Source organism: Streptomyces sp. NPDC000345 (genome assembly GCF_042898825.1).
Classification (GTDB): Bacteria; Actinomycetota; Actinomycetes; order Streptomycetales; family Streptomycetaceae; genus Streptomyces.
In genome coordinates this window covers 150,547-207,550 of record NZ_JBIAZE010000012.1, presented here as the reverse complement: position 1 = coordinate 207,550, position 57,004 = coordinate 150,547, and the positions used below count along the sequence as shown (strand labels likewise).

Here is a 57,004-nt window from a genome sequence, read left to right as displayed (position 1 = left end):
GTTCGTCCAGCAGGGCCGCCTGGAGGGAGTCGGCTGTCCCGGTGCGGCGCCGGGCGTCGTCCGGGAAGCCCAGTTCGGCGGCCAGCCGGGCCAGTTCGTCGAGCTGGAGGATCAGCGTCGCGGTGAGGTCGGCGGTGACGGCGAGGCGTCCGGGGTCGAAGGTGGTGGCGTTGTCCCAGCCGCTGTCGTTGCCGTGCTGGTAGTGGGGCAGGGCGGCGCCGGGTGCGCGGCGCGCCGTGAGCCAGAAATCCGTCCAGCGCGTCAGCCGGTCGTACGCCTCGGCCAGTTGCGCGGGGGTGAGCGGCTCGGGGAGCCGTCGGCGCAACTGGCCGAAGGCCCAGCCGTGGATGGGCGGTTTGACGAAGTTGTAGAGGACCTCGGAGTGGGTGACGGAGTCGGGCAGCGCGCCGCCGTCGTCCTGGTGGTCGAAGGGCAGCGAGAACTGGTCCCAGGCCAGGCCGGGAGAGCCGGGTGCCAGGGCGAGGGCGTTGAAGCAGTGGTCCCAGCTCCACACCTTGTCCATCCAGTGCTTGGACATCAGTACGGCGGGACGGGTGACCAGACCCGCGGGGCGCACGGTCGCCGACCACACGACGTAGGCGGCGAGCCCGGCGGCCGGGGTGGCGGCCGAGCGCCACGGGGCGACCGTGTCGGCGAACGCGGCGAACGACCGCCGTGCGGATTCCACGACCTCGCCGAACGCCGCCGACGGGCGGAAGGGCGCTCGTGCGCTGTCGAGTTCCTCGACCGCGACCTCCCACGCGCCGTCGGCCCGGCCGGTGACCGTGAGACCACGGTCACCGGTTCCCAGTGCCTGGGAACCGGACACCTCGGCGACCGTGCCGGACAGCACGGTGATCCGGTAGCGGCGCCCTGTCTCGTACGAGGTGAACACATGCGCGTCGTCCACCGGATCGCGGTAGAAGTAGGTCCCGCTGAAGGGGGTCAGGGCCGCCGCCACCGCGGTGACGCACAGACTCAGCCCGTTGCCGCGCACCCGCACGGTGTCCGGCGACTCGTAGGCGAGGGCGATGCGCCGCCCGTCCGTGCCGGTCCAGCCGAGCAGGCCGGGCGTCGCCTCGACGCGGGTCTCGGCGCGGTCGCCCGTCGCCGGGTCGAGGGGGACGAGGCGCAGGACGGCGTGCATGCCGTTCTGGTGCGAGACGAGGTGGAGGTCCTCGGCGCGCGTCTTCTCGGCCAGCACGGGAGAGATGCCGAACCAGGCGCCGTGCGTGCTGAAGGGGATGTCATGGACGGAGAAGGGCGGGCCGGTCGGGTCGGCGGTCATGACGGCGGCACTCGTTTCTTGAGCGGAGGGGGCGGTCGGCCGGGCGGGACGACGGTGCTCGCGCGGCGGCGCGTGGCAGGGCGCGGCCGCACACGGGCGGTCCGGGGTCAGTCCTTGACGGCTCCGGCGGCCACGCCGGCGGCGACGTAGCGCTGGGCGAGGACGAGGATCACTGTGGCGGGCAGGGAGGCCACGACGGCGGTGGCCATGATGGCGTTCCACTCCTGGTTGTTGTTGCCGATGTAGTGGTAGATGCCGAGGGTGATCGGCTCGTGGGCGCCGCCGCCCGCCAGGGTGCTGGCGAAGACGAAGTCGGACCAGGACCACAGGAAGGCGAACAGGGACACCGTGACGACGGCGTTGCGGCTCATGGGCAGGACGATGGACCGGAAGACGCGCAGCGCCCTCGCGCCGTCCATCTGCGCGGCCTGCATCAGCTCACCGGGGATGCCGGACATGAACGCGGTGAAGATCAGGACCGCGAACGGGACCGCCAGCGTGGAGTCCGCGACGATCAGGCCGGGGACGGACTGGAGCAGGCCGAGCTGGAGGTGGATGGCGTAGAAGCCCATCGCCATGATGATGCCGGGGACCATCTGGGCGACCAGGAGGAGGAAGCTGAGCGCGCCGCCGCCGCGCGGGCGGAGTTTCGCCAGCGCGTAGCCGGCGGGCGCGGACAGCGCCACGGTCAGTACGACCGTGCCCAGTCCGATGACGAGGCTGGTGCCGAGGTAGGGCAACTGGTCGTCCAGGACGGCCCGGTAGCCCTCCAGCGTGCCGTGCACGGGGAACAGGTCCGGCGGCGATTTGCGCATGTCCTGGTCACGGGTGAAGGACACGTTCAGCATCCAGTAGACCGGGAAGAGCATGACCGCGGTGAGGAGGAGGCCGACGGTCGTCCTGCCCCACGTACGGTGCCGGCGCTTGCGGGTGTTCACGGCGGTTCCGGTCACGACATCGCCTGCTTTCGCTGGACTCGCAGATAGACCAGGCCGAAGACCAGGGCGGCGACGACGAGCAGGTTCCCGACGGCCGCGCCGGGGCCGAAGGCGGGCAGCAGGTTGCCGAAGCCGAGCCGGTAGGACCAGGTGGCGAAGGTGGTGGAGGAGTCCACCGGACCGCCCTTGGTCATGATCCAGACGATGTCGAAGACCTTGAGCGTGTACACCAGGCCCAGCAGGAGGGTGATGGCGGAGACCGGGCGCAGCAGCGGGAAGGTGATGCTCCGGAAGCGCCGCCAGGCGCTCGCGCCGTCGAGGGCGGCCGCTTCGTGGAGACTGTGGGGGATGGATTGCAGGCCGCTGTGGAGCACGACCAGGTTGAACGGGACGCCGATCCAGATGTTCGCGATGATGACCGAGGTCAGCGACCACTGCGGTGAGGTGAGCCAGTTCACCGGGTCGAGTCCGACCGCGTGCAGTGCGGCGTTGACGACGCCGGAGTCGCTGTTCAGCATCCACGACCAGGTCGAGGCCGAAACGATCAGCGGCAGCAGCCACGGCACCAGGAACAGCGCCCGCAAGGTGGCGGAGAGCCGGAAGTGCTGGTGGAAGAAGACCGCCAGTGCCAGGCCGATGGAGTACTGGAAGAACAGGCACACCGCGGTGAACAGCACCGTGTGGGTCAGTGCCGGGCCGAAGGCCGGGTCGTCGAAGACCTTCCGGTAGTTCTCCAGTCCGGTGAACGGCGCGTCGCCCTGGACGAAGGAGCGGACGGTGTAGTCGCGCAGGCTCAGATCGAGGTTGCGGTAGAGGGGATAGGCGTAGAAGAGGGCGAGGTAGAGGGTCACCGGGGCGAGGAACGCCCAGGCGGCCCACTGCTGGGAGGCGGGACGGCGCCGGGTCGTGGTGCGGGCCGGGGGCGGGGCGGCGATCGCCGCCCCGTTCCGGTCGAGCACCGGCCGGCGCTCCGGAAGGTGTGTGGTGTGCTTCATCGGCTGGCCGGAGTCCTGGTCACTTGACGGCGGACTGTGCTGAGCCGAGCGCGTCCTTCGGCGACGCCGATCCGCTGAGGGCGGACTGGACGGCCTTCCACATCTGCTCGGAGATCTTGGGGTACTTGGTGCCCAGGTCGTCACTGGTGCGGCCCTTGGCCGCCTTGACCGCGTCGACCCAGGGCTTCAGCTTGGCGTCCGCGGCCACCTGCTTGGCCTGGACCTCCTCGGTGGGCGCCACGTAGGACAGCGTCGTGTCGGTGTCGAGCAGGTTCTGGCTGTTGGTCAGGCAGGACACGAGCTTCTGCGAGGTGGCGTAGCGGCCGGTGTCGCCCTGCACCGGGATGGTGACGAACTCACCGCCCGTCGGGGCCGCCGCGTCGCCTCCCGAGGCGCCCGGAACGGGTATGACCCCGTACGCGAAGCCGGCCTTCTCGGCGTTGGCGAGCTGCCAGGTGCCGTTCTCCGCGAACGCGTAGTCGCCGCTCGCGAACTCCTGCCAGCTGGTGGTCTGGGTGTTGTTGATCACCGAGTTGGGGGCGTAGCCCTTGTCCAGCCAGTTCTTCCACAGCGCCAGCGCGGAGACCGCCTGGTCCGAGTCGAGTGCGGTCAGGTCGGCTCCCGCGCCCCAGAACCAGGGCAGGAACTGGAAGCTGCCCTCCTCGGTGCCGATCGCGGAGAAGGTGATGCCCTTCTTGCCGGCCTTCTCGACCTTCGCAACGCCGCCGTCAGCGACTTCCAGTCCTTGACGGAGGCGATGTCCACCCCGGCCTCTTGCAGGACCTTCTTGTTGTAGTAGAGGGCGAGCGTGTTGGCGCCGATCGGTGTGCCGTACGTCTTGCCGCCCGACTGGCCGGCCGCGAGGAGGTTGGGGTTGACCTTCGAGGTGTCCAGCTTGTTGTCGTCGGTCGTGGTGAGCACGCCCGCCTCCGCCAGGGTCGACACCACCGGGTTGTCGACGATGAGGACGTCCGCGGAGTTGTCCTGCTGTGCCGCCAGCAGCGCCTTGTTCGTCAGGTCACTGGTGTCGAACGCGGTCCGCTTGACCTTCACGCCGGCCTGTCTGCCACAGCCGTCCAGCAGCTTCGCCCACGCCGAGCTCTTGTCGAACTGCGGGTACGGGTCCCAGATCGTGTACGTGCCGCCGTCCGCGGCCTTCGTGGTGGTGCCGCCCGCGCCGGAGGAGCACGCGGTGGCGCCGGCGGTGACGGCGACGACGGTCAGGACTGCGGCGGTGAGACGCCGTCTGGCAGATCTGTTCATTGCGTGTTCCTCATGGTTTTGGCACAGGTGTGCCCTGGAAATCGGCACAGGTGTGCCCGGGGAGGGGTGTCAGGGGAGGGGTGTCAGGGGCTGCTGGGGTCGCCGCACCGGGGCGGTGAGTCCGCCGGTACGGCGTGTGGAGGGTTCGAGGGAGGGTGCGGGGTGACGGTCAGGGGTGCGTCGGGTCGCCGAGACCCGCAGCGGGGTCGGCGGGCAGGGGGCCGGCGGGCGCGGTGCTGGCTCGCAACGAGATCGGCGGCGCGAGCAGGTGATGCCGGGCCGGCGTCTCGGGGTGGTCGAGCCGCTCGACCAGCAGCTCGACGGCGAGGCGGCCCATCTGCTCGGCCGGCACGTCCGCCGCGGTGAGCTGCGGGGTCACCGTCTCCGCCCACCGGCTGGCCACGACCCCTGTGACGGAGAAATCGCGCGGCACATGGCGGCCGGCCTGGGCCAGCCCCCGGTAGAGGCCGCCGAGCGCGGCCTCGTTCAGGGTGACCAGGGCCGTGGTGGCGGGGTCGTCGTGCAGGATCCGCTCCAGACAGGCCAGGCCCGAGGCGGCGTCGTCCCCGCAGCAGTACGTCCGGACGGTGAGGCCGCGTTCCGCCGCGGCCTTGGCGAACCCGTCCAGCCCCCGGTGGGCGGACTCGTACCCGGCCCGCAGGAGCTGTTCGGGCCGGTTGACGAAGGCGATCCTGCGGTGGCCGAGGTCCGCGAGGTGGTGCACGCAGGCCGCGGCCAGTGCCGTGTGGTCCAGGCCCACCCACCAGCCGCCCTCCGGGTGGGCGGTGCGGCCGATCGCGACGGAGGGGAAGTCCACCGCGGTGAGGTGGTCGAGCCGGTCGTCCCGCAGCCGGATCTCCATCAGGATCGCGCCGTCGACCCTCCGCTCGCCCAGCAGTCGCTGGAACGAGCGGTCGCTGTCCGCACCGCTCGGAGAGAGCAGCACGTCGTAGTCGTAGGCCGCGGCGGCCTCGGTGACGCTGCCGATGAAGTCCAGTTGCATGCCGGTGTAGTGGTTCCCGGCCGGCGGGAAGACCAGACCGATGGTGTTGGTCCGGCCGTTGGCCAGCGCCCGCGCACTCGCGTTGGGCTGGTAGCCCAGCTCGTCGATGACCCGCTGGATCTTCTGACGGGTGTCCTCGGACACGGGGCGCTTCCCGCTCAGGGCGTACGACACGGTGCTCCGCGAGACACCGGCCCGCTTGGCGATCTCACCGATGTTCACGGGACTCCTTGCCGAGGTCGGTCGAACCGGTTCGACGGTTCCGGGAAACGAGATCGGCCTGGTGCCGATCGTCGAACCGGTTCGCGTGAAGTGAAGGTAGGAGCAGCCCGGGAAGGTGTCAACGCTTCACGCCGAATTTCTCGTAACAGCCCGGAAATGCCGATCCGCGGAGGCGTCATGCCTGGTCTGCCCCGGTGTGTGCCGCTCATCGGCGCGCCGGGTGCCGGTTGCGACGGCCGGGGACCCGCGCGGGCCCGTCGGGGCGGCTGCCCGTCCGCGGCCCACGAGATCCGTGTCGGCTGTATTGCCGACCGGACACCTCGGTGCTAGCTTCCTCGAACCGGTTCGATGATTCCCTCGAAGGGAAGCCGTCGGGAGGTGCTGGTGGCGGCCGCAGAGGCAGAGCTGCCGGCTGCTGAGCTTCGGCGACGACATCGAGGGCACCGCCGCCGTGGCGCACGGCGCACTGACCACGGCGGTGCGGGTGGCGGGGACCCGGCTTGGATGATGGTGGCCGCCGCCCGCGCGGTGGGTGACCGCGCCGCCCGGTTCACCACGGACGGCAGCGGCGCCCCGCGCCGCTGCCGCCGCCCTTGCGGGAGATGCGGGACGCGGCCCCGCGTACGCACCGCCTCCCGGAGGGTGCCGGCCGTGAGTGGGGCCCCGGCGGCCGGAGAGCCGGTCGCCGGGCCCCTGGGTTGGCGCGGGCGTGGGGAGTTCACGCCGTCGCGGTGGAGGTCAGCTGAGGGTCCACTTCTGGTTGGTCTGTCCGTTGCACGCCCACAGAATCAGCTTGGTTCCGTTGGCGGTCGCCCCGTTGTCGGCGTCGAGGCACAGTCCCGACAGGTCGTTGGTGACGGTGCCGTCGGAGTGGACGGTCCACTTCTGGTTGGCACCGTCGTTGCAGTTCCAGATGATGACCTTGGTTCCGTTGGCGGTGCCGTTGTTGTCGGCGTCCAGGCACTTGTTGCCGTAGACGACGAGCTCGCCGCGTGAGGTGTGCGCGAAGGTCTCGTTCTGTCCGCCGAAGCAGTCCCACAGGATGGCCTGGGAGCCGTCGGTGATGGTGTTCTGCTCCAGCCCGACGCAGCGGTTCGAGGCGGTGCCGACGAGGGCGACGCCGTCGGTGCCGGGGACGGCCTGGACGCGGATCGCGTCGATGTCGGGCGCGGTGGCGCCGGAGACCGCGGCGAAGCGCACGGTGTTGGTGCCCTTGGCCAGGTGCGCCAGGACGGACACCGTGCGAGAGGTCGTGGCCGAGCCGGTCGGCGGGAAGGAAACCACCTGCCGGTACTGGCCGTTGACCTGGAGGGTGGCCTTGCGGGCGGTGCTGCCGCCGTTGGCGTAGGTGATGTCCACCAGCTTGGTGCCCGCCGCGCCGGTCGTGACGGCACTGAAGGAGGGCGTGGCCGCCGTGCCGGTGTCCTCGTAGGTCGAACCGGACGCTTCGGTGCCGGAGACGGTGAGCAGGACGGCGTCGTTCGCCGGGACGCCGGTGGAGTAGCCCGTCGCGTGGGATCCGGCGTCGGTGCCGGTCCAGGCGTTGCGCACGGCGGCGGAGGCCGAGGTCAGGCCGAGGTCGGCCCAGCGGACGGTGATGTTCGCGGCGGAGCCGGTGCGGTTGAGCAGCAGCACGGCGCGCTTGCCGGTGCCGGCGAGGACCTTGCCGTAGACCTGAAGGTTCCGGGTGTCCTCGGCGACCTTGACGCCCTGCAGCCCGCGCGGGTCCTGGTCGATGGCGATGACCTCGCGGTTGGTGAGGATGTCGCGGGTGGTGCCGCTCATCGTGGCCACGTTGTTGCCGGCCAGCAGCGGGGCGCCCGAGATGGCCCACAGGCCCATGTGCAGCCGGTTCTGGGCGGCGGTCAGGCCGTTCATGCCGGCCATCAGCATGTCGGGGTCGTTGTAGTAGCCGGTGTGCTGGGCGGCCGGGTGCAGGCCCCGGTCGAAGTTGGTGAGCATCATGCCGGTGGTCGGGGTCTGGCCCCACAGGATGACGTCGGTGCTGGTGCGCCACAGGTCGCCGTAACCGGCCGCCCAGTTCCACGGCCGCCCGCTGCCCCACTCGCAGAACGACAGCACCAGCCCGCGGCCGGTGACGGCGGTCGCGGCCTCGTTGGCGGCGGCGATCGCCTTGTACGTCGTCTCCTGGTCGAGGCCCTCCACCTGGCCGCCGCACCAGTCGATCTTGACGTAGTCGAAGCCCCAGCGCTGGAAGGTCTCCAGGTCCTGCTGGTAGTGGCCCTCCATGCCGGTGTCGGGGGCGGCGGGGCGGGTGGTGGGGTAGTAGTAGCCGCAGCCCTGCTTGCCGGCGTCGGTGTAGATGCCGGCCTTAAGGCCCTTGCCGTGGATGTAGTCGGCGACGGCCTTCATGCCGCCCGGCCACAGGTCGGCGTCGACGGAGATGGTGCCGTCGGAGGCGCGGTCGCCCTGCCACCAGCCGTCGTCGAGGTTGACGTACTGATAGCCGGCGGCCGCCATGCCGGAGGAGACCAGAGCGTCCGTCTGCTGCTTGATGACGTCGAAGTCGATGCTGCTGGCGAAGCTGTTCCAGGAGGCCCAGCCCATCGACGGCGGGTTGACGGCGGCCTGCGTGGTGCTGACCGCGACCGGCTCGGCGGACAGCGGTGCCGGTGTCCCGTGACCGGTCAGGGCCGTCAGGCCGGCCACGGCGAGGGCGAGGGAGAGCACGCGCACGGTGACGCGTCCGGCCCAGCCACGTGCGGAGGTGTGCGACATGGGGATGCCTTCCCTGGTCAGTGACCGACGCGGAAGGTCGCGTCCTGCCGGTCCGTGGTCGTGGAGATCGGGTCGATGCGCAGCGCGTAGTTCCAGTGGCGGAGGTAGCGGGTCGGGTAGTTGTACGACCGGAACGACGCCCAGCTCGCGTCCGCGAGACCCGGTGTGCGGTGGAAGGTCGCGTCGGCGGCGAACGTCGAGGTGCCGTCGTTCTCGTCCAGTTGGAGCGCGTAGTTGTAGTGCCGCAGGTAACGGGTCGGGTGGTTGACCGACCGGAAGGAGACCCCGGAGCTGTCGGCGAGCCCGGGGACCAGGGTCCACAGGGAGTCCTTGTACGGCTCGACCGGATACGCGTCGATCCGGCCCAGGTAGTCGGAGTGGCGGACGTAACGGGCGGGGAAGTTGTAGGACTTGAGTCGGTTCCAGGCCGGGGCGCCCCACTTGGCGAGCAGGTTGTCGTACTCGGTCGTGGTGATCGTGGTGATGCCGCAGTGCTTGGAGTTGACCGGCTGGGTGTAGGTCTTCTGGTCGAGGGCGGTCCAGGTGCCCGCCGACAGGTCGGCCGACTGCCAGGCGTAGAAGACGCCGTTGGGAGTGTAGGTGTCGCCCCAGAGCCACCAGGTGCCGGACGTGAGGGACTTGACGAGCGTCGGGGCCTCGGTGCCGCCGTGCGCCACGCCGGTGCTGAACTCGGTGAAGCTGCCCGGGTCCAGTGAGGTGGATCTGGCCCCCCTCAGTGTCTGGTTCCCCTTGAAGTAGAGGTAGTTGACGCCGTTGACGCCCACGGCCATGTCGCCGTCGATGACGTCGTAGCCGGGGTCGAAGAAGACCTGCGGGGCGGAGGCGGTGACGAAGTCGGTCGTGTAGTTGACCATGATGACGTTGTGGCCGCTGCTGTTGACGGCGGAGTAGATCACCGCGTACTGGCCCCGGCCCGCGTCCCAGAACGCCTCGGGCGCCCAGCTGTGGGTGGTCATGTCGTGCAGTTTCAGCCGCCGGTAGCCGGTGAAGGTGCGCAGGTCGGCGGAGTCCCAGACGTGGATGTACTGGCTGTTGTAGCTCCAGTCGGTGCCCTTGAGGTCGGTGGCGAGGACCACGAAGGTGCCGTCCCGCTTGCGCAGCAGAAAGGGGTCGCGCAGGCCGAGGGCGCCCGCGGTGGGGGTGACGAGGGGGTTGTTCTGGTTGAGGGGCGTCCAGTTCAGTCCGTCGGGGCTGACGGCCAGGTGCAGGCCGTAGTCGGTGCCGTCGCCGAGCTTGGTCGACTCGGTGAAGTAGACCATCGCGTAGGCCGAGTCGGCGGCGTGGGCGGTGCCCGTGCCGAGGGTCAGGGCGAGGGGGACGGCGGCGGTCATGCCGAGGAGGGCACGACGGGACAACTGGGGGTCTTCGCTCATTTGTGCTCCAGGAGGGCGTGCGGAGGCACCGCAATGGCCGACATTTCGAACGGAGTTCGGAAAATCGATCAGACCGTAGGGCGTGGTCATGGTCTCGTCAATCGTCCTGTCGCGCCTTTTTGCGTGCCGGCCCGTCCGGCGACTCCGGGTGGGGGGAAGCCGGCTTCGGCCGGTGGCCCGCGCGCGAGGGTGAAGTGGCGTCCTCCTCCACCCCCGCGCCAGGCGTCTCCGGGCGGGCCTGCGCCGGTGCGGGCCCGCCGGAGGTCACATCGTGGCGCGCAGATGGCTGACGGTCACGAAGCGGTAGCCGCGGGCGGTCAGTGTGCGCGGGATCTCGGGGACGGCGGCGACCGATGTGGCGTGGATGTCGTGCATGAGGACCACGTCATTGCGCCGCACCTTGGCGATGACGGTCCGGGAGATCTTCGCGGCGTCGGGATACCTCCAGTCCTCGGTGTCCAGGGTCCACAGCACGGGGGAGAGGGTGGTGACGCCGCGGACGGTGCTGTTGACGGCGCCGGAGGGCGGGCGGAAGAGGGTCGGGGCCTTGCCGGCGGCGGCCTTGATCGCTGCGCTGGTGCGGTTGAGCTGCTAGGCGACCTGCTCGGAGCTCAGTTTGGTGAGGTCGGGGTGGTTCCAGGAGTGGTTGCCCACCTCGTGCCCCGCACGGGCCTCGGCACGCACGAGGTCGGGGTGGGCGGCGACGTTCCGGCCGACCGTGAAGAAGGTGGCCCGGGCGTCGTACCGCGCCGGGTGGGTCAGCAGGGTCGCGGTCTCCGGGGCGGCCGGGCCGTCGCCGAAGGTCAGGGCGATGCACCGGAGCCGCTTGCAGTCGGTGTCGTCGTCACCGGATGCCGTGTGGGTGGGCACGGCGGGAGCGGGTGTGGCGGCCGCTCCGAGGTCCAGCGAGCCGGATGGCCGCACGGTCTGCTGCTGGGCACGCCTGCCGAAGGCGGACAGCCAGGGGGTGACCGTCGCCTTGCGGAAGGTCACGGTGTGGGCGCCGGCGGCACCGCCGCCGACTGCGCCCCGGCCGGTCGTCACCAGCAGTCCGCCGTCGGCGGTGAAGCTCATGTGGTGGAGCAGCTCGGTGAGGCCGGACCGGTCGGTGAACGCCTCGTCCACGGCGTCCCCGTCGGTGCCCTCCTGGCTTTTGAGCCGCTTCTCCAGGGCGGCGACGAAGGTGTCCCGGGAGCCCAGGCGCGGGCCGACTCGCCGAGCAGCCGCTGCGCGCGCAGCCGCTCCCGGCCCTCCTAGATCCGGCCGGCGAGCCGGGCCGGTAGTAACGGCCCTCGAAGGGCCCTTCGGTTTTTTCCGGGGCCGTCGTCGACCCCTCGATGCCTGCGCGACGGCCGGTCAGGGCGCCGTGCCGCGCCGGCCCGTCCAGCCCACCGGGGCACACCGGTCCCTCAGGCCGCACTGCCTCTGCTCCCGCCTGTCGGCCGGTGTTCCCAGAGCGTCTCTCCCCGGACCTCCATGACGACGGTGCCCGACGCGTTGGTGAGGGTGCCCCGGCTGCGGACGACGGCGGTGCCGTCGTCGCGGGGGCGGACCTCCACGATCTCCATCGTGCCGTGCAGCACGTCCCCGGGCCGGACCGGCGCCCGCATGCGCAGAGAGCCGATCTCCCGGCCGGCGACGAGGGCGGCGCGCGAGAACACCGCGTCCACCAGGAGACGCTGCAGGAGCGCCGCCGTGTGGAAACCGCTGGCGATGAGGCCCCCGAAGCGGCCCGCGGCCGCCGCGGCCTCCTCCGTGTGCAGGGGGAGGGGGTCGAAGCGGCGGCCGAAATCCAGGATCTCCTCCTTGGAGACCGCGGTGCTGCCCAGCTCGAACACGGTCCCGGGCCGGAGGTCCTCGGCGTACAGCACGGCACTCACCGCGGTTCCGGCGTCGGCGCGGGCCCCGCGTCGGCACGGCGACGACGCGGCACGTCCGGCGCGGGACCGGACCCTTCCTGGCCCTGGTGCGGGGTGCACCGGTGAAGGCCCATGCCCAGTCGCACGCCGGCCTCCGTTCGTCTCCTCGTCGCGGTCACAGATGACGGCCCGGCCCCGTCGCCGGACGGGCAGGGCCGGACATCAGTCGACCTCCGTGACGAACCGCCAGAGCAGACGGCCGAACGTTTCGACGTCCTCGTCCGGCCACCGGCCGAGCCGCTCCTCGAGCCCCTTGCGCTGGTGCTGCCTGACGCGAGCCAGGCGGGCGCGACCGGTGTCGGTGAGTTCCAGGAGCTTGGTCCTGGGCCGCGACGGATGGGCCCGTCGGCGCAGCAGGCCGTCTTCTTCCAGGCGGGACACCTGACGGCTGACGGTGGACTTCTCCAGGCCGTATCGCTCCGCCAGATCGGAGGCGGTCGGCTGGGGGAAGGAGCCCACGTACGACAGCATCGTGTACGCGACGAAGGACAGGTCGTCGTACATGTTGTTCGCCCGCGCCTTGGCGTTGCGGGAGAACAGGATGATCGCCTCGTGGATCACGTCGAGGGGTTCGTCGCGTGGCGGCATGGCGCCAGCATGGAGTTGTACGAAGCAACTGTCAAGGTTGTGTCGTACAACTCTCGTACCGGGGCCGTCCCGGAGCCACCGCGAAACGGATACGCTAAGGCCGAAAATCCTGTTCCCGATACGTGCCGACAGCAGCTCCGGCTGAGAGGGGGACCGCGTCATGGCTTCGCAGGCCCAGCCGGTTCCGGGAAGTCCCGCCTGGTGGGCGAGCCGGACGCCCGCCCCTGCCTACCGGCGCGGACGCCCCCCGATGGACGCCGGGCGGATCGTCGACACCGCCCTGAAGCTCATCGACGAAGTCGGGATCCAGGCGCTGACCCTGCGGATGCTCGCCGATGCCCTGGACTCGGGCACGGCGACGCTCTACCGGCACTTCAACGGCAAGGACGAACTCCTCGCTCTCGTCGCCGACAGAATCCTGGGCGAAGTCCACGTCCCCTCCGAAGAGTTGGACGGCCTGTCCTGGCGGGAAGCCGTGTCCGTCGTGGCCGACGCCTTTTACGGCACCCTGTGCCGGCACCCCCACGCGCTGTCCTTGCTGGCGGCCCAGGTCCCCGTCGGCCCCAACGGTCTGCGGGCCAGGGAGCGGCTCATCACCCTGTTCCTGAGCCACGGCTTCCCGGTCGGCCTGGCCGCGCGGGCCTTCACCGCCATCGGCCACTACGTGATCGGCTTCGCCGTCCAGCAGCACGGCCCAGGCTCCCCGGGTCCCGAGGACCAGACGCAGTTGCGGGACTACTACGACTCGCTCGACCCGGCCGCCTATCCGGCCACGACGGCGGCGGCCGACGAGCTGACCTCCGTACCGCTGCCCGAGGAGTTCCGGTTCGGCCTGGACCTGCTCCTCGACGGACTGGAGAAGGCCAGGCTCAACTCGCCGCGGGACCCTGAAGAAAGGCGACCGTCGGGAACACCAGGGACGGCTGTCACCTCGGGGTGAGTGCCTTGGCCGCGGTGGCGAACGAGGCCGCCCAGTCGCTCGTGATGATGCCGCCGATGTATCCGTCGGGCCGGATCAGGATCAGCGCGTCGCCGTCGACGCCGTAGATGTCGGTCAGTCGGCCGGTGCCGTCGGTGAGGTGGGCACTGTCGACTCCGCGCCCGCCGCGGACGGCGTAGCGGCGCAGTTCGGCACCCTCGGCCGGCCACGTCAGACGGGGCAGAGCCTCGGCGGCGTCCGGGCCGAAGGCCAGCACGGTGAAATGCGGTCCCCGGAAGATGTCGAAGAGGCGGCTGGTGCCGGGCGCGGTGCACGGCGCGTCCGGCGCGCGGTCGCCCACCCGCAGGGTCCTGGTGGCCGGAGCGTCGGCGGGGGCGAGCGGGCCGCCGCGGTAGGAGAGCGAGAGCTGCCGCTCCTCGTCGCCGCGCTTCAGACCGGCGACACGGTGCTCGCTGAGGCTCTGGTAAAGCTCGCTGGACCTGCCGAGGACGCCCGCGGCGACCGGGAGCCGTTCGGCCTCGTAGCTGTCGAGCAGGCTGTCCGGCGCGCCGGCGATCGCCTGGCCGAGCTTCCAGCCCAGGTTGTAGGCGTCCTGGACACCGGTGTTGAGTCCCTGCGCGCCGGCCGGGGTGTGCACGTGGGCGGCGTCGCCCGCCAGGAACACCCGGCCCTTGCGGTAGTGCTCGACGAGCCGGACGTTGGGCCGGAACACCGAAACCCAGGTGATGTCACGGAGCTTGAGGCCGGTGAGCGCGTGGAACCGGTCGGCCAGGGCGGCGTGGTCGAGGTGGGGGGTGTCGCCCGGCTTCAGCCTGATCATCACCTGGAACCGGTCCGAGTGCGGCAGCGGGCACGCTCCGGCTGATGCCTTGGGCCACATGTGCCACCGGTCGCGGGACAGGCCGTCGATCGCGCAGTCGATGATGAGGGTCTTGTCGGAGTCGTCGGTGTCCCCGGCGAAGCCGAGTCCGGTGACCGTGCGGACGGCGCTCGCTCCGCCGTCGGCACCGACGAGGTACGTGCTGCGCACCCGCTCGCCGGTGGAGAGCGTCGAGGTGACGCCGTCGGTGTCCTGCGCGAAGCCGTCCAGGGCGACCCCGTACTCGATGCGCAGTCCGAGGCGTCCGAGCAGGCGGTGCAGGACGGCGTCGGTGCGGTGCTGCGGGAGCAGCAGGATGTTCGGGTAGGGAACGTCCGGGGTCGGCTTGTTCCGCTGCTGCATCTTCCACGGCACGGTGACAGGCCCGAGGTGCAGTCCCGCCGGCGGGTAGGGGCCGCCCTCCGCCAGTGCCTCGCGCAGCACGCCGAAGTCCTCGAACACCTCCTGGGTGCGGGGCTGGACTCCCTTGGCGCGGGAGCCCTCGAAGGCGTGCGGCGCCTTGTCGACGACACGGACACGCAGGCCGCGCCGTAGCAGGTCGGCCGCGAGGGTGGAGCCGGTCGGGCCGCCCCCGGCGACGAGGACGTCGATGTCGTGGGCTTCTGTCATGGTGATCGACCTCGATCGGCTCTCTGGACCCGCATTGCGGCTACGGTGTATCCGTAAGTTTCGGATACACCGTAGCCGTTTATGGGGGAGGGGGGCAAGCACTCGGGCCGTCGGCCGGGTGGCACCGCCGACGGGGTTCTGTCGTCGGTCGCCTGCGCTCGTCGCCGAAGGGTGTCGGGGGGACAGCCGACGACCCGGTCGCCCCAGCCCACGCCAGATCGCGCAGGGTGGCGGCGACGGAGGCGACCTGGGCGCACAGTTGCTCCCCGGAGACCTCGTAGCCGGCCCCGGTCTCGTCCAGTGCGACGATCGCGGGCCGGTCGTCGCCGAGGTGACGCAGGGCGTGCTGGGTGTAAGTCGAGGGCGGCTCCGGTGAACCAGCGGGCGCCGGGCATCCTCTCCTCGGCCGGCACCTGCTCGTACGGGGTGGCCGCGCCGACGTCGAAGTACTCCCACACCGGCGGCTCGGACGCCCCGGTGCCGTGACCCAGGGACCGAAGGCCGCGAGACGGCTGTGGGTGCCGGCCTTCGGGTCAGGGGCCCTGAAGGGCTTCCCCGGCGGGGTGGGCTGTGCTCCGGTCATCGCGATGCGCTCCTCGACGGGGGTGCGGTGGCGGGCGGTTCGGCGGGGGAGGGGAGCCGGGCGCCGCACAGCAGCGGCGCCCGGGTTGCGGTGTCCGTGAAGTCGGCGGCGCCCGCCGGGACGACGTCCACGACGACCCGGTCGGGACGCAGTAGGACGGCGTCCGCCCGGCCGCCGCTCAGCCAGGCGGCGAGGACGCCGTCGTCGCCGAGGTCGTCCGTGCCGACGATCCGCGCGCCGGTCGCCTCGGCGGCGGCTCGCAGCCAGGGTGCGGCGGGGACGGCACTCAGGACGGCGAAAGAGTCGTCGAGCAGCTCGTCGAGGCGGCTCCGCCCGGCGCCGGCACCCACCCAGGGCTGCGGACAGCAGGTGCCCGCCAGATCCCGCCGCCCCGGGCGGGCGCGCCGCCGTACGGGGGCGCTCCGGCTCAGGGCCGGAACGAGGTCACGGCCGGCCGCCTCCCGCGGGGCGGGTGTCCGGCAGGCCGTGCTCATGAGGCTCCGGCGCAGCGCGGCGGCACGGTCCTGGCCGCGGTCATGGCCCAGCCCATCGCGACGGCGAGACGGATCATGTGACGGGCGTGCGGCCTGCGTTCGTTCTCACAGGTGTCCAACAGGCTTTCATCGGCGCCCTGTCGGAGGACGTGGCCGATCTTCCACGTGAGGTCGTACGCGTCGCGCATTCCCGCGCACAGGCCCTGGCCGATGAAGGGCGGGGTGAGGTGGGCGGCGTCGCCGAGCAGGAAGACACGCCCCCGGCACCAGCGGTCGGCGACACGAGGCCCGGAAGACGTACTCGGCCTGCCCGCAAGGGCGCACGCAGGAGCTGTTGAAGCTCGTTGCGGGCCGTACGGCTGAGTCAGCGCTCGCGCGCCCCGCCATACGGGTGATGTTCCGTCAGTTCTCTTGTCACGTCATCACCCGCATGGGCCAATGGAGATGTCCGGTGGGCGGCCCATCCCATTCGGGACAGCGCGTATCGCTGATACTCGCGACCTGTATGCGCGTCAGCAGCACATGCAGCTGCGCTCGCAGCCCATGCCGAGAGCTGAGCGACGCGTCCTCGACAGCTCATCGAAGACCGTCACAGCCGACAGAAGTCGTGGCCCTCGCCCGGCACTGTGATCTCTCAACGCCGCACCCGGGCCATCTCTCTCCCCCCGCCGCCGCAGCGCGTGCCGCCCCGGCACGAAGCCGTGCGGGCATCCGCGCGGGGAGCGGCTGATGCGCCTCGCACACCAACAACCCGATCCAGGAGGACAGCCATGTCTGAAACCACTCTGCTCCCCGTCCTGTCGCAGCCGACGCTGATCGCCGCGGTCCCCGGCTTCGGGCCGACCACGGGCGGCAACTCCGTCCTGCTCCTCGGCACCAACCTCGGAGGCGCCACCTCGGTGACCTTCGGCGGCACGCCCGCGACCATCGTCTCCCAGGACCTCTTCGGCTTCCTGATCACCGTGACCGCACCGCCGCACGCCGCCGGCAACGTCCCCGTCGTGGTCACCACCCCGGCCGGCGCCAGCACTCCCGCGAACTACACCTACGTGGGACCCGTCGTGCCCCCGCCCCCGAGCATCCTCGTCTTCACCCCGCCCGCCGGCCCGACGACCGGCGGTACCCCCTTCACGATCGTGGGGACCAACCTCACCGGCGCGAGCGTCACCTTCGACGGCGTCCCGGCCATCGGGGTGAACGTCATCGCGGGCGTGGTGCTGACCGGTGTCACGCCGCCGCACGCCGCCGGGAACGTGCCGGTCGTCGTGACGACCCCGGCCGGCAGTGCGACCGTCGCCGGCGGATTCACCTACGTCAGCCCGCCGCTGCCCACGGCGGTCTCCATCACCCCGGCCACCGGTCCTGTCGTCGGTGGTACGCCGGTCGTCATCGTCGGCACCAACCTCGCCGGTGCGACCGTGACCATCGGTGGTGTCCCGGCCACCAGTGTGGTCGTCGACGTCACCGGCACCATCCTGACGGCCGTCACCCCCGCCGGGGTGGCCGGGAACGCGGCGGTCGTCGTGACGACCCCGGCCGGCAGTGCGACCGTCGCCGGCGGATTCACCTACGTGTGACCGATGCGTGTGCGGGCCGGACGGCGATCGCTGTCCGGCCCGCACCCACGGACGGGCGGAAAAGAAGAGCCAAGAGGCATTCGTCACGGCAACGAGCGGGATATAAAAGCATATTCTCGGTCATTATTGCGGTGATTCGTCCGGGAAATACGCTCCTCGGTGCGCCCCACCGATCGGGTGACAAGAGGGGGAATCTCTTGCGGCATATTCCACGCCCTGCGTTACTGAACGTATCCAACCGGTGGGCAGCCCAGCCTCTCCGGGGGGCGGGGTATCCGGTCCGGCCGCTGCCTGCCTTGCGCGTAGGGCGGCAGCGTCGAGTTGGTGCCCCGATGGGCACCCCCTCAGAGGCGTGGATCCCCCAGCCGGTGCCATTCCCATGGCGTCGGCTGGGCGGTTGGTTTACTCGGTGCCACAGCCGGAGCTTGCGGGCCGTCCGGCGCGTACGTTTACCGGGTCGGCCGAGAAACGAAGTCCGGCCGGATGAGGAGCAGGGCGCGGTCGTCCGGATATTCGGCACCGGGCTGGTGGTCGAGAAAAAGCTCGCACAGGTCGTGCACGTCCAGGCCGGTGCCCCGGCGGGCCGTCTCGGTGAGACGCTCCAAGCCCACGTCCAGACGTTCCCTGCGGCGTTCGATCAGACCGTCGGTGTAGAGCAGGACCGCCGCGCCTTCGGCCAGTGTGGTCTCGCCCTGGCGGTATCGGGCGTCGGGGACGGGTCCCACCGGCGGCGAGACAGGTCCGTCGAGATAGCGGCTGGAGCCGTCGGGGCACACCACGAGCGGCGGAGGATGTCCGGCCTTGACGTAGGTCAGGGTGCGGGTCGGCCGGTGGTAGAGCAGATAGGCGGCGGTGGCCATCTGGCCGCGGTGGTAGATGTGCAGATATTCGTTCAGCTCGCCGAGGACCGCCTCCGGACGGGTGCCGCAGCGCAGGACGATGCCGCGCAGGGCGGCGATGATCTGTGCCATGACGGCGGCCTGGGGCAGGCCGTGGCCGGCTACATCGCCGATCGACAGACCGACGTGGTCCTCGTCGAGGTCGTAGAGGTCGTACCAGTCGCCGCCGACCATGACCATGTCGCTGCCGGGTGCGTAGCGCGTCGCCACCTCCAGGCCCGGGATGTCCGGCAGTTGGGGCAGGAGACTGAGCTGGAGGCGCTCGGCGACCCGGTGTTCGTGCTCGTACAGCCCGGCGCGGTGCACCGCCTGGGCGATCTGCTGCGCCACAGCGGTCAGGTGCTCGGGTTCCGGCATCCCGCTCGCGCCGGGACGGACGGTCAGGGCGCCCAGGACGACACCGTCCGCTTCCAGCGCCACCCGTGGCACCCCGTCGGCCACAGGGCGCGCGACACCGGGATCGTCCAGGTTCCTCCAGGCGGTCTCCCTCAGGACCCGGAGATCGTCGCCCGGTCCCAGGGCGGGCACCAGACGCTGGGCGTGCAGCTCCAGGGTCACGTGGTCGACGTCCAGGACCCGTGCGGCGGTGGCCGCCACGGCCCCGGCGACCTGGGCGAGCGTCGCCGACGACGCCAGTGCCGCAGTCAGCTGGTACAGGCGTTGCAGGCGCGCGCGAGCGGCCTGCTCGGCCCGCAGAAGCTCCTCACGCTGCACTTCCGCGGTACGCCGGATGGCGATCTCCCGGTTGAGCGCGCTGACCTGCCGGCTGAGGACGACGAAACGGTCGGCGTGGTCGAGGCGGTGCAGGTTCAGCTGGACCGCCGGCCCGGGCCCCTGCCACCAGGCGGCGCGGACGCCGTGGCACCGAAAGCGCGCCCGGCTGCCCTCGCCGTCCTTCAGGACGAGCGCCCCCGGCAACGGGCTGCCGCTGCGCACCCAGTTGCCCAGATGCGTCCGCAGAACACGGGCATCGTCCTGGACGAGGGCGTACAGGCTGGCGCCCGCGCCCAGTTGAGGAATCGAGGCGGCGGCCGGATTGGCCGCCAGAACCGTGCCGTCCCCCGCGCACAGGATGACGGGGTGGGGCAGGGTTCTGGTGATGGCCTCGAACAGGCCGAGACTCACGCAGGTACCGTACCGGTGTCGGGACCCGCGAGGGGCAACTCCGCGTCGGCGAAGTACTCACGACCGCCGACCGGTCCGGGCACCAGGTGCACGACCACGCGGCAGCCGGCGTCTCCGCGGGCGATGGTCTCCTGCAGCTCGACACTGGCGTAACCGAGATTGCGGGCGGCGATCGTGCCGAAGACGTTCGAGGTCATCATGCACATCGACTCACGGCCCAGCACCTTCTCCGCGAACGGGCAGGCCCGGTTGCCCAGCACGATCTTCGTGTCGTCCTGCTCGATGACGTAGAAGTCGCCCTTGATCCGCCGCTTGAGATCCACCAGTGCCTCCGCGACCTGCTGCCGGGACAGATGGTCCGTGCCGAGCGCCTCGAGGTACATCTCATCGATCTGCGTGCCCACCGCCTGGCCGACCAGGCTGATGTAGCCGGACGCCTCCTGAAGGCCGATCACCGACTCCAGCGACGTCGCCAACTCGCGCACCAGCGTCCGCAGGAACACATCACGGTCCAGGTCGATCTTCACATCCACCGGGTGGCCCATGGCGCCGCCCCTCCTCATCTCTGCACGCCCCGTAGACCGCGCGGGCCGCCCCGTCACGTACGGATCCCGCGGACGACTCGTGGCAGACGCTGGAGCGTACCGCGAGCCGGCACCGCCGCGGGGGCGCCTTCGGGCGACTTCGACGGTAAGGGATACTGGCAACCGGCAGCAGGGAATCCAGGGGTGACGGCGTGGACGGTTCAGGGGAGGCGGCTGCGCCGCCCGCATCGCCGGCGCGGTCCACGGGCGCCTTGCGCGTGCACCCACTGGCGGACCGGCCAGGCTGGCAGGTGGCCGGCGAGATCAGCCTGATCACGCGCCGGGCCTGGGAACAGACGCTGCACCAGCTTGCCCTGAGCGACGAAGAGGCGTGCCACTTGGAGCTTTCCGCGATCACCTTCGTCGACGTAGCCGGTGTCTCGGCTCTGGCGGTGGCCGCCCAGAGCCTTCCGGAGGGACGACGCATCGTGCTCGAAGAGGCGCCTGCCGCCCTGCGGCGCGTGCTGGGCATGTTCTGGCCGGACCTGCCCGCGGTCGAGGTGGTGACGGCGTGATGACCGATCCGACTGCTGAACCGTTCGTCCATCCAGCCCTCTTCTACCGAGGAGAGGAAGAGTACCTGCGGGGCACCGTGCCCTTCGTCCGGGACGGCCTGAGGGCCGGAGAACCGGTGGCGGTCGCCGTACCCGGACCCAACCTGGCGATCCTCAGGACGGCCCTGGGCGGGGATGCCGCGGACGTACGGTTCCTCGACATGACCGAGGTCGGGCGCAACCCCGGACGCATCATCCCCAAGGTGCTCCGTGCCTTCGCCGACGCCCATCCCCGGACGCGGGTGCGGATCATCGGCGAGCCGATCTGGGCCGGCCGCAGCAGCGTGGAGTACCCGGCGTGCGTCCAGCACGAGGCGCTCATCAACCCGGCGTTCCAGGGCCGGGACGTCACCATCCTCTGCCCGTACGACGCCGGACGTCTCCCCGAGCAGGTCCTCACCGACGCGTACACGACGCATCCCGTCGTCATCTCCGGCGGGAAGGAGCGCGGCAGCTCCGCCTACGCTCCCGAGCAGGTGATCGCGCGCTACAACGAACCCCTGGCACACGTGGCGACGGCCGACGAACTCGACTTCGACGCCGACGGACTGCCGGGCGCCCGGCAGTTCGCCGTCGAGCGGGCCGCCCGATACGGCCTGTCCGGTGTCCGCCTGGAGGACGTCGCCCTGGTCGTCGCCGAGCTGACCACCAACAGCGTCGTGCACGGCGGAGGTTCGGGCACCGTACGGGTGTGGACCGAAGGCGACCGGGTGGTGTGCGAGGTCCGCGACCGCGGGCGGCTGAGCGATCCGCTCGCCGGACGCCGCCCGCCCTCACGGGACCAGCTGGGCGGCCGGGGCCTGCTGCTGGTGCACTGTCTCGCCGACCTCGTACGCATCCACACCGGCCCCGACGGTACGACCGTCCGCTGCTACGTCGGCCGCTGATCCCGCCGCCGAAGGGGCACCCGGGTCGGTCAGCGCGCGCGCAGCCGCTGCCAGCAGCGGTGGACGTGGTCCTCGGCCTCGCGTACGGCCGAGAGGGCGGCGTCGGAAGGCGCCGCCGCGGAGGGCACGGACCGGTCACCGCCGGATGCGGTGCGCCGGCCCGCGCGGGCGGCGTCTCCTCGGCCGCCCTGGTGGAGGACGGCGGCTCGGGCGACCAAGATCATGACGATGACTGCCGCGGCTGTCACCACCGCGGCCGCATGCTGATCCGACATGGCTGTGAGAGTCCTTCGTGCGGGAACGGCGGGGAGGCGGGAGAGCCGGTATCCGCGTCGTGCGGCGCTCCCGCCTCCCGGTGCGTGTCGGACGGGCCGGGTTCCGGTCGGGCGGCCGGACGGGGAGGGCGCCGGCCGGACCGGCCGGCGGGCGATCCTCGACGCTTCCGTCCGGCTCACCCGTTCCGGCGTCGGCAGGCCAGCCACACCGCGGCGGCCACACCGGCCGCGGTCAGCAGCACCTTGCGGTTGTCCCGCGCCAACCGGGCCCCCTCGGCGGTGGTGTGCCGCACCGGCCCGGGCGCGTTCTCCTGCCACATCCGACCGGCCCGGGCCGCCTTCGCCCGGGCCTGTCCGGCGGCCTTCGCGGCCGTGTCCCTGACCGGGTCGGGCAGCCTGTCCTGCGCCTGGTGCGCCAGGTCGGCGGCCCTCGCCTTCAGTTCCCCGGCCTTGACCGTGGCGTGGTCCTTGAGTTCCCCGGCCTTGACCGTGGCGTGCTCCTTGAGTTCCCCGGCCTTGACCGTGGCGTGGTCCTTGAGTTCCCCGGCCTTGACCGTCGCCTGGTCCTTCAGCTCGTCGGCCTTCGCGGCAGCCTGTTGCTTCACCTGGGCGGCCTTCTCCTGAGTCCGGGCCTTGACATCGGTCCTGGCTGCCAGCGCCTCGACCGTCTGCCCGAGCTCGGTCCGGGTCTGTTCGACCTGCTCGCGCAGTTCCTCGGGGCCGGCGGCGGTGGGTTCGTCATGCGGCGGCTGCGTCATCGGTGTGCGCTCTCCTTGGTTTCGGCCACGTCGGCCTTCACGTTCTCGACCGTCCGCCCGGGTGCGGGCGGCGCGGCCCGGTGGACCTGCTCCTTTCCCCTCATGGCCGGCACCGCGGCGATCACACCCGGCACCACGGTGACGATCGGCGCGGTGGCCCGCACCGGCAGTGGCACCGCCAGCGCGGCGATCGCGGTCACGACCGGCGCCCGCTGCAGCAGTTCGCTCACCGGCTCCTGGCCGAAGCGGTCCGTCCTGTGTCCGGCTACGGCATGGTGCGGTGGTGCGCTCGACACGGCGTTCACCTCCCGTCCCTGTCGGTTCCTGTCGGCCGGGCCTCGTCATGCGCCCGGCCTCCGATGAGCGCGCGAGTACCCCGGACAGGCGGGTCAAGGGCGGGCCGGGTGGCCTGCTTCGCACCCGGCCTCAGGGGCGCGGGAGTTCGACCGGCGCCGTGCGGGTGTGCCCGGCGGTGGCGTGGGACGGTCATACGTCGTCCAGCCGGCGCACGTCCTCCTCGTCCCACGTCCGGGTGTCGCGGGGCTCGGTGTAGGGCTCGGTCTCGGGCGGCAGGCCGCCCGCGATGGACCGCTGGCGCACGGTCTCGGCGTCGAACTCCAGGCCCAGCAGGATGGCCACGTTGGTGATCCACAGCCAGACGAGGAAGACGATGACACCGGCCATGGTGCCGTAGGTCTTGTTGTAGGAGGCGAAGTTGGTCACGTAGAACGCGAAGGCTGCGGAGGCGATCATCCAGATACCCAGGGCGAGGAAGCTGCCCGGGGTGATCCACCGGAACCCCTTGACCTTGGCGTTCGGGCTGGCCCAGTACAGGACGGCGATCATGAGGGTGACCAGGACGACCAGGACGGGCCACTTGGCGACCGACCACACCGCCAGCGCGGTGTCCCCGACGCCGAGGGCGGCGCCGGCCTGGCGGGCGATGCCGCCGGTGAACACCACGATCAGCGCGCTGATCACCGCCAGCACCATCAGCACGACCGTCAGCGCGATACGGAGGGGGACGATCTTCCACGCCGGGCGGCCTTCCGGCATCTCGTAGACCTTGTTCGCGGCGCGGATGAACGCCGCGATGTAGCCGGACGCCGACCACACGGCCAACGCCAGGCCCACGATCGCCATGACGGACCCGACGCCCGCGTTGCCCTGCAACTGCTCCACGGCCCGGGTGATGATGTCCCGCGCCGAGCCGGGCGTGAGCCGCCTGAGATTGTCGAGCACCGTGTCGGTGGCAGACTCGCCGGCGATGCCCAGCAGGGAGACCAGCACCAGCAGCGCCGGGAACAGCGACAGCACCCCGTAGTACGTCAGGGCCGCCGCGCGGTCGGTCAGCTCGTCGTCCTTGAACTCCCGCAGGGCTCCCCTGAGCACCGCGCCCCAGGCCCGCTTGGGCAGCTTCGTCGGTGCCGCCGGTGCCCGCCGCTCCACCTCGGGCCCGGGCCCGACGTCGTCGGGCGCCGGTACCTCGTCGTGGTGGGATTTCCGCCCTGGAAGATGCAAACTCGCCATGGGCGCCGGGTAACCCGTCGGGGCTCTCCTACGCCACCGGTGCCGCCCGCGGGCGCGGCGTCAGGCGTCCAGGGCGTCGCGGACGGTGGCGTGGCAGTCGATGACCTCGTCGAGCCCGACGAGCCGCATCGTGCGCAGCACGGAATCGGTCGGTCCGGCCAGGCGCAGCCAGCCGCCGGCACCGCGGGCGGCGTTGTGGGCGGCGATGAGGATGTTGATGCCGCTGGAGTCCATGAACGTCACCCCGCCGAGGTCCACCACGATCCGCGGGAGCGCCGTGCCCCCGGGGAGGATGAGCGCCTGGCGCAGAGAGCCGCCGCTGTCGTGGTCGATCTCCCCGCGCACGGTGATGACGCGGACGCCGTCGATGGGGGTGCAGGTGACCGTCAGACCGTCTGACCCTGCTGCCCCGCTGTTGTCTGTCACACTTCCCTCAACAACGCTCAGTGACTTCGGCCGGCCGTTTCCCGCCGGAAGACTGCCTGGATACTACGGGGCGTCCGGCGAGGTTGTGCCGAGTGGGGGCAAGCAGGCGTACACAGGGCGATGGCGGGTACGCGCGGGCGTATGAACGGGGTGATGAAGACAGTGGGGATGGAATCGGTCCCTTTCACCGAGGAGGGTCCCATCAGTGTGAACCGGGATCCCTGGCAGGTGTCCGCCGCGCTGGACGGTGACGGAACGTGCATCGCCGAGGCCCGCCGTCTCGCGGTCGACTTCCTCACGCGTCTGCAGGCCGACCGGGGGATACCCGTCTCGTCGCGCGCCAGGGACCTCACACAGCTGGTGGTCAGCGAACTGGTCACCAACGCCCGCAAGTACGCTCCCGGGCCGGTGCTGCTCGATCTGCGCGTCACCGGCGCGGTGGTGGAGGTGGTGGTCTGGGACAGCGACCCGGTGCTGCCGGTGGCCCGCGCCGCCGACCCGGGCCGGGTGGGCCAGCACGGGCTGGAGATCGTGATGGCGGTCGCCGAGGGCTTCGAGGCCCAGCGCGAGCCGGTCGGCAAACGCATCACCGCCCGTATCGCGCTCCTGGACGATCACGGCGGCGTGGCGGGCCGTCACCGGGCCTGACGCCCGCCCCACCTCGCGGCGTGGACGCCGGCCACGACCGCCTCGGGCGAGGGCGCCTGGGGGACGGCCGGGGAACGCCACGTCCGGCGGCCGCTTGCCGGCGGGCGGCAGGCATGCAATCGCCGTGGCGGTGCAGGCGTGAAGTATGAGGTGTGTCATCTACCGTGAGTCAGCGGACGAGCCGGAACAGGTGGACTGCCGACAGGCCGACGGCGGTCGTGCGGCGGTGCTGGACAGTCTGAAGCGGGTGACGGGAGGCGAGTTCTGCTGGGTGCATCTGGACGATCCAGGTCCGGGGGATCTGCAGGAACTGGCCGGCCCCCTGGGGCTGCATCCGCTGGCGGTCGAGGACGCCGGTGAGGCGCATCAGCGGCCCAAGCGGGAGCGGTACGGGGACGTGCTCGCGGTGGCGCTGAAGACGCTGTGGTACGTCGAGGACGGCAGCGAGGTGGAGACCGGCGAGGTGATGGTCTTCACCGGCCCGCGGTTCGCCCTGACCGTCCGTCACGGCGCGGCCGACCCCACCGTCGAGGCGGCCCGGCGGCTCCACGCGGACCCGCCGCTGCTGCGCTTCGGGCCCGCCGCCGTGCTCCACGCCGTCCTGGACACCGTGGTCGACTCCTACACCGAGGCCGCCGTCCAGATCCGCACCGGGCTTGCCGCGCTGGAGCGGCGCGTGTTCTCCCCGGAGCGCGAGGACCTCACCGAGGAGATCTACTCCCTCAAACGGGAGGTCCTGGAATTCCGGGACGCGGTCCAGCCCCTGGTCCCGGTGGCGCAGGACTTCGCCGGCCCCCACGCCGAGTGGTCCGAGGAGATGCTGCCGTACTTCCGAGACGTCGCCGACCACCTGCACCGAACCGACACCGAGGTGCGCTCCCAGGACGAGCTGCTCAACTCCGCCCTCGACGCCCACCTCGCCCGGGTCGGCACCTGGCAGAACGACGACATGCGCCGCATCTCCGCCTGGGCCGCCATCCTGGCCACCCCGACGCTCGTCGCCGGCGTCTACGGCATGAACTTCGCCCAGATGCCGGAACTGAGGTGGACCTACGGATACCCGCTCGCCATCGCCGTGATGGTGGGCGCCGCCGTCCTGCTGCACCGGGCCTTCCGCCGCAACGGCTGGCTGTGAACGCCGGGCGCCCGCGCCGGCCGGCGGAAACGGGGCGACACCGCTGCCGGTGCCACCCCCGAAGGCGTCAGTCCTGGACGAGCTGAGCGGCCAGACGGCGGGCCTGGGCCAGCAGCGCGCCGTGCGTCGCCAGTGCCTCGGGATCCTCCCGCACGGTCCCGGGCAGCCGCCGCTGGAGCTCGTCGAGGCTGCGCCGCAGTTCCTCGACAGCCTCGCGCAGAGCTCCGTCGGCGGACCGCTCTGGGCCGGTTCCCGCCAGCCGGGTCCGGCCGTAGAGACTGACCGCCCGGCCGGTGTGGCGCAGGAAGTCGGCGTAGGGGCCGGTGATCTGCGGGGCGGGGCGGCCCTCCCCGTCGTTGCGGCTCGCGATCTCCAGCACGGTGCGGGTCACGCCCGCGGTGTGCACCGCGACATGGTCCAGCACGGCCAGCGCGTCGTCGTACGCCTTGCCGGGCGGGGAGACGGCATCCGTACCGCGGCCACGGTGATTGCCCCGCATGCTTTCGCGGCTCCAGCCGATCGCGGAGCGCGCCTGGTCGACCAGACGTCCCAGCCGCAGCGCGCGCTCGTGCCATTCCCCGGCCGCGTGGGTGTCCCACTCACCGTCGGCCAGCCCCTCGGCCACCGCGGCCAGAATCTCCCGCGCCTCGCGGGCGGCGTCCTGGAGGGCGGCGCGGGTGTCACGCAGGTACAGCGGGGGCCGGATCAGCGCGTTGACCGTGAGGCCGACCACCGCCCCGAAGACCGCCTCCACGATGCGCGCGCCCGAGGTGAGGACGGTGACCTGTCCGCTGGTCAGGACGAACAGCGCGCCGGTGGCGGCGTAGATGCCCTGGCTGCCGAGGCGCTGCCACTGCGCCAGCAGGAGGACCGCCGGAAGCACGAGGACCATCGTGATCATCGTGCTGTCCAGCAGCAACGCGACGACCGTGGCCACCACCGTGCCCACCGCGATCGCCGCCAGCTGCTGCAGCCCGTGCGCGAGCGACCGGTACACCGTCGACTCGACCAGCACGACCGCCACCCAGGGAGCGACGAACGCCATCGGAGCCTGCAGCCACCACCCCGCCACGGCCCACGCCACACAGGCGGCCAGCGCCGCCTTGCCGGCCTGCATCACCAGATCGCGTTCACGCCCCGGTTCGGTCCACGCCCGCCGTACCGCCCCCACGACGGCCCAGCCATGACGCCGAACCGCTCCTGTCGCCCTTGCCAACCACTCCATGGCACAGCAAGTGCCACACCAGGGACGACAGATGCGCCCCTGTGGGCACCCTCACGGCCGGCGGTTCCTCGGCACCGGCGACCGGTGGGCCGGCGCCGTGCGGATCTCCGGCGGCGAGCCGGCGGTCCGCCCCCGCCGCCGTGGGCATCCATCCGGGCGTGCCGTCGCGTATGGCGGTGTCAGGCACCGGAGGCGCCCCGGTGGATGAGGCGGGAAACCCGGCGGCCGGGCCCGGTCTGCCTGACCTCGACGAGGTGCGGGCATCGCTCGCGCAGCAGACGTTCCAGGCGGTGCTGAAGGGTGATCCAGGCGGCGGGACACCCGTCGCAGGCGCCGCCGAGACGGACGGTGACGATGCCCTCGCGCACGTCGACCAGGTCGATGGTGCCGCCGTGCGAGCGGGCGTAGCGGCCCGACGGTCCGTCGAGGAGCTCTCGGGCCGCGGCATACAGCGCCGCGTCGCCGCCGGAGTGGCCACCGTCGTCCTGCTCGGCCGAGGTGCGCCAGTCCGCCGGGTGTTCGAGGGACAGGTGCAGCGCGGTACGGATCAGGGCTCCGTCGCCGGACCAGGACCGGTTCTCGCCGAGATCGGTGACGACGGCGGAGGGCTCGACGACGACCCGGGTGAGGGTGCCGTCGGCCAGCAGCGCCGCCAGCGGTGCGGGCACCGCGGTGGCCGGGCCCGTGCAGTTGAGGGTGCCGGCGGGGACGATCCACCGCATCTGGAGAGGGCGGCCGGGGAGGGGCTGGGGGTGCAGGGGAATCACCGGCGCTCACCCGCCCGTCAGCGCGGCGGTGACGGTGTGCGCCAGAAGGGCCATGAGCCAGGCCGTCACGGTCAGATAGCCGAAGGCGATCGCCGGCCATCTCCAGGTGCCGGTCTCCCGACGGATGACCGCGACGGTGGCCATGCACTGCAACGCGTAGGCGAAGTAGACGAGCAGCGCGGCGATCGTGGGCGCGGTGAAGACCTGCTGCCCGGCGCGGGGTCCGTCCGGGTAGGTCATGGCGCGCAGGGCCCCGGCCGGATTCTCCGCGTCCTCGGCCGCGGCGACCTGCCCGAGGGTGGCGACGAAGGTCTCCCTGGCGGACTGGGCCGACAACACGCCGACGTTGACGCGCCAGTCGAAGCCCAGGGGATCGAAGACGGGTGCGACGGACCGGCCCACGGCCGCGGCGTAACTGTGGTCGATGACATAGGCGGACACGGCCACGGAGTCCGCGGTGTCGACACCGGCCGCCCGCATCTGCGCGGTGGAGTGCAGCGGCAGGTTCAGAGCCAGCCACAGAGCGAGGGAGGTGACCACGATGACGGTCGAGCACTTGCGCAGAAAGGCCCGGGCGGACGACCACATCGCCAGCAGCACCGCGCGAGGCGCCGGCATCCGGTAGGGCGGCATTTCCATGAAGAACGGCATGGGCGTGCCATGGCGGTCGGTGAGCTTCTTGACCGCCCAGGCGGCGACCATCGCCGAGACCGCGCCGAGCAGATAGAGGCCGAACATGATCAGGCCCTGCGCGCCGAACGGGCCGATCCGGCTGGAGGGGTCCACCAGCAGGCCGATGAGCAGCACATACACCGGAAGGCGTGCCGAACAGGTCATCAGCGGGGCGGCCATCATCGTGGCCAGCCGGTCCTTCGCCGAGGGCAGGGTACGCGTGGCCATGATGCCGGGGATCGCGCAGGCGAACGACGACAGCAGCGCCACGAAGGCCCGCCCCTCCAGCCCGGCCCGTGCCATCACCCGGTCCATGAGGAACGCCGCCCGCGACAGATAGCCCACGCCTTCGAGCAGCGCGAGGAGCAGGAAGAGCAGCACGATCTGCGGGACGAAGACCAGGACGCCGCCGACGCCCCCGATGACGGCGTCACCGAGCAGTCCGGACAGCCACGGGCTGCCGACATGGTCGGCGACGAGGCCGGACAGCCATCCGAACAGCGTCTCCACATACCCCTGCAGCGGCGCCGCGAGGGTGAACACGGTCTGGAAGAAGACCACCATGACCGCGAAGAACACGATCAGGCCCCACACGGGGTGCAGCAGCACCGCGTCGAGGCGCTGGGTGGCCCGATGCCGTTCGGCCGGGCGGTAGCCGGCGAAGGCGAGCACCGACTCCGCCCAGGCGTCCAGTTCGGCGGGGGCGGTGGGCGGGGCGAGGACCGGGGCCGGCCAGGACTGCCAGGAGGCGATGCGGTCCCGCAGCCGCGCGATGCCGAGCCTGCGGTGGCCGACCACGGCGAGCACCGGTACGCCCAGGGCCCGGGACAGTGCGTCGACGTCCAAGTGGCCCTGCCTCAGGGCGAGTTCGTCGGTGAACGTCAACACCACGCAGGTCGGCAGGGAGCGGGCCAGGACCTGTGCGACGAGCAGCAGCGAGCGCCGCAGAGTGGTGGCGTCCACGACGACGAGCAGCGCGTCCGGCCGGGGTGCGCCGTCCAGCCGGCCGTCCAGGACGTCCACGGTGATCCGCTCGTCCGGGCTGATCGGCTCCAGGCAGTAGGTGCCCGGCAGATCCTCGACGAGATGGGTGTGGTCGCCGGCCCGGCAGGTGCCGACGTACCGGGCCACGGTCACGCCCGGGTAGTTGCCGGTCTTGGCGCGCAGACCCGTAAGGGCGTTGAAGACGCTGGTCTTGCCCGCGTTGGGGCTGCCGACCAGCGCGATGCGCGCATCCTCGGTCACGCCCGTGGCCGCGCCGGCGGGCCCGTGACAGCCCGCGGTCACCGGTCGGCCCCGATGGTGTGCACGTACGCGGCCTGTGCCCGGCGCAGGCACACCTCGTAGTCCTTCAGCCGGTAGACGACCGGGTCCCGCAGCGGTGCCCGGCGCACGACCTCCACCACGGTGCCGGGCGTGAACCCGAGGGCGCCCAGCCGGCGTACCGTCTCGGGCGCTCCGTCCGCGACGACCTCGACGACCGTGGCGCGCTCACCGGGCGCCAGGTCGGCCAGGGCACGCGGCGCGCGCCCCACCACAGCCGTCGCCCGGTGACCCGGGGCTCCGGCGTGCTCATCACCCATGCTCATCCGCGTCTCCGCTACGCCATGCCGGACAAGTGCCGTCCGGTCACCCAGATGTCAGTGAGGCTAGCCTTGCCTGCTCTCGGTGATGGCTGGAATCCGGCCTGTACGAAGGCACCGTCCGGCCCGGCTCACAGGGCCACACGGCCCTTGGCCCACCAGATTCGGCGGCTCCCCCCCCCGGCACGGTGGAGCCGGCCTCGGCCGTCGTCGACGCGTTCGGGCCACGCACGGGGGTCGCCGGAGACCGGCGCCCTGGACGTGCGTACACGATCGTCCGCGGCCTCCCGGGCTCCCCGGCCTTCCCGGCCTTCCCGGCCTTCCCGGCCTTCCCGACCGTCCCCGGCTCCCCGACCGTCCCCGGCCTCCCCGGTACGCCGATCGGCCCGCCCCCGGCGCTCGGCCGGTCACGTCCGACCCGGGCAGGCGGGGCCGAAGGTCCCGGCAGCCGGTGCCGGACGGATCGAGAACCTGCCCTGTACGGCGCTCCCCGCGATCAGTCCCGGACGGCGAACATCGACGGCGAGGCGAGCGCGCACGAGAGGAACCGTGATGACCACGACCGTGACAGCCGGCGACCGGACCGCTGCGGCCCGGCGGCAGATCGAGGCCTTGTTTCCGACCGGTTCCACGGACCGTGGGCAGCAGTTCGACGTGATCGGCCGCACCCCCGAAGGAACGCTGTGAGTACCGTGACCGACCCGGCGGCGGGCCGCGCCGCGGGACCCGAGCGGGCGACGGGCCCCGCGCAGGCCACCGGCCGGATCCACTCCTGGGACCTGTCCACCGGCGTGGACGGTCCCGGGACCCGGTTCGTCCTCTTCGTCAGCGGCTGCCCCCTGCGCTGTCTGTACTGCGCCAACCCCGACACCTGGCACATGCGGGACGGCCGGGAGGCCACGGTGGACGAGGTGATGGCGGAGATCGGGAAGTACCGGGCCTTCATCACCACCGCCGGGGGAGGGGTGACCCTCACCGGCGGCGAGGCGCTTCTGCAACCCGCGTTCACGGCCGCCGTGTTCCGTCGTTGCAAGGAGGCCGGACTGCACACCGCCCTGGACACGTCCGGCTTCCTCGGGGCCCGCGCCACCGACGAGCTCCTCGCCGACACCGACCTGGTCCTGCTGGACATCAAGTCCTTCGACGTCCGCACCTACCGGGAACTGACCGGCGGCGAACTCGCCCCCACGCTGGACTTCGCCAGGCGCCTGGACCGGCTCGGAAAGCGGGTGTGGATCCGCTACGTGCTGGTGCCCGGCTGGACCGACTCACCGGACGCCGTGTACGACCTCGCCCGCTTCCTCGCCGGCCTCGGCACCGTCGACCGCGTCGAGGTCCTGCCCTTCCACAAGCTCGGCGCCGCCAAGTACGACGCCCTCGGCGTGCCCTTCCGCCTGCGGAACACGCCCACCCCGGGGCCGGATCTGGTCGGGCGGGTCCGGGACCAGTTCCGCGAGCTGGGCCTGAACGCCTACTGAACTCCCCGCTCACCGGCTCGAAGAGACGCGAGGCCGAACCCCGGGGGCCGGTGGGGCCCAAGGTCCCTCATCCGGGCCCCGTGAGGCCCAAGCCCCGCCCGCTCCCGCCCAACAGACTGTCAGCACAACCGGAACACCACCGGGCATCGATCGAGAGGCGACGGACATGACCGTGCGCGTGGGCATCAACGGCTTCGGCCGCATCGGACGGAACTACCTGCGCTGCGTGCTCGAGCGTGCGGAGACGGCGGCGGGCTCGCCGGTCGAGGTGGTGGCGGTCAACGACCTCGCCTCGCCGGCGGCGCTGGCCCATCTGCTCGCCTTCGACTCGACCTACGGCCGCCTCGACCGTACCGTCGAGCACGACGAGACGTCGTTCACCGTCGACGGCCGACGCATCGCCGTGACGGCCGAGCGCGACCCGGCCGCACTGGCCTGGGGCGACCTCGGCGTGGACATCGTGATCGAGTCGACCGGCCGTTTCCGCACCCGTGAGCAGGCAGGCCTGCATCTGAAGGGCGGCGCCCGCAAGGTGCTGCTGTCCGTGCCCGGCAAGGACGTCGACGCCACGATCGTGATGGGCGTCAACGAGGGCACGTACGACCCGCAGCGCGACCACGTGGTCTCCAACGCCTCCTGCACCACCAACTGCGTGGCCCCCATGGTGAAGGTGCTCGACGAGAACTTCGGCATCGTCAAGGGGCTGATGACCACCATCCACGGCTACACCAACGACCAGGTGGTCCTGGACGGCCCGCACAAGGACCTGCGCCGTGGCCGCAGCGCCGCCGTCAACATCATCCCCACGTCCACCGGCGCCGCCCGTGCCGTCGGCCTGGTCCTGCCCGAGCTGGCCGGCACCCTGGACGGCATCGCCGTACGCGTGCCCGTCGAGGACGGCTCGCTGACCGACCTCAGCGTGGTCCTGGACCGGCCGGTGACCGCCGACGAGGTCAACGCCGCCTACCGGGAGGCCGCCGACGGACCGCTGAAGGGCGTCCTGCGGGTCTCCGACGCCCCGATCGTCTCCCGCGACGTCGTCGGCGATCCCGCCTCCTGCGTCCTGGACGCCCCGCTGACCCAGGCGCACGGCGACCTGGTCAAGGTCTTCGGCTGGTACGACAACGAGTGGGGCTACACCAACCGGCTGCTCGACCTCACCGAGTACGTCGCCGCGCGGCTTCCGCAGAGCTGATCCCGTCCGACAGGTCGCCGACCCCCGCACGGCGGCGCAGGGACCGCCCGGGCTCAGGTGTACGTGTACGGCATGGGGGACGTGACCGTGGCTCCCGTGGAGGTCGTCGCGACCACCGCGACGGGACCGGTGGTGGGCATCGGCGGGGTGACCGCCTGGACCTTGATGGCGGACATGACCTTGAACGAGAGGGCCGCCACGCCGCCGAAGGTGACGCCGTTGACCTGGGACAGGAAGGTTCCGTTGAGATTCACGATACGGCTGCCTGCACGCGGCCCCGAGATCGGGCTGATGCTGGTGATCGTGGGGCTGCCGATGTAGGCGTAGGAGAGGCTGTTGGAGACGCCACCCGGGCTGACCATGTACACGGGGACGCTGCGGGCGAGGCCCGACGCCGGGACGGTGACCCTGAGTTCGGTGTCCGAGACGACGGTGGCGGGCACCTCCAGGCTGCCGAACCGTACGGACTTGACGCCGACGAACCGTTGTCCGGTCAGGGTGACGACGTTGCCGCCGTTCATCGATCCGGAGGCGGCCGAGAGGAGGCTCACGACGGGCAGCCGGCGGTAGTAGTAGTGGCCGACGATCGCCTTCCCGCCGCTGGCGGTCACGGTGACCGGTACGGCCGACCTGATGGCGGCCGGGGTGACGACGGTGAGCGTGGTGTCGCTGACGACGGCGAAGTCCTTGGCCTGCCGGACCCCGAAGCGGACGTCGGTGGTGCCGAGAAAGCCCCGCCCTTTGATGACCACCGTCGTTCCGCCGCCGCGGGGGCCGGTGTTGGGGGAGATGGCGGCCGGCCTCCGCTGGACGTGGACCGTGTTGTCGCCGTGGTCGACGGCGTAGAGATACCCGCCGTCCGGTGTGGTCGCCACCTCGTGGGGCTCGGCGAATCCCGGGATCGTTCCGCTGACGCTGTTGCTGCTCGGGTTGATCACGGTCAGCGAGCCCGCGCCGGTCAAGGAGGCGTAGACGAGCGTCCCGTCCGGGGAGGGGGCCAGACAGTGCGGGCTGTCGGCGACGGAGACCGTGTCGGTGACGGTGTTGGTGCCCGTGCTGATCACGCTCACCTTCCGGGCACCGGAGTTCGCCACGTACACGCGCGTCCCGTCGGGCGTGACGGCCAGGCCCAGGGGCGTGTTGAAGCCGGTCACGGTGGCCACGACGCTGTTGCCGACCGTGTCGATCACACTGACGGTGCCGGCCACGGAGTTGCTGACGTAGGCGCGCAGACCGTCGGGACGGAGGGCGACGACCTGGGGGCCGTTGCCCACGGCGATGGTGTTCGTGACCGTGTTGGTGGCCGTGCTGATGACGCTCACGGTGTTCGCACCGGAGTTCGCCACGTACACGCGGGCGCCGTCGGGGGTGACGGCCAGCCCGCGCGGCGCGGTGAGGCCGCTGACGCTTCCGACGAGGGTGTCGGTCACCGTGCTGACGACGGAGACGGTGCCCGAGCCGGGCCTCGTCACGTAGAGGCGCAGGCCGTCCGGGGTGACCGCGACGGACCACGGGCCGGACCCCACACCGATGGTGGCGGCGACGGCGTCGGCGACGGTGTCGATCACGCTCAGCGTGTCGGCACCCGAGTCGGTCACATAGGCGCGCAGCCCGTCGGGCCGCATGACGACGGAGTGGGGTGCCGCTCCCACCGGGATCGTGTCGGCGTCGGCGACCAGGGCGTACGGCGGAGCGCTCCCCAACTTCCTTGTCTCCGGCCCGGCTTGACTGACGGACATGCTGGATCCTCTCGACCGGACTCCCGAATTCGGTGAGTTTCAGAGCGAGTCGAGGATTTCATGCCCTGAGATTCGATGACCCGGCGCCCGCCATTTCAGGAGTCGTTTCCCTGTGCTTCCTGGATCGTCCCATCAACTGCGGCTCCATATAAGAGGTGAATGGGGGCACTCGGGCGCAGATTCCGTCACTGAGGATTAATTCATCTCATCGTATTCACCACTCGGTGCATCGTATGGGCCCTACTCCCTCGGCGGAATGCCTGCTTCGCTTTTCATACGAGGGACGCCCTGCGTGAGAGTCCGACTCCATTGAAACGGCGCCGGCGACACAGGCCCATTGCTCCCGCATGCGGGGCCGCCTTCCCGGAGAAGAAAGCACCCAGCGCGAAGGAGAAGCCTCGTGGTCACTCTCAACCCGAACCAGGGACCCACCTCGGGCGGCAACCAGGTCGTCATCACCGGCACGAACTTCACGGGCGCCACCAGCGTGAAGTTCGGAACCAAGTCGGCGGGCTTCACCGTCGACAGCGCCACCCAGATCACCGCTGTGGCGCCGTCGAACAACGCGGCGGTCCAGGTCACGGTCACCACGCCGGGCGGAACGACGGCCCCGGTCTGGTACTACTACATCACGCCCCCGACCAAATCGAGTCTCAGCGAGACGATGGGGCCGCTCGACGGCATCCCCGTCACCCTCACCGGTTCGAGCCTGACCACCGCCACGTCGATGTCCTTCGGCTCCAACTCCGTCGTCCCCACGGTGGTGAACGACACCACGCTCAACGTCACGGTGCCGCCGGTGACCACCCCCCAGACCGTCCCCGTCAGCGTGACGACCAAGGGCGGCACCACCAACGGGCTCACCTTCACCTACGTGGCCGCCCCGACGGTGACCAGCATGGACCCCACCACCGGACCGGACTACGGCGGCACGGCCTCCACCATCACCGGCACCCACCTCAGTGACGTCGTGGACGTGTCGTACGGTCCCGACTCGACCTCCTACAACGTCATCGACGACACCACCATCGTCGCCTACTCGCCAGGCGGCACGGGCACGGTCACCGTCACCCTCACCAGCGCGGGCGGCAGCGACTCCTCGCAGACGTTCACCTACACGGTCACCCCCGGCTGAGCCGCCCGACCCACAGGCGGTCCGCAGTCCGTCCGACGGAACCGGGGAACACGCCCGGCTCCGTCGGACGGACTGTTCGGTGAGGCGTTGCGGGCACCGCAGGGCCTGCGCCGAGCCGGTCGCGCTCTACCCGGCGTCGAGCTGGTGGTCGGCCCAGACGTAGCTTTCGGGCAGCAAGTCGCTGATGAGAACGGTTCGGACGCGGTCCTCCTCGCCGACGATGATCTTGAGGGCGGGAAAGTAGTCGAGAAGGACCTGACGGCACCGGCCGCAGGGGGGAACGACTCCCCGGTCGCGGTCGCCCACGGCGACGATCGTGTCCAGTTCGTAGGCGCCCTGGGCGGCTGCCGCGCCGATGAGCACCAGTTCGGCGCAGGGCCCCCCGGTGAAGTGGTAGGCGTTCACCGCGGTGATGATCCGGCCGTCCCGGGCACGGGCCGCGGCCGCCATGGTGTGGTTGTCCCCCCGGCAGCGAGTGCCGGCGACATGCGCCGCGGCCTGGACGAGTTCGTGGTCGACCTGGTGGGTCTGCGTGGTCATCTTCTCTGCCTTCGTCAGGTGTCAGCCGACGTTGACCCGAGTGACGACGGTGTGCAAGCGAATATCGGCGGTGTGCTGCTGCATCACCGCAACGTGGCCACCCCGGACAAATTCCAGGCCATCGCCGGGGGGGGGACCACTCACGGCGTCGGGACACGGTGAGCGTGGAGGGGGATCTCTCCGCTACATCGCACCGTCCCCCGACGTCACGGGAGGCCTCACCGAAGGTCGCAGGCGCCGGACTGGTGGGGTGGCTGGAAGCAGGCGGTGACCTCCTTGCCGCGCGGGCAGCGGTAGGCCTGCCAGTCATCGGCCAGGGCGTCGACCAGGAGCAGACCCCGCCCCCCTGTCGCTCCCTCACCCGGGTGACGCCGCTCGGGCAGCCGGGGCGAGGCGTCATGCACGGTCACGTGCAGGCACTCCTCGTCCCAGGTGAGGATCAACTGCGCCGCACTACGGGCGTGGACGTGGGCGTTCGTGACCAGCTCGGACACGGCCAGCAGAACGGAGTCCACCAGATCCGGTGCCGTCCGCGCCCAGCCGAGCGTCTCCAGATGCGCACGCGTCCAGTCCCTGGCCGCCTTCACGCCGCTGTTCACCGGCAGGGAGCGCGCCCATCCCACAGCTCTCATCGACGAGTCTTTTGCCACGGTCTCTCCTTGAGCGAACCAGCGGGGTGCTAGTCCCGTGTGCCCGCAAACCGAGAGCTCAACAGGGTGACCTCCGTACGCGGCCGGACCGTGGCGCGGGCCGGCCCGATCGGGCGTACTGCTCGACGGCCTCGAAAACCCGGGGAGGCAGGCCCCCGGCGGTGCCGAGGGCCTGCGATCGGTCAGCAGGTCGAGTTGGTCTGGGTGAGCAGGCCGAGCCGCCACGGGAGGGTGTTGTAGTCGCCGGTCGCGTTGGGGTTCAGGCCCTGGTACAGGTACTGGAGCCGGCAGGAGGGAATGGTCAGCGTCTGGTCGTAGCCCGCGCGGATCATCTCCCCGTGGCTGATGTCCCGGGTCCAGGCACCGGCGGGGAACGTCACGTTGCCCGACTTCGCGAACGGGTTGCTCTCGGACGCGGCCAGGGGTGTCCACGACCCGGCGAGACTGCTCGTGGTCCAGGAGCGGAAGTAGCGCCGGCCGTCGGTGCCGATGGCCTCCACGAGGAGCAGGTACTGGTTGGCGCCCTGCACCTTGTAGACGTTGCTCGCTTCGAACAGCGCGTACCTGTTGGAGTCCTGGGCCGCGATCACGGTGTCGGTGAAGCCGTTCGGGAACTGGCCGACGGTGGTCCGGGAGCGGTACAGGTGACCGTTGTCGTCGGAGGAGAACAGATAGCAGTTGGCGCTGTCGCAGATCACCCACATGTCGACCCAGTAGCCGTTGCCGATGTTCTGCCGGATGATGTCCGGCATCGAGGAGTAGAAGTTGCGGGGCGCGCTCCACCCGTTGGGGTTGCTGATGTCGGGGTTGGTGGAGTACGAGGCGTTGCCGGTCTGGTAGACGAGGTACCACAGGCGCTGCGGCGCGTAGTAGAACACCTGCGGCGCGGCCCGGTACCCGGTGCCGACGGCGGTGCGGTCCAGGTAGTGGTGCGTGGCCGAACCCGCCTGCGACCAGTCGGAGAAGCTCAGGTACACCAGGTTGTATCCGGAGGCGCTCGCGGTGCTCGCGAAGACGTGGTACTTGCCGTTGTAGTAGACGACCGACGGGTCCTTGATGCCCGCGATGTTGTGGGTCGCGTCGGACTTCGGGGAGATCAGGGCACCGCTGGAGCTCCAGGAGAAGCCGGAGGGCAGCGCGGCGGCGGACCGGGGCGAACCGGTCGTGGCGCTCCCGGCGGCGGCTGCGGGGCGGGCGGCCGCCGTGCCGCCCAGCGCGGTGAGCGTCGACTGGTAGGCCGACTTCTTGTTGCCGCCGCGGTCGAACAGCAGGGGGTTCTCCCCGCTGCGCCAGGAGTCGCTGTCGCGGATGCCCCAGACGGTGATGCCGGTGCAGCGGGCCACGTTCATGCAGGCCCGTACCGTGTTCGCGTACGCCGTCGTCGGCGCCTGGGCGATGTCCAGTTCCGTGATCTGGACGTCGACGCCGAGGGCGGCGAAGTTCGCCAGCGTGGTCTGGAAGCTCGACGGCGGGCCGCCGGTGCCGAAGTGGGCCTGGAACCCGACGCAGTCGATGGGCACTCCGCGCGCCTTGAAGTCGCGCACCATGCGGTACACGCCCTGGGTCTTCGCGGCGTTCCAGTCCTCGATGCTGTAGTCGTTGTAGCAGAGCTTGGCCCCTGAGTCGGCCGACCGCGCGGTGCGGAAGGCCTGTTCGATGAAGCCGTCGCCCAGCAGGTTCTGGAACACCGAGGGGCGGTGCCGGCCGCTGCCGCCGTCGGCGAAGGCCTCGTTGACCACGTCCCAGGAGTGGATCCGGCCCTTGTAGCGGTTCATCACCGTGGTGATGTGGTTGTTCATGACGCTGCGCACGGTGTTCGCGTCGCCGATGGAGCTGACCCAGGAGGGCAGTTGGGAGTGCCACACGAGGGTGTGGCCGCGCACGCGCTGACCGCGGGCCGCCGCGCGGTTGACGATCTGGTCGGCGGGGCCGAAGTTGAACGCGTTCCGAGAGGGCTCGGTCGTGTCCCACTTCATCTCGTTCTCGGGGGTGACCGAGTTGAACTCGCGGTCCAGGATCGCGGTGTACGTGCCGTCGCCGAGTTTTCCGGCGGCCACCGCGGTCCCGAAGTACCGTCCGGACTGGGCCGCCTGGGCGCCCAGAGTGGACGCCCGGACGGCGTCGGGGGCGGCGGTCGCGGCGACGGGCGTCACCAGGGTGGCCACGGCCAGCAGGGACAACACCGAGGCTCGGCGACGGCCGAGCCGTTTCATCGGGTTCACGGTTCTCCTCGTACGGTTGGCGGGGGGTTGGGTTGGTGCGATCGGTCGGATCGGTCGATCGGATCGGGTCAGGGCGTGGACAGTTCGAACCGCGGGACGCGGACCGCACCGCCGAGCGCCTGGGTGGCGTGGTTGAAGAGGGCGAATCGGTAGCCCATGAAGAACCGCCAGTCGTTGCCCATGGCGAAGGCGGGCCCGAGGCGGATGAAGTTGGTGCCGTCGGTGCTGTAGGAGAAGGTTCCGGGGCGTGCCGCGCCGGGACGGATGTCCGCGGTCGCGCGCAGCCAGACGCGGCTGCCGGACAGGGGCGCGCTCGCGGCCTCGGTGCCGGTGCCGGTGGTGTTCCAGTTGCCGTCCATGGTGAGCCCGTTGACCATCACCAGCCGCGGTACGCCGCCGTCGCGCCTGACACCGATCCAGGCGGAGGAGTCGCGCAGCAGCGCCAGGCCGGCACGGTCGCCGTCCCGCATCGCCGAGAAGTCGAGCTGGACGGTGGCGGTGGAGGTGGGCCCCTGGACGCGGTGGGTGAGCGTGTTGCGGGCCGCGTACAGGTCGCCGGTGACGGTCGCGGTCCGCAGGGTCAGTCCGCCGCCCGCCGACCACTTGGTGTTGTCCGGGTTGTGGTTCCACTCCCACCGTGGTGTGAGGGCCGGCCCCTCGAAGGTGTCGACGCCGGTCATCGGGGTGATCGGGCGGGGCGCAGCCGACACGGCCGGACCGGGATACGACGCGCCCCAGGCGCCGTCCACGAGTTGTACGACCGGCCAGCCGTCCGAGGTCCAGGTGACGGGTGCCAGGACGGGCACCCTGCCGCCGGGGTAGGCGTCCACGAAGGCCATGTAGTACCAGGCGCCGCCCTGGGTCTGCACCAGCCCGCCCTGGTGCGGGACGCCACCGCCGGCGATCGGTCCGCGCAGGTCGAGGAGGACCTGCCGCATCGTGTAGGGACCGAAGGGGCCGCTCGAGGACTTGAGGATGTACTGCCCGTTCGCGGGGCGGGTCAGAAAGATGTAGTACTGCCCGTTGATCTTGTAGAAGCGGGAGCCCTCGAGGGTGCCGACACTCGACGGCGCGGTGAACACCTGCTGCGTGCGCACCTGGTTGCGCCCGTCGGGCGAGAGCTGGGCCACGCTGATGGTGGCGTTGCCGTACGCCACGTACAGGGTGTCGTCGCTGTCGACGAGCAGTCCGGCGTCGTAGTACGGCGTGCTGATCGTCGTGAGCCTGCTCCACGGGCCCTCGGCGGCGGTGGCGGTGTAGACGTAGGTCCGGGCGAAGTCGATCTGGCCGAGCCAGTAGAACGTCCTGTTGCTCGGGCGGTAGGCCAGCGACGAGGCCCAGATGCCCCGGACGTAGCCGCGGCCACCGTTCAGGTCGTATTTGGCGCCGAAGTCGAGGACGGGCACCGAGTGGCCGGCGATCTCCCAGTTCACCAGGTCGTGGGAACGCAGGACGGGTGCGCCCGGCGAGTAGTGCATCGTCGATGCCGAGGCGTAGTACGTGCTGCCTACGCGGATGACGTCGATGTCCGCGAAGTCCTGCCAGATCACCGGGTTGGTGTAGGCCGCAGTGGGCGCGAGGGCCGTTCCGGGGGCGGCGGGCGCGGGGGCGCCGGCGGTACCGGCGGCCGGGGCCGGCGGAAGGACGGCGCCGGTGACCAGCCCGGTGGCGGCCGCCAGGACCCGGCGACGGCCGAGATGCTGATCAGAGCATGACATATCCATGGGTCGTCTCCCTGTGCTGCCTTGCCGGGGCGGGTGTCCCGTTTGGTGCGTGCTGGACGTCCGCTCGAAACGCACGGTTCGTCATCTCGAACATCGATCGATTTGTCGAGCATTTCGGATGGTAGGGAACCGGCGGACGCCGTCAATAGCCCTCGCATTATTCGTCATTCACTTCGAAATATTTCGGAATCGGGATGTGGCCGAAAGCCCTCGTAAAGCCATGTCGGTGGCGGTGCAGGGGGTGGGACGGGGGAGTTGACATGGCTGAGTGCGGCGCCCCATCCTTCGTGAGGCCATCAGACCGCACGAATGGCGTTCGGGATTTAGAACGCAACTTTCGCCACCCCGCATGAATGGGGCAGGTCCAGGGCGGCCGTCGGGCCGAGGTCCGCGGCCACCTCCTTCCGGGAAAGGAGCCCCGGTGTCCTTACGCTCAGGCAGACGGCTGCTGCGCCTCCTCGCAGCCGCCGCGCTGACGGTCACCGCGTCCGTCACGGCATCCGTCCACTCCGCCGCTTCGGCCGCGCCCGGCAGCCCGGCCCTCACTCCACCCCTGGGCTGGAACAGCTGGAACAGCTTCGGGTGCGGCGTCACCGAGGCCCAGGTCCGCGAGGCCGCGGACGCGATGGTGTCCTCGGGCATGCGGGACGCCGGCTACCGGTACGTGGTGGTCGACGACTGCTGGTTCGACCCGCAACGCGACGCCTCGGGCAACCTGCGGGCCAATCCGGCCAAGTTCCCCAGCGGGATGAAGGCCCTCGGGGACTACATCCACGGCAAGGGCCTGAAGTTCGGCATCTACCAGGTGCCGGGCGAGCGCACCTGCGCGCAGGCCGTGGGGAGCTACCCGGGGTCGACGGGGAGCAGGGGGCACGAGGCTCAGGACGCCGCCGCGTTCGCCTCGTGGGGCGTCGACTACCTCAAGTACGACTGGTGCTCCTCCAGCGGCACCCGTGACGAGCAGGTCGCGCGATTCACGCTGATGCGCGACGCCCTGCGCGCCACGGGGCGGCCCATCGTCTACAGCATCAACCCCAACAGCCTGCACGCCATCACCGGCGCCACCTACAACTGGGGTGGGGTCGCCGACCTGTGGCGGACCACCGAGGACCTGCTCGACATCTGGCAGAACGGCAACACCAACAGCTACCCGATGGGTGTCGGCAACGTCCTCGACGTCACCGCGCCGCTCGCGGCGCAGTCGGGGCCGGGACACTGGAACGACCCCGACATGCTGGTCGTGGGCCGCCCCGGCCTGTCACCGACCGAGTCCCGTTCCCACTTCGCCCTGTGGGCACTGCTGGCCGCCCCGCTCATGGCCGGCAACGACATCCGCACCATGTCCGCCGACGTGAGCGCGACCCTGCGCAACCCCCGACTGCTGGCGGTGAACCAGGATCCGCTCGGCGCGGGCGGACGCAGGGTGCGCGACGACGGCAGCACCGAGGTGTTCGCCAAGCCCCTGTCCGACGGTTCGGTCGCGGTGGGTCTGTTCAACCGAGGGGGCGGTACCGCGACGGTCACCACCACGGCCGCACAGGTCGGCCTGTCCGGCGGAGCGTTCACCCTCACCGACCTGTGGACCGGCGGCACGTCGAGCACGTCCGGGCAGATCTCGGCGAGCGTCCCCCCGCACGGCGTGGCCGTGTACCGGGTGAACGGTGGCAGCCCGCTGGCCGCCACCACGTCGCGTCTGCGCGGCAACGGGTCGGGCCGCTGCCTGGACGTGGACAACGCCTCCACCGCGGCCGGCGCCACCGTAGTGATCTGGGACTGCCACACGGCCGCCAACCAGATGTGGACCACGTGGGCCGGCGGCGAGATCCGCGTCTTCGGTGACAAGTGCCTGGACGCCTACAACCAGGGAACCGGTGACGGCACCCGGGTCATCACCTGGCCCTGCAACGGCCAGGACAACCAGAAGTGGACCGTCGGCTCCGACGGGTCGGTCCACAACGTCCACGCCGGGCTGTGCCTCTCCGCCGACCGCGCCGGAACGGCCAACGGGACCCCGCTGGTCCTGGGGCGCTGCAACGGCCAGGCCGGCCAGCAGTGGACCCGGGCGTGAGGGTGTCGCGCACTCGCTGAGGACCGGGTGGCCGGCGGGGGCGGAGGAGGAGAGGAGCGTGGTCAGTCGTCGATCGGCCGCTCCGGGTCGCCGGACAGACTGGCGGCCAGCCACTGTTCCACGGCCGTGATGTGGACGGTCGCCGCGGAGGCGGCGAGCAGGGCGTCGCGTGACTGGAGCGCGCTGAAGATCTGCTCGTGGTCCTGGTGGGCGCTGTCCAGGGCGCGACGGGTCTGGCTGCCGCGGACGATGCGGACGCGCTGGGTGCGGGTGGAGAGCACCTGCAGCAGCATCGACAGCACGGGGTTGCCGACGGCTTCCGCGATCCTGAGGTGGAAGGCGATGTCGTGGGCGACGAACTCCTCCACGGTGGTGGCGGTCCGGGACCGGTCGAGGATGCCGCGCAGGTCCCGAAGGTCCTCCGGTTCGAGCAGCGCGGTGGCCAGTCCGGTCGCCTGCGGTTCGAGCAGCCGGCGTACCTGGAGCAGTTGCAGAGCCGTGCGGCCCTGGGACACGTCGGCGGCGAAGGAGAGGCTTTCCAGCAGGAGATGGGGCTCCAGGCTGGACACGTAGGTGCCGTCGCCCTGACGGGTGATCAGGATGCGCATGGCGGTCAGCGCACGCACCGCCTCGCGCAGCGAGTTCCGGGACAGGCCGAGCTGTCCGGCGAGGATCTCTTCCTTGGGCAGCCGCGAGCCGGGCGCGAGTTCACCGTCGACGATCATCGCCTTGATCCTGTCGATCGCGTCGTCCGTCAGTGCCACGAGCGTGCCTCTCCGTACTGGGGTGGTGGGGGGACGGCGGCTCCGCCGGGTCTGACGCGGAGCCGCCGGTGCCGCTTGCGGGCCGCGGCTACTCCTGCTTCTCGCCGGAGGCGAACCGGGAGATGACCAGGGCGACGATGATGATGGCGCCGTTGAGGAACTGGTTCCACAGCGGAGGCACGCCCGCCAGTGTCATGACGTTCACGACCAGCTGCAGGGTGAGGACGCCGGTGAGGGCGCCGAACACCGAACCCTTGCCGCCGTTGAGGCTGACCCCGCCGATGACGGTCGCGGCGAAGACCTGGAAGATCCAGCCGCTGCCCTGGGTGGCGGAGATGGAACCGTAGTGGCCGCTGTAGAGGATGCCGGCGAACGCGGCGAGGACGCTGCCGAGGACGAGGACGATCCACACGATGCGGTCGACGCGGATGCCGGCGGTGCGGGCCGCCTCCGCGTTGCCGCCGATCGCGTACAGCGCCCGGCCGTGCCGCAGCCAGGCCAGCGCGCTGCCGCCGATCGCGAAGAGCAGTGCGCACACCCAGATGGCGGCGGGCACCCCCAGCCAGGACGCCTTGCCCAGGTAGGTGAAGGAGGAGGGCAACTCGACGATGGACTGGCCCTCGGAGAGGGCGACCTGGAGGCCGCGGAGCATGGTCAGGGCGCCGAGGGTGACGATGAAGCCGTTGAGGCGCAGCTTCAGGATGAGGAAGCCGTTGACGGCGCCGATCAGCGCACCGACCAGCAGACAGAGCGGGACCGCCGTCCACTCGGGAAAGAGGCCGAGGCCGTTGAACCGGCCGCCGCCGGCCGGCAGGACGAGCCACACGGCGATCACGGGAGCCACGCCGATGGTGGACTCCAGCGACAGGTCCATCCGCCCCGCGATGAGGATGAAGGTCGTGGCGAGCACCAGCAGGCTCAGCTCGGTGGACTGCTGGGCCACGCCGATCAGGTTGTCGGCGGTGAGGAAGGCCGGCGAGACGATGAACCCGATGAGGCCCAGGACCAGGATCGCCGGGACCAGGGACAGTTCACGGAAGCGCCCGAGGTCGGCCCGGCGCCGCGTGGAGCGCGCGGCGGTCGGCTCGGCCGGGCTCTTCGCGGCCTCGGTGAGATCTGTGGTGGCGGACATGGCTACCTTCCGGGCTCGTCCGCCCCGGATGAGGCGGGTACGGCGGTTACGGGGGATGCGGTGGCGGGGGCCGGGTCACCGGCGACGCCCTCGATGGCCGCGACGAGGTGTTCGTCCTTCCAGCCGCGGGGGAACTCGGCGACCACCCGGCCGTGGAACATGACGACGACCCGGTCACAGACCCTCAGGTCGTCGAGTTCGTCGGAGACGATCAACGCGGCCTTGCCGCCGTCCGCGACCCGGCGGATGCGGCCCAGGAGGAACTCCTTGGACTTGACGTCCACCCCGTTGGTGGGACGGATCGCCACCAGTACGTGAGGGTCGGTGGCCAGGGCCCGGGCGACGACGACCTTCTGCTGGTTGCCGCCGGAGAGCGCGGAGACGGGGGTGCCGGCTCCCGGGGTCTTGATGTCGAGGTCCCGGATCATGCGCCCGGCGAACGCCCTGGTACGGGCGGGCAGTACCGTGCCGAACGGGCCGAGCTGGCCGGTGACGGTCAGTGTCGCGTTCTCCGCCACGCTGCGGTGGTTGACCAGGCCCTGGAGATGGCGGTCCTCCGGGACCAGGCCGACTCCGGCGGTGAGTGCGGACGGCACGCTGCCGGTGCGCACGGTCCTGCCGCCGACCGTGATCCGGCCGTCCTTGGCGCGGTGCAGACCGGCGATCGCCTCACCCACCCGCACGTTGCCGCTCGCGGTGGCTCCGGCGAGCCCGACGACCTCGCCGGAGCGGACCGAGAGGGACAGGTCCTCGCAGACGCCGGGCAGGGTCAGACCGTCGATCGCCAGCAGTTCTCCGGAGCCGGACAGCGGCGCCGGGGCCCCGGCCGTGCCGGCGGTGACCAGGGAGGCGGACTCGCCGGTCATGGCCTCGACCAGCGCCTGGTGACCGAGCCCGGCCACGGGTGCGGTGAGGATGTGGGCCGCGTCGCGGTAGACCGTGACCGTGGCGCAGAGGTCGTACACCTCTTGCAGGTGGTGGGAGATGAAGAGGAAGGCCACACCCTGACGCTGGAGGTCGCGGAGCTTGTCGAACAGGCGGTTGATGCCGCGGGCGTCGAGCTTCGCGGTCGGCTCGTCGAGGATGATGAAGCGGGCGCCGAAGGACAGCGCCCGGGCGATCTCGATGAACTGCCGCTGCTCGACGGTCAGGTCCTTCGCCCGCGCGGCGGGGTCGACGGCGACGCCGTACTCGCCGAGCAGCTCCTCGGCACGCCGGCGCAGCCCCTTCCACCGGATGGGCCGCACCGCGCCGGTGCTCTGCCGGTTCAGGAAGAGATTCTCGGCGACGGTCAGCTCGCCGATGATGGTGGAGCGCTGGTAGACGCAGGCGACGCGGGTGCGCCAGGCGTCGATGTCGCCGAAGGCGGGCGCCGGCTCGCCCGAGAAGCGCAGGGTTCCGGTGTCGGGCTGCTGGAGGCCGGTGAGGAGGGACACGAGCGTCGACTTGCCGGCGCCGTTGCGTCCCACGAGGGCATGCGACTCGCCCGGGGCGACGGTGATGCGGGCGTCGCGCAGCGCGACGGTCGCGCCGAATCGTTTGCTGATACCGGTCGCCTCGGCCACCGGGGCCGGGGTGCCGGGGCCGGTCGCCGGGGCGGTCGCGGTGTCCGCCATGGTGGATACCGTCCTTCGTCTACGGAGGCTGGGGCCGAGGGGCGCGGGCGCGCACCCGGGGCGGGGCGGGCGTCGGGGGGACGGGGGCGGTCCTCCCCCGACGCGGCGGGCGGGAAGCGACGGCCGTCAGCCGACGTTGTTCCCCCACAGGCTCTTGTCGTCGACGTTGTCCTTGGTGACCAGCGGAGCGGGCAGCTGGTCCTCCAGGCCGTTCGCCAGCTGGATGATGGTGGAGTCGTGGTCGGTGGCGCCCGGCTTGAAGGTCTTGCCCGCGGCCGCGGCCTGCGCGTAGTACAGCGCGTACTTGGCGTAGAGGTCGGCGGGCTGGGAGACCGTGGCGTCGATCTGGCCCTTGCGGATGGCCTCGAACTCCTGCGGGATGCCGTCGTTGGAGACGATGCTGATGTGACCGGGCTGCCCGGCGGGCTTGAGCAGGCCCTTCTGCTCCAGCAGCGACAGGGTCGGCTGCAGGAAGACACCGCCGGCCTGCATGTAGATGCCGTTCAGGTCCGGGTGCTGGGCCAGCAGCGACTGCAGCTTGGCGGAGGCGACGTCGCCCTTCCAGTCGGTGGGCAGCTCGAACACCTTGATCTTCGGGAACTTCGCCTTCATGCACTCCGCGAAGGCCTCGGAGCGGTCCCGTCCGTTGATCGAGTCCAGCGCGCCCTGGAATTCGGCGACCTTGCCCTTGCCGCCCATCTGCTGCCCGAGGAACTCGCAGGCCTTGGTGCCGTACGCCTTGTTGTCGGCGCGGACCACCATGTAGACGTCGCCCTTGTCGGGTCTGGTGTCGACGCTGACGACGGGGATCTTCTTCGACGCGAGGGTGTCGAGGGTGGAGGCGATGGCACCGGTGTCCTGGGGGGCCATGACGATTGCTTTGGCGCCGGTGTTCTGGAACACCTGGACGTTGGCGACCAGCTTGGTCACGTCGTTCTGGGAGTTGCTCAGGGGCAGCGCGTTGACGCCGTCGGTCTTGATGTCCTTCTTCAGGTACTGGGCGTAGGAGTTCCAGAAGTCGGAGTCGGAGCGCGGCAGGTCGATGCCGACGGCGGGCTTGTCTCCGCCCGAGGCGGCGGAGGCGGTGCTCTCGCGGTTGCACGCGGTGGCGAGGGCCAGAACCGCGAGGACGGCGGTGGCGGCTGCGGCGGTGGAGCGGGTGCGAGCGAGATTCATGGCCGTGTTCTCTCCTTAGCCAGGGGCGCAGGCCCGCAGGGCGACGGTGGGAGGGGGCGCACCTGCCTGCGGGACGGGGCGAGGTCGCCGGACGGGCAGGTGCCGATCCGCTGCGGAAGAAGCGCGGGTCGTGCCCGGAAAGGGTCGGACGTGAGGGTCAGCCGGGGACCGGGATGCGAAGGCGGATCGAGCCGCACGGATGCGGGTCGATCGGACGCACCGGATGGTGCGCCATTCCTCCGATGTATCTCGGGACGTCGAGGACGTTACGACGGCGTTGCCGACGTTGACAAGAGGTCGCCGCCAGAGATTTGCGCGGCAGTGCGCCGCGGGACGGCCAGGCGCCCTCCCGACCTCCGGCCCACCGCACCGGCACGCCCGCGACCTGCACCTTCACGTCCCTCGTGGAGGACGGGTCAGGTGCTGCGGCAGCTCACGATTCGGCCACGGCGCCGCCTGGGCCGGTGATGACGGCACGGGGGCGGGCCGACTCCGGAGGCGTTTTCCGCCTCGGGGCGGCTGGTGCGACGCCCGCTCACCCCGCTCGCGTCAGGGACGGTGACCGTGCGGCTCGACCGGCGGATTCATCGGATGGCGGCCCGTGTGTCGGGCCCGGGTCGAGGCGGGGCCGTGGAGAATCCCTCCTTGCGGACGCGCGAGCGGCAGGGGTGAAGCAAATACATCCGAGGAATCCATTGCCAGGTGCGGTCTCCGGACCTATGGTCGCTGTGCCGTCATACATCCGATGACTGGCGAGGTGGATGCGTGTGGCCTTCCCGAACACTCCGGCCCGGCACAGCGCAGCGGCCGGTCCCACGCCCCCTCACCCCTCAGACGAAGCCCGCATGACAAGGGAGTTCCCCCAGTGAAACTGCTACGAGTCGGCGCCCCCGGCGAGGAGCGGCCCGCCGTCCGCACCGACGACGGCCGGCTGCTGGACCTGTCCTCCGTCACCCCGGACATCGACGGTGTCTTCCTCGCGTCCGGGGGAGTGGACCGGGCCCGCGCGGCCGTCACGACGGGAGAACTGCCCGAGCTCGACCAGGACGGACTGCGGATCGGCGCCCCCGTCACCCGCCCCGGCAAGGTCGTCTGCATCGGACTGAACTATCGCGACCACGCCGCCGAGACCGGCGCGGCGATCCCCCCGCGCCCGGTGGTGTTCATGAAGGACCCGGGCACGGTCGTCGGCCCGTACGACCAGGTGCTGATCCCCCGGGGCTCGGTCAGGACCGACTGGGAGGTCGAACTCGCGGTCGTCATCGGCCGGCGGGCCCGCTACCTCGACGGACCCGGGGCCGCACGCGCCGTGATCGCGGGGTACGCGATCAGCCATGACGTCTCCGAGCGCGAGTTCCAGCTGGAGTACTCGTCGCAGTGGGACCTGGGCAAGTCCTGCGAGACCTTCAACCCGCTCGGACCGTGGCTGGTCACCGCCGACGAGGTCGGCGACCCCCAGAACCTCGGCCTCCACCTGAGCGTCAACGGTGTGAAGAGGCAGGACGGCCACACCAGCGACATGATCTTCCCGGTGGACCACATCGTGTCGTACCTGAGCCAGTACATGGTGCTGGAACCGGGCGACGTGATCAACACCGGTACACCCGCAGGCGTCGCCCTGGGGCTGCCCGGCACCCCCTTCCTGCGCCCCGACGACACCGTGGAGCTCTCCGTCGACGGCCTCGGCGGCCAGCGCCAGACCTTCGGCCAAGCGTGAAAGGCAGCATCACCTTGACTGCAACCTCCGCCCGGATCACCGCGGTCGACACCTACGACGTCCGCTTCCCCACCTCGCGGGAACTGGACGGCTCCGATGCGATGAACCCGGACCCCGACTACTCCGCCGCCTATGTCGTACTGCGCACCGACGCCGGCGACGGACACGAGGGCCACGGTTTCACCTTCACCATCGGACGCGGCAACGACGTACAGGTCGCCGCGATCGACGCACTGCGGCCCCATGTCATGGGCCGCCACGTCCAGGAGCTGTGCGCCGACCCCGGCTCGCTCAGCCGCGACCTGATCGGCGACAGTCAGCTGCGCTGGCTCGGCCCCGAGAAGGGCGTGATGCACATGGCGATCGGCGCCGTGGTCAACGCCGTGTGGGACCTGGCCGCCAAACGGGACGGCAAGCCGCTGTGGCGGCTGCTCGCCCACGCCGACCCCGAGTGGCTGGTCTCGCAGGTCGACTTCCGCTACATCGCCGACGCCCTCACCCCCGAGGACGCCCTCGCCCTCCTGCGCGAGGGCCGGACGGGGCGTGCGGAGCGTGAGACGGTCCTGCTGGAGCGCGGCTACCCCGGCTACACCACGTCACCGGGCTGGCTCGGCTACTCCGACGACAAGCTCACCCGGCTGGCCAAGGAGGCCGTCGCCGAGGGCTTCACGCAGATCAAGCTCAAGGTCGGCGCCGACGTGCGGGACGACATCCGCCGGCTGCGCACCGCCCGTGCCGCCGTCGGCGGCGACATTCGCATCGCCATCGACGCCAACCAGCGGTGGAACGTGGGCGAGGCGATCGAGTGGACCAAGGCGCTCGCCGAGTTCGACCCGTACTGGATCGAGGAGCCCACCAGCCCCGACGACATCCTCGGACACGCCGCCGTGCGGCAGGCGGTCGCCCCCGTCAAGGTCGCCACCGGTGAGCATGTGCACAACCGCGTCGTCTTCAAGCAACTCCTCCAGGCCGGCTCCATCGACGTCCTGCAGATCGACGCGGCCCGGGTCGGCGGGGTCAACGAGAACCTCGCGATCCTGCTGCTCGCCGCGAAGTTCGGGGTGCCGGTGTGCCCGCACGCCGGCGGAGTGGGGCTGTGCGAACTCGTGCAGCACCTGTCGATGTTCGACTACGTGGCGCTGTCCGGCACCACCGAGAACCGCGTGATCGAGTACGTCGACCACCTCCACCAGCACTTCACCGCGCCCGTGGTGATGCGCGAGGGCCACTACACCGCCCCGCTGACCCCCGGCTTCTCCGCCACCATGAGGCAGGAGTCCATCGAGGAGTACCGCTACCCGGACGGCGGCTTCTGGCTGGCCGACCGCGCTGCGCAGGGAGGACAGGCATGACCGATCTGTCGGGTCTCAGGGCCGTCGTCACCGGGGGTGCGTCCGGCATCGGGCTCGCCACGGCCCGGGCACTGGCGGCACAGGGCGCGGCGGTGGCCGTGCTCGACCTCGCTCCCGCCGGCGTACCCGAACCCCTGCTGGGCCTCCAGACCGACGTCACGGACGACGCCTCGGTGCGCGCCGCCGTGGAACAGGCCGCCGCGCGACTCGGCGGCCTGGACATCCTCGTGAACAACGCGGGCATCGGCGCGCAGGGGACCGTCGCGGACAACCCCGACGCGGAGTGGCACCGGGTCCTGGACGTCAACGTCCTCGGCATGGTCCGCACCACCCGCGCCGCCCTGCCCCACTTGCGGCGCTCGTCCCACGCGGCGGTCGTCAACACCTGCTCGATCGCCGCGACCGCGGGACTCCCGCAGCGCGCCCTGTACAGCGCCAGCAAGGGTGCGGTCCTCTCGCTGACGCTCGCCATGGCCGCCGACCACGTCCGCGAGGGCATCCGTGTCAACTGCGTCAACCCCGGCACCGCCGACACCCCCTGGGTGGCCCGACTGCTGGACGCCGCCGACGACGCGGAGGCCGAGCGCGCCGCCCTCAACGCCCGACAGCCGATGGGCCGCCTGGTGACCGCCGACGAGGTGGCGGCCGCCATCGTCTACCTGGCGAGTCCGGCCGCGGCGTCCGTCACCGGCACCGCGCTCGCGGTGGACGGCGGAATGCAGGGACTGCGGCTGCGCCCGGTGGACCGCTCGTGAGGACCACCCGGCTGGGCGGCAGCGCGGTACCGGTGTCGGAACTGGCGCTGGGCTGCGCCGCCCTCGGCAACCTCTACCACCCGGTCACCGAGGAGGCCGCCCACGCCACGGTGGACGCGGCCTGGGACTCCGGCATCCGCACCTTCGACACGGCACCCCACTACGGTCTGGGCCTGTCGGAACGGCGGCTCGGCGCCGCGCTGCACGACCGCCCCCGCGACACCTACACCCTCTCCACCAAGGTGGGCCGGCTTCTCGTGCCGAACCCGGACGGTGGTTCCGGCGACGACCTCGCCCACGGCTTCGCCGTCCCGGCGACCCACCGCCGGGTCTGGGACTTCAGCGCCGACGGCGTGCTGCGCTCCCTGGAGGCCAGCCTGCGGCGTCTCGGCCTCGACCGCGTCGACGTGGCCCTGCTGCACGACCCGGACGACCACGCCGACCAGGCGTTGCGCGAGGCGTACCCGGCGCTGGAGCGGCTGCGCGGCGAAGGAGTGATCGGGGCGATCGGCGTCGGCATGAACCAGTCCGCGCTGCCCGCCCGGTTCGTGCGCGAGACCGACGTCGACGTGGTGCTGCTGGCCGGCCGTTACACCCTCCTGGAACAGGACGGGCTCACCGAACTGCTCCCGGAGGCGGTCGCCCGCGGCCGGAGCGTGATCATCGGAGGGGTGTTCAACTCCGGGCTGCTGACGGCTCCTCGGCCGGGCGCCACCTACGACTACGCACCCGCTCCGCAGCCGGTGCTGGACCGGGCGCTGCGGTTGCAGGCGGTCTGCGAACGCCACGGCGTGCCGCTGCGGGCCGCCGCGCTGCGCTTCCCGTTCGGCCATCCCGCGGTGGGGAGCGTCCTGACCGGCGCGCGGTCCCCTCAGGAGGTGCGCGACACGGTGGAACAGCTGCGGCGCCCGATCCCGGACGCCCTGTGGGACGAACTGCGCGCCGAGGGCCTGCTGGACCCGGCCACCCCCGTCCCCGCCGCCCCCGCCGGGGAGGCCATGCCGCCGAAGGAGCCGTCATGAGGGTTGCCCTGCACACCAAGGTCCGCGCCGACCGCGTCGAGGAGTACGAGGCAGCGCACCGGGAGGTGCCCGGGGAACTCACCGCCGCCATCCGCGCCGCGGGGGTGAGGGAATGGACGATCTGGCGCAGCGGCACGGACCTCTTCCACGTGCTGGAGGTCGAGGACTACCGGGCGATGATCGCCGAACTCGACAAGCTGCCCGTCAACATCGCCTGGCAGGCCCGGATGGCCGGACTCCTCGACGTCGTCCACGACTACTCCACGCAGGGCGCGGACGCCTCGCTGCCGGTGGTGTGGGAGCTGTGACCGGAGCGGGAACCGTGCCCGGCGTCGTGGACGCCCACCACCACGTGTGGGACCTGTCCGTCCGCGACCAGGACTGGATCACCGGAGACGAACTCGCCCCGCTGCGCCGCGACTTCACCCTCGCCGACCTGGCGCCGGAGGCCCGCGCGGCCGGTGTCACCGCCACCGTGCTGGTGCAGACGATCACCGTGCCGGAAGAGACCCCGGAATTCCTGGCCATGGCCGCGCGCAGCGACCTGGTCGTCGGGGTCGTCGGCTGGACCGACCTGACCGCCCCCGACGTCGCCGAGACCCTCGCGCGGTTGCGCGCGGGCGCCGGAGGGGAGCACCTGGTGGGCATCCGCCACCAGGTGCAGGGCGAGCCGGACCCCCGCTGGCTCGTACGCCCCGAGGTGCTGCGCGGTCTTTCCGCGGTCCGCGAGGCGGGACTCGTCTACGACCTCGTGGTGAAGCCCCACCAGCTCGCGGCGGCCGTCGAGGCCGCGCGGCACCTGCCCGGTCTCACCTTCGTCCTCGACCATCTCGGCAAGCCGCCCATCGCGTCCGGCGAACTCGCCCCCTGGGCGCGGCAGATCCGCAGCCTCGCCGCCCTGCCCAACACCGTCTGCAAACTCTCCGGCATGGTCACCGAAGCCGACTGGGCCTCCTGGTCCGTCGCCGCCCTCATGCCGTACGCCGAGACCGTGATCGACGCCTTCGGCCCCGGGCGGCTGATGTTCGGCTCCGACTGGCCGGTCTGCCGGCTCGCCGCCACGTACGCCGAGGTGATCGCCGCGGCACGCGCCCTGACGGCCGGGCTGGGCCCCGCCGAACGCCACGACGTCTTCACAGGCACGGCCGTGCGGACCTACCACCTGCCCGTCACCGCACGGCCGGCCCCGCCCCAGGAACCCCCATGCGCATAGCCCTCTTCATCACCTGCTTCAACGACACCATGTTCCCCCGCACCGGTCGGGCCGTGACCACCCTGCTGGAACGCCTCGGCCACACAGTGGAGTTCCCCCAGGGCCAGACCTGCTGCGGCCAGATGCACTTCAACACCGGCTACCGCCCCGAGACCCTCCCCATGGTCCGCCGCTTCGCCGAGGTCTTCGCGGGCTACGACGCCGTCGTCGCCCCCTCCGGGTCCTGCGCCGGCATGGTGCGCGACCACCACCGCGTGGTGGCGGCCCAGTACGGCGACACAGCCCTCGCCGAGGCGGTCGAGCAGGTGGTCCCGACGGTGTACGAGCTGTCGGAACTCCTCGTCGACGTCCTCGGCGTCACCGATGTCGGCGCGTACTTCCCGCACCGCGTCACCTACCACCCGACCTGCCACTCACTGCGCATGCTCCGCGTCGGCGACCGGCCGCTCAGGCTGTTGCGCGCCGTGAAGGGAATCGACCTCGTCGAACTGCCCGCCGCGGACTCCTGCTGCGGCTTCGGCGGCACCTTCGCGCTGAAGAACGCCGATGTCTCCAACGCCATGCTCGCCGACAAGATGCGCCATGTCCAAGACACCGGGGCCGAGTTCCTGTGCGCGGGCGACAACTCCTGCCTGACGCACATCGGTGGCGGCCTGTCCCGGCTCCGTACCGGCGTCGGCACGATGCACCTGGCCGAGATCCTGGCCTCCACGGAAGGGGACGTACGGTGAGCGGTGCCCACAACGTCGTATGGCTGGGCACACCGGCCTTCCCCGAGGCGGCACGCGCCGCACTCGCCGACACCCGGCTGCGGGCGAATCTGCGCCGGGCGACCGGGACCATCCGGGACAAGCGGCTGGCGGTCACCGCCGAACTCGACGACTGGGAGGAACTGCGGGAGACGGCCGCGACGATCAAGCGGCACACCCTGCGCCACCTCGACCACCATCTCCTGCGCCTGGAGAAGGCGGTGACCGCCGCGGGCGGAGTGGTCCACTGGGCGGCGGACGCCGCCGAGGCCAACCGCATCGTGACCGCCCTGGTGCGGGCGACCGGCGAGGACTCGGTCGTCAAGGTCAAGTCCATGGCCACCCAGGAGATCGGCCTCAACGAGGCGCTCGCCGAGGCAGGCGTGCGCGCGTACGAGACCGATCTGGCCGAGCTCATCGTGCAGTTGGGCGGTGACCGTCCCTCGCACATCCTGGTGCCGGCCATCCACCGGGGCCGCTCCGAGATCCGGGACATCTTCCGGCGGCGGATGGGGGAGTGGGGCAGGCCGGCGCCCGAAGGGCTCACCGACGAACCCCGCGATCTCGCCGAGGCGGCCCGGCTCCACCTGCGGGAGAAGTTCCTGCGGGCCAAGGTCGCCGTCTCCGGCGCCAACTTCGCGGCGGCCGACACCGGAACGGTGGCGGTCGTGGAGTCGGAGGGCAACGGGCGGATGTGCCTGACCCTGCCGGAGACCCTGATCACCGTCATGGGCATCGAGAAGGTCCTGCCGTCCTTCGCCGACCTGGACGTGTTCCTCCGACTCCTGCCCCGCTCGTCGACCGGCGAGCGGATGAACCCCTACACCTCGCTGTGGACCGGAGTCACCGAGGGCGACGGTCCCCGGAACTTCCACCTGGTGCTGCTCGACAACGGGCGCACCGCCACTCTCGCCGACGAGGTGGGCCGCCAGGCCCTCGCCTGCATCCGCTGCTCGGCGTGCCTGAACGTCTGCCCGGTGTACGAGCGCACCGGCGGCCATGCCTACGGCTCGGTGTATCCCGGTCCGATCGGCGCCGTACTGACCCCACAGCTCGTCGGCGTCGGGAACGCGGCCTCGCTGCCCTTCGCGTCGACCCTGTGCGGCGCCTGTTACGACGCCTGCCCCGTGAAGATCGACATCCCGGAGGTACTGGTCCACCTGCGCGCCGCGGCCGTGGAGGCCGAACGCGGGGGCCGGCTGCTTCCCACCGCCGAGGCACTCGCCATGAAGGCCGCGGGCGCCGTCCTGTCCTCACCTCGGCGGCTGGCCGCCGTACAGCGGCTGGCAGCGGTGGGAGCCCGGCTGGTGGCCCGTGACGGCCGGATCGGTGCCCTGCCCGGCCCGTTCGCCTCCTGGTCCGGCACCCGGGACACCCCGGCGCCTGCCCGCGAGCCGCTGCGCGCCTGGTGGCGCCGTACACGACCACCCAGGAGCGAGGACAGCCGTACGACGGAAGGGAAGGGACCACGATGAACGGCCGGGAGACCGTCCTGAGCGCGCTGCGGGGGGCGCTGTCCGGCGTCCCCGATACCGAACGCCCCGACGCCGTCCCCCTGCCGCCTGGCCGCCGCGCCGGCCAGGCGGGAACCGACGTCGTCGGGCTGTTCGCCGAGCGTGCCGCCGAGTACCGCGCCACGGTGGTCCGCGTGCCGGCGGCCGGCGCCGCGGCGGCCGTGGGCCGCGCGCTCGCGCGCACCGGAGCACGGTCCCTGGTGGTGCCGCCCGGGCTCGCGGAGGACCTCGTCCCGGAGGGTCCGTGGTCGTGGCTGGCGGACGACCCGCCGCTGTCCGTCGGACGACTCGACGCGGCGGACGCCGTGGTCACCACCGTCGCCACCGCCATCGCCGTCACCGGCACCGTGATCCTCGACCACGGTCCGGGCCAGGGGCGGCGGGCCCTGACCCTGCTGCCGGACCAGCACATCTGCGTGGTCCGGGCGGACCGGATCGCCCCCGACGTGCCCGAGGCACTGTGCCTGCTCGATCCCCACCGTCCGCTGACGCTGATCTCCGGCCCCTCGGCCACCAGCGACATCGAACTGGACCGTGTCGAGGGCGTGCACGGGCCGAGGACGCTCGACATCGTCGTGGTGGGAGACGCGTGACGGACGGCAGAGGGACGGTACGGCTTCGTGGGGGGGGCGGGGGGGCCCCCCCCCCAACCCCCCCCCCGTGCCCCCCCCGATCCCCCCGCCGAAAATAACACAGGGGCGCACCCATTGAGACCCCCCCCCCCCCCCCCGGGGACAGGTACC

At 71.4% G+C, this 57,004-nt stretch carries 50 protein-coding genes and 4 pseudogenes (1 of these 54 cut by a window edge); 20 read left to right on the top strand and 34 right to left on the bottom strand.

Annotated elements, in window-relative coordinates:
• The 11 genes and pseudogenes from ACFY30_RS27625 to ACFY30_RS27575 all read right to left on the bottom strand — a co-directional run.
• Positions 1-1,288 carry the 5' portion of an amylo-alpha-1,6-glucosidase gene (locus ACFY30_RS27625; RefSeq protein ID WP_390847839.1) on the bottom strand. It extends 527 nt beyond the left edge of the window, so only the first 1,288 of its 1,815 coding nucleotides appear in the window; it begins with the start codon at positions 1,286-1,288; its stop codon lies beyond the left edge, outside the window.
• Between the two features lie 107 nt (positions 1,289-1,395).
• Entirely contained in the window at positions 1,396-2,157 is a 762-nt protein-coding gene (locus ACFY30_RS27620; RefSeq protein WP_390847910.1) for a carbohydrate ABC transporter permease, read from the bottom strand.
• A gap of 80 nt (positions 2,158-2,237) precedes the next feature.
• Positions 2,238-3,221, bottom strand: coding sequence for a carbohydrate ABC transporter permease (locus tag ACFY30_RS27615; protein WP_390847838.1), 984 nt, complete (start codon positions 3,219-3,221; stop codon positions 2,238-2,240).
• Positions 3,222-3,240: 19 nt separating this feature from the next.
• Positions 3,241-4,484, bottom strand: a pseudogene (locus ACFY30_RS27610) (extracellular solute-binding protein).
• Positions 4,485-4,653: 169 nt separating this feature from the next.
• Complete coding sequence (locus ACFY30_RS27605; protein WP_390847836.1) at positions 4,654-5,709, bottom strand: LacI family DNA-binding transcriptional regulator; 1,056 nt, start codon at positions 5,707-5,709, stop codon at positions 4,654-4,656.
• Positions 5,710-6,447: 738 nt separating this feature from the next.
• Entirely contained in the window at positions 6,448-8,448 is a 2,001-nt protein-coding gene (locus tag ACFY30_RS27600; RefSeq protein WP_390847835.1) for an RICIN domain-containing protein, read from the bottom strand.
• Positions 8,449-8,465: 17 nt separating this feature from the next.
• The gene (locus tag ACFY30_RS27595; protein ID WP_390847834.1) at positions 8,466-9,842 is read right to left on the bottom strand and encodes a glycoside hydrolase family 43 protein; all 1,377 of its coding nucleotides are present in this window, start codon (positions 9,840-9,842) and stop codon (positions 8,466-8,468) included.
• A gap of 264 nt (positions 9,843-10,106) precedes the next feature.
• Positions 10,107-10,316, bottom strand: coding sequence for a hypothetical protein (locus tag ACFY30_RS27590; protein WP_390847913.1), 210 nt, complete (start codon positions 10,314-10,316; stop codon positions 10,107-10,109).
• Between the two features lie 27 nt (positions 10,317-10,343).
• A pseudogene (locus ACFY30_RS27585) lies at positions 10,344-10,916 on the bottom strand (polysaccharide deacetylase family protein); the annotation flags it as partial.
• 335 nt (positions 10,917-11,251) lie between these two features.
• Complete coding sequence (locus tag ACFY30_RS27580; RefSeq protein ID WP_390847833.1) at positions 11,252-11,722, bottom strand: MaoC/PaaZ C-terminal domain-containing protein; 471 nt, start codon at positions 11,720-11,722, stop codon at positions 11,252-11,254.
• Between the two features lie 201 nt (positions 11,723-11,923).
• A complete protein-coding gene (locus ACFY30_RS27575; RefSeq protein ID WP_390847832.1) occupies positions 11,924-12,349 on the bottom strand; it encodes a MarR family winged helix-turn-helix transcriptional regulator in 426 nt (141 codons plus the stop codon).
• A 160-nt stretch (positions 12,350-12,509) separates the two neighbouring features.
• Here ACFY30_RS27575 and ACFY30_RS27570 point away from each other — a divergent pair, with 160 nt between their 5' ends.
• Positions 12,510-13,289 (top strand): TetR/AcrR family transcriptional regulator, encoded by a 780-nt coding sequence (locus ACFY30_RS27570; RefSeq protein ID WP_390847831.1) that lies wholly within the window; start codon positions 12,510-12,512, stop codon positions 13,287-13,289.
• Here the strand turns inward: ACFY30_RS27570 and ACFY30_RS27565 are convergent.
• The 3 genes and pseudogenes from ACFY30_RS27565 to ACFY30_RS27555 form a co-directional block, all read right to left on the bottom strand.
• Positions 13,276-14,778, bottom strand: a complete 1,503-nt coding sequence (locus ACFY30_RS27565) for an FAD-dependent monooxygenase (protein WP_390847830.1) — start codon at positions 14,776-14,778, stop codon at positions 13,276-13,278. The two genes, ACFY30_RS27570 and ACFY30_RS27565, sit on opposite strands and share 14 nt — an antisense overlap.
• Before the next feature lie 170 nt (positions 14,779-14,948).
• Positions 14,949-15,361, bottom strand: a pseudogene (locus tag ACFY30_RS27560) (acetoacetate--CoA ligase); the annotation flags it as partial.
• A pseudogene (locus ACFY30_RS27555) lies at positions 15,358-16,164 on the bottom strand (FAD-dependent monooxygenase); the annotation flags it as partial. The pseudogenes ACFY30_RS27560 and ACFY30_RS27555, both read right to left, overlap by 4 nt.
• Positions 16,165-16,625: 461 nt before the next feature.
• Here ACFY30_RS27555 and ACFY30_RS27550 point away from each other — a divergent pair.
• Entirely contained in the window at positions 16,626-17,432 is an 807-nt protein-coding gene (locus ACFY30_RS27550; protein WP_390847829.1) for an IPT/TIG domain-containing protein, read from the top strand.
• Positions 17,433-17,881: 449 nt separating this feature from the next.
• On the opposite strand, the gene ACFY30_RS27545 is transcribed toward ACFY30_RS27550, so the two are convergent.
• Together ACFY30_RS27545 and ACFY30_RS27540 are read right to left on the bottom strand one after the other, a co-directional pair.
• Entirely contained in the window at positions 17,882-19,456 is a 1,575-nt protein-coding gene (locus ACFY30_RS27545; protein ID WP_390847828.1) for a SpoIIE family protein phosphatase, read from the bottom strand.
• Positions 19,453-20,001 carry a methanogen output domain 1-containing protein gene (locus ACFY30_RS27540; protein ID WP_390847827.1) on the bottom strand — a complete coding sequence of 183 codons (549 nt, stop codon included), beginning with the start codon at positions 19,999-20,001 and terminating at the stop codon, positions 19,453-19,455. Before ACFY30_RS27540 ends, ACFY30_RS27545 begins: the two co-directional genes overlap by 4 nt.
• A 290-nt stretch (positions 20,002-20,291) precedes the next feature.
• On the opposite strand from ACFY30_RS27540, the gene ACFY30_RS27535 reads away from it, so the two are divergent.
• Positions 20,292-20,555, top strand: a complete 264-nt coding sequence (locus ACFY30_RS27535; protein WP_390847826.1) for an STAS domain-containing protein — start codon at positions 20,292-20,294, stop codon at positions 20,553-20,555.
• Positions 20,555-21,481 (top strand): anti-sigma factor RsbA family regulatory protein, encoded by a 927-nt coding sequence (locus ACFY30_RS27530; RefSeq protein ID WP_390847825.1) that lies wholly within the window; start codon positions 20,555-20,557, stop codon positions 21,479-21,481. The genes ACFY30_RS27535 and ACFY30_RS27530 overlap by 1 nt, the downstream gene beginning before the upstream one ends.
• A gap of 29 nt (positions 21,482-21,510) precedes the next feature.
• Here the strand turns inward: ACFY30_RS27530 and ACFY30_RS27525 are convergent, their stop codons facing one another.
• The 5 genes from ACFY30_RS27525 to ACFY30_RS27505 form a co-directional block, all read right to left on the bottom strand.
• The gene (locus tag ACFY30_RS27525; RefSeq protein ID WP_390847824.1) at positions 21,511-21,756 is read right to left on the bottom strand and encodes a hypothetical protein; all 246 of its coding nucleotides are present in this window, start codon (positions 21,754-21,756) and stop codon (positions 21,511-21,513) included.
• A 176-nt stretch (positions 21,757-21,932) separates the two neighbouring features.
• Positions 21,933-22,514 (bottom strand): DUF3618 domain-containing protein, encoded by a 582-nt coding sequence (locus tag ACFY30_RS27520; RefSeq protein WP_390847823.1) that lies wholly within the window; start codon positions 22,512-22,514, stop codon positions 21,933-21,935.
• A complete protein-coding gene (locus tag ACFY30_RS27515) occupies positions 22,511-22,810 on the bottom strand; it encodes a phage holin family protein (protein ID WP_390847822.1) in 300 nt (99 codons plus the stop codon). The genes ACFY30_RS27520 and ACFY30_RS27515 overlap by 4 nt, the downstream gene beginning before the upstream one ends.
• A gap of 190 nt (positions 22,811-23,000) precedes the next feature.
• Positions 23,001-24,044, bottom strand: a complete 1,044-nt coding sequence (locus ACFY30_RS27510) for a YihY/virulence factor BrkB family protein (RefSeq protein ID WP_390847821.1) — start codon at positions 24,042-24,044, stop codon at positions 23,001-23,003.
• A 60-nt stretch (positions 24,045-24,104) separates the two neighbouring features.
• The gene (locus ACFY30_RS27505) at positions 24,105-24,470 is read right to left on the bottom strand and encodes an STAS domain-containing protein (RefSeq protein ID WP_390847820.1); all 366 of its coding nucleotides are present in this window, start codon (positions 24,468-24,470) and stop codon (positions 24,105-24,107) included.
• Positions 24,471-24,638: 168 nt separating this feature from the next.
• Here ACFY30_RS27505 and ACFY30_RS27500 point away from each other — a divergent pair, with 168 nt between their 5' ends.
• Both ACFY30_RS27500 and ACFY30_RS27495 read left to right on the top strand, forming a co-directional pair.
• Positions 24,639-25,118, top strand: a complete 480-nt coding sequence (locus ACFY30_RS27500; protein WP_390847819.1) for an ATP-binding protein — start codon at positions 24,639-24,641, stop codon at positions 25,116-25,118.
• Between the two features lie 226 nt (positions 25,119-25,344).
• On the top strand, positions 25,345-26,253 hold the full coding sequence (locus tag ACFY30_RS27495) for a magnesium and cobalt transport protein CorA (protein ID WP_390847818.1): 909 nt from the start codon (positions 25,345-25,347) through the stop codon (positions 26,251-26,253).
• 67 nt (positions 26,254-26,320) lie between these two features.
• On the opposite strand, the gene ACFY30_RS27490 is transcribed toward ACFY30_RS27495, so the two are convergent.
• The 4 genes from ACFY30_RS27490 to ACFY30_RS27475 all read right to left on the bottom strand — a co-directional run bounded on the left by ACFY30_RS27490 (position 26,321) and on the right by ACFY30_RS27475 (position 30,506).
• Positions 26,321-27,370 carry an aromatic acid exporter family protein gene (locus ACFY30_RS27490; protein ID WP_390847817.1) on the bottom strand — a complete coding sequence of 350 codons (1,050 nt, stop codon included), beginning with the start codon at positions 27,368-27,370 and terminating at the stop codon, positions 26,321-26,323.
• 287 nt (positions 27,371-27,657) lie between these two features.
• Positions 27,658-28,200, bottom strand: a complete 543-nt coding sequence (locus tag ACFY30_RS27485) for a NifU family protein (protein ID WP_390847816.1) — start codon at positions 28,198-28,200, stop codon at positions 27,658-27,660.
• A 51-nt stretch (positions 28,201-28,251) separates the two neighbouring features.
• Entirely contained in the window at positions 28,252-30,162 is a 1,911-nt protein-coding gene (locus ACFY30_RS27480; RefSeq protein ID WP_390847815.1) for a ferrous iron transporter B, read from the bottom strand.
• Between the two features lie 38 nt (positions 30,163-30,200).
• Complete coding sequence (locus ACFY30_RS27475) at positions 30,201-30,506, bottom strand: ferrous iron transport protein A (protein WP_390847814.1); 306 nt, start codon at positions 30,504-30,506, stop codon at positions 30,201-30,203.
• Positions 30,507-31,052: 546 nt separating this feature from the next.
• Here ACFY30_RS27475 and ACFY30_RS27470 point away from each other — a divergent pair.
• The 3 genes from ACFY30_RS27470 (at position 31,053) to gap (ending at position 33,173) form a co-directional block, all read left to right on the top strand.
• Positions 31,053-31,187: a hypothetical protein gene (locus tag ACFY30_RS27470; RefSeq protein ID WP_390847813.1), complete on the top strand. Its 135-nt coding sequence runs from the start codon at positions 31,053-31,055 to the stop codon at positions 31,185-31,187.
• 5 nt (positions 31,188-31,192) lie between these two features.
• On the top strand, positions 31,193-31,978 hold the full coding sequence (gene pflA, locus ACFY30_RS27465) for a pyruvate formate-lyase-activating protein (RefSeq protein ID WP_390847909.1): 786 nt from the start codon (positions 31,193-31,195) through the stop codon (positions 31,976-31,978).
• A 166-nt stretch (positions 31,979-32,144) separates the two neighbouring features.
• Complete coding sequence (gene gap / locus ACFY30_RS27460; protein WP_390847812.1) at positions 32,145-33,173, top strand: type I glyceraldehyde-3-phosphate dehydrogenase; 1,029 nt, start codon at positions 32,145-32,147, stop codon at positions 33,171-33,173.
• Between the two features lie 53 nt (positions 33,174-33,226).
• Here the strand turns inward: gap and ACFY30_RS27455 are convergent, their stop codons facing one another.
• Positions 33,227-34,912: an IPT/TIG domain-containing protein gene (locus ACFY30_RS27455; protein WP_390847811.1), complete on the bottom strand. Its 1,686-nt coding sequence runs from the start codon at positions 34,910-34,912 to the stop codon at positions 33,227-33,229.
• 400 nt (positions 34,913-35,312) lie between these two features.
• Between ACFY30_RS27455 and ACFY30_RS27450 the strand changes: the two genes are divergently transcribed.
• Complete coding sequence (locus ACFY30_RS27450; RefSeq protein WP_390847810.1) at positions 35,313-36,047, top strand: IPT/TIG domain-containing protein; 735 nt, start codon at positions 35,313-35,315, stop codon at positions 36,045-36,047.
• A 126-nt stretch (positions 36,048-36,173) separates the two neighbouring features.
• Here the strand turns inward: ACFY30_RS27450 and ACFY30_RS27445 are convergent, their stop codons facing one another.
• From ACFY30_RS27445 to ACFY30_RS27430, 4 genes are all read right to left on the bottom strand, one after another.
• Positions 36,174-36,587, bottom strand: coding sequence for a cytidine deaminase family protein (locus ACFY30_RS27445; protein ID WP_390847809.1), 414 nt, complete (start codon positions 36,585-36,587; stop codon positions 36,174-36,176).
• 218 nt (positions 36,588-36,805) lie between these two features.
• Positions 36,806-37,237, bottom strand: a complete 432-nt coding sequence (locus ACFY30_RS27440; protein WP_390847808.1) for an ATP-binding protein — start codon at positions 37,235-37,237, stop codon at positions 36,806-36,808.
• A gap of 182 nt (positions 37,238-37,419) precedes the next feature.
• The gene (locus ACFY30_RS27435) at positions 37,420-39,459 is read right to left on the bottom strand and encodes a non-reducing end alpha-L-arabinofuranosidase family hydrolase (RefSeq protein WP_390847807.1); all 2,040 of its coding nucleotides are present in this window, start codon (positions 39,457-39,459) and stop codon (positions 37,420-37,422) included.
• 68 nt (positions 39,460-39,527) lie between these two features.
• Entirely contained in the window at positions 39,528-41,177 is a 1,650-nt protein-coding gene (locus ACFY30_RS27430) for a glycoside hydrolase 43 family protein (RefSeq protein ID WP_390847908.1), read from the bottom strand.
• A gap of 427 nt (positions 41,178-41,604) precedes the next feature.
• Between ACFY30_RS27430 and ACFY30_RS27425 the strand changes: the two genes are divergently transcribed.
• Entirely contained in the window at positions 41,605-43,251 is a 1,647-nt protein-coding gene (locus ACFY30_RS27425) for a glycoside hydrolase family 27 protein (RefSeq protein ID WP_390847805.1), read from the top strand.
• Between the two features lie 62 nt (positions 43,252-43,313).
• Here the strand turns inward: ACFY30_RS27425 and ACFY30_RS27420 are convergent, their stop codons facing one another.
• The 4 genes from ACFY30_RS27420 to ACFY30_RS27405 all read right to left on the bottom strand — a co-directional run bounded on the left by ACFY30_RS27420 (position 43,314) and on the right by ACFY30_RS27405 (position 47,939).
• Positions 43,314-44,015, bottom strand: a complete 702-nt coding sequence (locus ACFY30_RS27420; protein ID WP_390847804.1) for a FadR/GntR family transcriptional regulator — start codon at positions 44,013-44,015, stop codon at positions 43,314-43,316.
• A gap of 88 nt (positions 44,016-44,103) precedes the next feature.
• A complete protein-coding gene (locus tag ACFY30_RS27415) occupies positions 44,104-45,147 on the bottom strand; it encodes an ABC transporter permease (RefSeq protein ID WP_390847803.1) in 1,044 nt (347 codons plus the stop codon).
• Positions 45,148-45,149: 2 nt separating this feature from the next.
• On the bottom strand, positions 45,150-46,763 hold the full coding sequence (locus ACFY30_RS27410; protein WP_390847802.1) for a sugar ABC transporter ATP-binding protein: 1,614 nt from the start codon (positions 46,761-46,763) through the stop codon (positions 45,150-45,152).
• Between the two features lie 126 nt (positions 46,764-46,889).
• A complete protein-coding gene (locus tag ACFY30_RS27405) occupies positions 46,890-47,939 on the bottom strand; it encodes a sugar ABC transporter substrate-binding protein (protein WP_390847801.1) in 1,050 nt (349 codons plus the stop codon).
• 865 nt (positions 47,940-48,804) lie between these two features.
• On the opposite strand from ACFY30_RS27405, the gene ACFY30_RS27400 reads away from it, so the two are divergent.
• The 9 genes from ACFY30_RS27400 to ACFY30_RS27360 are packed head-to-tail and all read left to right on the top strand — an operon-like array spanning position 48,805 to position 56,854.
• Positions 48,805-49,656, top strand: coding sequence for a fumarylacetoacetate hydrolase family protein (locus tag ACFY30_RS27400; protein ID WP_390847800.1), 852 nt, complete (start codon positions 48,805-48,807; stop codon positions 49,654-49,656).
• Positions 49,657-49,670: 14 nt separating this feature from the next.
• Entirely contained in the window at positions 49,671-51,008 is a 1,338-nt protein-coding gene (locus tag ACFY30_RS27395; protein ID WP_390847799.1) for an L-fuconate dehydratase, read from the top strand.
• On the top strand, positions 51,005-51,763 hold the full coding sequence (locus ACFY30_RS27390; protein ID WP_390847798.1) for an SDR family NAD(P)-dependent oxidoreductase: 759 nt from the start codon (positions 51,005-51,007) through the stop codon (positions 51,761-51,763). Before ACFY30_RS27395 ends, ACFY30_RS27390 begins: the two co-directional genes overlap by 4 nt.
• Complete coding sequence (locus ACFY30_RS27385) at positions 51,760-52,785, top strand: aldo/keto reductase (RefSeq protein ID WP_390847797.1); 1,026 nt, start codon at positions 51,760-51,762, stop codon at positions 52,783-52,785. The genes ACFY30_RS27390 and ACFY30_RS27385 overlap by 4 nt, the downstream gene beginning before the upstream one ends.
• A complete protein-coding gene (locus ACFY30_RS27380) occupies positions 52,782-53,093 on the top strand; it encodes an L-rhamnose mutarotase (RefSeq protein WP_390847796.1) in 312 nt (103 codons plus the stop codon). The genes ACFY30_RS27385 and ACFY30_RS27380 overlap by 4 nt, the downstream gene beginning before the upstream one ends.
• On the top strand, positions 53,090-53,998 hold the full coding sequence (locus ACFY30_RS27375; protein ID WP_390847794.1) for an amidohydrolase family protein: 909 nt from the start codon (positions 53,090-53,092) through the stop codon (positions 53,996-53,998). The genes ACFY30_RS27380 and ACFY30_RS27375 overlap by 4 nt, the downstream gene beginning before the upstream one ends.
• Positions 53,989-54,729 carry a (Fe-S)-binding protein gene (locus ACFY30_RS27370; RefSeq protein WP_390847792.1) on the top strand — a complete coding sequence of 247 codons (741 nt, stop codon included), beginning with the start codon at positions 53,989-53,991 and terminating at the stop codon, positions 54,727-54,729. The genes ACFY30_RS27375 and ACFY30_RS27370 overlap by 10 nt, the downstream gene beginning before the upstream one ends.
• The gene (locus ACFY30_RS27365; protein WP_390847791.1) at positions 54,726-56,222 is read left to right on the top strand and encodes a LutB/LldF family L-lactate oxidation iron-sulfur protein; all 1,497 of its coding nucleotides are present in this window, start codon (positions 54,726-54,728) and stop codon (positions 56,220-56,222) included. Before ACFY30_RS27370 ends, ACFY30_RS27365 begins: the two co-directional genes overlap by 4 nt.
• Positions 56,219-56,854, top strand: a complete 636-nt coding sequence (locus ACFY30_RS27360; protein WP_390847790.1) for a lactate utilization protein C — start codon at positions 56,219-56,221, stop codon at positions 56,852-56,854. Before ACFY30_RS27365 ends, ACFY30_RS27360 begins: the two co-directional genes overlap by 4 nt.
• Positions 56,855-57,004 lie beyond the last annotated feature (150 nt).

Bases quoted from the DNA above. Each gene is read 5' to 3' on its own strand.
- ACFY30_RS27620 (WP_390847910.1), bottom strand. From the start codon at position 2,157: ATGCTCTTCCCGGTCTACTGGATGCTGAACGTGTCCTTCACCCGTGAC.
- ACFY30_RS27615 (WP_390847838.1), bottom strand. From the start codon at position 3,221: ATGAAGCACACCACACACCTTCCGGAGCGCCGGCCGGTGCTCGACCGG.
- ACFY30_RS27600 (WP_390847835.1), bottom strand. From the start codon at position 8,448: ATGTCGCACACCTCCGCACGTGGCTGGGCCGGACGCGTCACCGTGCGC.
- ACFY30_RS27595 (WP_390847834.1), bottom strand. From the start codon at position 9,842: ATGAGCGAAGACCCCCAGTTGTCCCGTCGTGCCCTCCTCGGCATGACC.
- ACFY30_RS27575 (WP_390847832.1), bottom strand. From the start codon at position 12,349: ATGCCGCCACGCGACGAACCCCTCGACGTGATCCACGAGGCGATCATC.
- ACFY30_RS27570 (WP_390847831.1), top strand. From the start codon at position 12,510: ATGGCTTCGCAGGCCCAGCCGGTTCCGGGAAGTCCCGCCTGGTGGGCG.
- ACFY30_RS27565 (WP_390847830.1), bottom strand. From the start codon at position 14,778: ATGACAGAAGCCCACGACATCGACGTCCTCGTCGCCGGGGGCGGCCCG.
- ACFY30_RS27550 (WP_390847829.1), top strand. From the start codon at position 16,626: ATGTCTGAAACCACTCTGCTCCCCGTCCTGTCGCAGCCGACGCTGATC.
- ACFY30_RS27540 (WP_390847827.1), bottom strand. From the start codon at position 20,001: ATGGGCCACCCGGTGGATGTGAAGATCGACCTGGACCGTGATGTGTTC.
- ACFY30_RS27530 (WP_390847825.1), top strand. From the start codon at position 20,555: ATGACCGATCCGACTGCTGAACCGTTCGTCCATCCAGCCCTCTTCTAC.
- ACFY30_RS27525 (WP_390847824.1), bottom strand. From the start codon at position 21,756: ATGTCGGATCAGCATGCGGCCGCGGTGGTGACAGCCGCGGCAGTCATC.
- ACFY30_RS27520 (WP_390847823.1), bottom strand. From the start codon at position 22,514: ATGACGCAGCCGCCGCATGACGAACCCACCGCCGCCGGCCCCGAGGAA.
- ACFY30_RS27510 (WP_390847821.1), bottom strand. From the start codon at position 24,044: ATGGCGAGTTTGCATCTTCCAGGGCGGAAATCCCACCACGACGAGGTA.
- ACFY30_RS27500 (WP_390847819.1), top strand. From the start codon at position 24,639: ATGGAATCGGTCCCTTTCACCGAGGAGGGTCCCATCAGTGTGAACCGG.
- ACFY30_RS27490 (WP_390847817.1), bottom strand. From the start codon at position 27,370: ATGCAGGCCGGCAAGGCGGCGCTGGCCGCCTGTGTGGCGTGGGCCGTG.
- ACFY30_RS27485 (WP_390847816.1), bottom strand. From the start codon at position 28,200: ATGCGGTGGATCGTCCCCGCCGGCACCCTCAACTGCACGGGCCCGGCC.
- ACFY30_RS27475 (WP_390847814.1), bottom strand. From the start codon at position 30,506: ATGAGCATGGGTGATGAGCACGCCGGAGCCCCGGGTCACCGGGCGACG.
- ACFY30_RS27470 (WP_390847813.1), top strand. From the start codon at position 31,053: ATGACCACGACCGTGACAGCCGGCGACCGGACCGCTGCGGCCCGGCGG.
- gap (WP_390847812.1), top strand. From the start codon at position 32,145: ATGACCGTGCGCGTGGGCATCAACGGCTTCGGCCGCATCGGACGGAAC.
- ACFY30_RS27455 (WP_390847811.1), bottom strand. From the start codon at position 34,912: ATGTCCGTCAGTCAAGCCGGGCCGGAGACAAGGAAGTTGGGGAGCGCT.
- ACFY30_RS27445 (WP_390847809.1), bottom strand. From the start codon at position 36,587: ATGACCACGCAGACCCACCAGGTCGACCACGAACTCGTCCAGGCCGCG.
- ACFY30_RS27430 (WP_390847908.1), bottom strand. From the start codon at position 41,177: ATGTCATGCTCTGATCAGCATCTCGGCCGTCGCCGGGTCCTGGCGGCC.
- ACFY30_RS27415 (WP_390847803.1), bottom strand. From the start codon at position 45,147: ATGTCCGCCACCACAGATCTCACCGAGGCCGCGAAGAGCCCGGCCGAG.
- ACFY30_RS27410 (WP_390847802.1), bottom strand. From the start codon at position 46,763: ATGGCGGACACCGCGACCGCCCCGGCGACCGGCCCCGGCACCCCGGCC.
- ACFY30_RS27405 (WP_390847801.1), bottom strand. From the start codon at position 47,939: ATGAATCTCGCTCGCACCCGCTCCACCGCCGCAGCCGCCACCGCCGTC.
- ACFY30_RS27390 (WP_390847798.1), top strand. From the start codon at position 51,005: ATGACCGATCTGTCGGGTCTCAGGGCCGTCGTCACCGGGGGTGCGTCC.
- ACFY30_RS27380 (WP_390847796.1), top strand. From the start codon at position 52,782: ATGAGGGTTGCCCTGCACACCAAGGTCCGCGCCGACCGCGTCGAGGAG.
- ACFY30_RS27370 (WP_390847792.1), top strand. From the start codon at position 53,989: ATGCGCATAGCCCTCTTCATCACCTGCTTCAACGACACCATGTTCCCC.
- ACFY30_RS27360 (WP_390847790.1), top strand. From the start codon at position 56,219: ATGAACGGCCGGGAGACCGTCCTGAGCGCGCTGCGGGGGGCGCTGTCC.